The organism is Streptococcus mitis (assembly GCF_946190375.1).
In the GTDB taxonomy this organism is placed as follows: Bacteria; Bacillota; Bacilli; order Lactobacillales; family Streptococcaceae; genus Streptococcus; species Streptococcus mitis_CJ.
The window spans coordinates 1-57,671 of sequence record NZ_CAMIAF010000010.1 but is presented as its reverse complement, the minus strand read 5'-3'; the positions used below and the strand labels follow the sequence as shown (position 1 = coordinate 57,671).

At 39.8% G+C, this 57,671-nt stretch carries 51 protein-coding genes, 1 tRNA gene and 3 pseudogenes; 13 read left to right on the top strand and 42 right to left on the bottom strand.

The window, feature by feature from the left end:
• Positions 1 to 26: 26 nt before the first annotated feature.
• From N8M09_RS06080 to cshA, 8 genes are all read right to left on the bottom strand, one after another.
• Positions 27 to 2,375, bottom strand: a complete 2,349-nt coding sequence (locus N8M09_RS06080) for a LysM peptidoglycan-binding domain-containing protein (protein WP_261064513.1) — start codon at positions 2,373 to 2,375, stop codon at positions 27 to 29.
• Between the two features lie 351 nt (positions 2,376 to 2,726).
• Positions 2,727 to 4,106: an ABC transporter permease subunit Vex3 gene (vex3, locus tag N8M09_RS06075; RefSeq protein WP_261064511.1), complete on the bottom strand. Its 1,380-nt coding sequence runs from the start codon at positions 4,104 to 4,106 to the stop codon at positions 2,727 to 2,729.
• A 211-nt stretch (positions 4,107 to 4,317) separates the two neighbouring features.
• Entirely contained in the window at positions 4,318 to 4,965 is a 648-nt protein-coding gene (vex2, locus tag N8M09_RS06070; protein WP_000173725.1) for an ABC transporter ATP-binding subunit Vex2, read from the bottom strand.
• A 12-nt stretch (positions 4,966 to 4,977) separates the two neighbouring features.
• Entirely contained in the window at positions 4,978 to 6,255 is a 1,278-nt protein-coding gene (locus tag N8M09_RS06065) for an ABC transporter permease (protein WP_261064509.1), read from the bottom strand.
• Between the two features lie 139 nt (positions 6,256 to 6,394).
• Positions 6,395 to 6,480, bottom strand: a tRNA-Leu gene (locus tag N8M09_RS06060).
• Between the two features lie 80 nt (positions 6,481 to 6,560).
• Positions 6,561 to 7,136: a cysteine hydrolase family protein gene (locus N8M09_RS06055; protein ID WP_225742339.1), complete on the bottom strand. Its 576-nt coding sequence runs from the start codon at positions 7,134 to 7,136 to the stop codon at positions 6,561 to 6,563.
• On the bottom strand, positions 7,136 to 7,924 hold the full coding sequence (gene codY / locus N8M09_RS06050; RefSeq protein WP_000940740.1) for a GTP-sensing pleiotropic transcriptional regulator CodY: 789 nt from the start codon (positions 7,922 to 7,924) through the stop codon (positions 7,136 to 7,138). The genes N8M09_RS06055 and codY overlap by 1 nt, the downstream gene beginning before the upstream one ends.
• Positions 7,925 to 8,179: 255 nt before the next feature.
• On the bottom strand, positions 8,180 to 9,751 hold the full coding sequence (gene cshA, locus N8M09_RS06045; RefSeq protein ID WP_261064506.1) for a degradosome RNA helicase CshA: 1,572 nt from the start codon (positions 9,749 to 9,751) through the stop codon (positions 8,180 to 8,182).
• 329 nt (positions 9,752 to 10,080) lie between these two features.
• On the opposite strand from cshA, the gene N8M09_RS06040 reads away from it, so the two are divergent.
• The 4 genes from N8M09_RS06040 (at position 10,081) to N8M09_RS06025 (ending at position 14,937) form a co-directional block, all read left to right on the top strand.
• Entirely contained in the window at positions 10,081 to 11,397 is a 1,317-nt protein-coding gene (locus N8M09_RS06040; protein WP_000958933.1) for an FAD-containing oxidoreductase, read from the top strand.
• Between the two features lie 204 nt (positions 11,398 to 11,601).
• Positions 11,602 to 12,945: a lipid II isoglutaminyl synthase subunit MurT gene (murT, locus tag N8M09_RS06035; protein WP_261064504.1), complete on the top strand. Its 1,344-nt coding sequence runs from the start codon at positions 11,602 to 11,604 to the stop codon at positions 12,943 to 12,945.
• Entirely contained in the window at positions 12,945 to 13,727 is a 783-nt protein-coding gene (gatD, locus tag N8M09_RS06030) for a lipid II isoglutaminyl synthase subunit GatD (RefSeq protein ID WP_261064502.1), read from the top strand. The genes murT and gatD overlap by 1 nt, the downstream gene beginning before the upstream one ends.
• A 127-nt stretch (positions 13,728 to 13,854) precedes the next feature.
• Positions 13,855 to 14,937, top strand: a complete 1,083-nt coding sequence (locus tag N8M09_RS06025; protein WP_261064501.1) for a M24 family metallopeptidase — start codon at positions 13,855 to 13,857, stop codon at positions 14,935 to 14,937.
• A 206-nt stretch (positions 14,938 to 15,143) separates the two neighbouring features.
• On the opposite strand, the gene N8M09_RS06020 is transcribed toward N8M09_RS06025, so the two are convergent.
• The 8 genes from N8M09_RS06020 to N8M09_RS05985 form a co-directional block, all read right to left on the bottom strand.
• The gene (locus N8M09_RS06020) at positions 15,144 to 15,605 is read right to left on the bottom strand and encodes an ECF transporter S component (RefSeq protein WP_000814989.1); all 462 of its coding nucleotides are present in this window, start codon (positions 15,603 to 15,605) and stop codon (positions 15,144 to 15,146) included.
• Positions 15,583 to 16,356 carry a bifunctional hydroxymethylpyrimidine kinase/phosphomethylpyrimidine kinase gene (locus N8M09_RS06015; protein WP_261064499.1) on the bottom strand — a complete coding sequence of 258 codons (774 nt, stop codon included), beginning with the start codon at positions 16,354 to 16,356 and terminating at the stop codon, positions 15,583 to 15,585. The genes N8M09_RS06020 and N8M09_RS06015 overlap by 23 nt, the downstream gene beginning before the upstream one ends.
• Complete coding sequence (truA, locus tag N8M09_RS06010; RefSeq protein WP_261064497.1) at positions 16,346 to 17,095, bottom strand: tRNA pseudouridine(38-40) synthase TruA; 750 nt, start codon at positions 17,093 to 17,095, stop codon at positions 16,346 to 16,348. The genes N8M09_RS06015 and truA overlap by 11 nt, the downstream gene beginning before the upstream one ends.
• A gap of 98 nt (positions 17,096 to 17,193) precedes the next feature.
• Positions 17,194 to 18,345, bottom strand: coding sequence for an MFS transporter (locus tag N8M09_RS06005; protein WP_261064494.1), 1,152 nt, complete (start codon positions 18,343 to 18,345; stop codon positions 17,194 to 17,196).
• Between the two features lie 232 nt (positions 18,346 to 18,577).
• Positions 18,578 to 19,207 carry a Pr6Pr family membrane protein gene (locus N8M09_RS06000; RefSeq protein ID WP_000033944.1) on the bottom strand — a complete coding sequence of 210 codons (630 nt, stop codon included), beginning with the start codon at positions 19,205 to 19,207 and terminating at the stop codon, positions 18,578 to 18,580.
• A 2-nt stretch (positions 19,208 to 19,209) separates the two neighbouring features.
• The gene (locus tag N8M09_RS05995; RefSeq protein WP_001061584.1) at positions 19,210 to 19,548 is read right to left on the bottom strand and encodes a zinc ribbon domain-containing protein YjdM; all 339 of its coding nucleotides are present in this window, start codon (positions 19,546 to 19,548) and stop codon (positions 19,210 to 19,212) included.
• A gap of 130 nt (positions 19,549 to 19,678) precedes the next feature.
• Positions 19,679 to 20,350 (bottom strand): (d)CMP kinase, encoded by a 672-nt coding sequence (cmk, locus tag N8M09_RS05990; protein ID WP_261064492.1) that lies wholly within the window; start codon positions 20,348 to 20,350, stop codon positions 19,679 to 19,681.
• An 8-nt stretch (positions 20,351 to 20,358) separates the two neighbouring features.
• Positions 20,359 to 20,829 (bottom strand): SAG1386/EF1546 family surface-associated protein, encoded by a 471-nt coding sequence (locus N8M09_RS05985; RefSeq protein WP_261064490.1) that lies wholly within the window; start codon positions 20,827 to 20,829, stop codon positions 20,359 to 20,361.
• Positions 20,830 to 20,874: 45 nt separating this feature from the next.
• Between N8M09_RS05985 and N8M09_RS05980 the strand changes: the two genes are divergently transcribed.
• Positions 20,875 to 21,081 carry a ferredoxin gene (locus N8M09_RS05980; protein WP_000705155.1) on the top strand — a complete coding sequence of 69 codons (207 nt, stop codon included), beginning with the start codon at positions 20,875 to 20,877 and terminating at the stop codon, positions 21,079 to 21,081.
• Between the two features lie 50 nt (positions 21,082 to 21,131).
• Here the strand turns inward: N8M09_RS05980 and N8M09_RS05975 are convergent, their stop codons facing one another.
• The 6 genes from N8M09_RS05975 to N8M09_RS05950 form a co-directional block, all read right to left on the bottom strand.
• Positions 21,132 to 22,097: a glycosyltransferase family 2 protein gene (locus tag N8M09_RS05975; protein ID WP_261064489.1), complete on the bottom strand. Its 966-nt coding sequence runs from the start codon at positions 22,095 to 22,097 to the stop codon at positions 21,132 to 21,134.
• A 1-nt stretch (position 22,098) separates the two neighbouring features.
• Positions 22,099 to 23,118: a UDP-glucose 4-epimerase GalE gene (galE, locus tag N8M09_RS05970; RefSeq protein WP_261064487.1), complete on the bottom strand. Its 1,020-nt coding sequence runs from the start codon at positions 23,116 to 23,118 to the stop codon at positions 22,099 to 22,101.
• Positions 23,119 to 23,217: 99 nt separating this feature from the next.
• Positions 23,218 to 24,321 carry an NAD(P)/FAD-dependent oxidoreductase gene (locus N8M09_RS05965; RefSeq protein WP_261064485.1) on the bottom strand — a complete coding sequence of 368 codons (1,104 nt, stop codon included), beginning with the start codon at positions 24,319 to 24,321 and terminating at the stop codon, positions 23,218 to 23,220.
• Positions 24,322 to 24,337: 16 nt separating this feature from the next.
• Entirely contained in the window at positions 24,338 to 25,135 is a 798-nt protein-coding gene (locus N8M09_RS05960; protein WP_261064483.1) for a Nif3-like dinuclear metal center hexameric protein, read from the bottom strand.
• Positions 25,122 to 25,799, bottom strand: coding sequence for a tRNA (adenine(22)-N(1))-methyltransferase (locus tag N8M09_RS05955; protein ID WP_261064481.1), 678 nt, complete (start codon positions 25,797 to 25,799; stop codon positions 25,122 to 25,124). Before N8M09_RS05955 ends, N8M09_RS05960 begins: the two co-directional genes overlap by 14 nt.
• A gap of 101 nt (positions 25,800 to 25,900) precedes the next feature.
• Positions 25,901 to 28,237: a cation-translocating P-type ATPase gene (locus N8M09_RS05950; protein ID WP_261064542.1), complete on the bottom strand. Its 2,337-nt coding sequence runs from the start codon at positions 28,235 to 28,237 to the stop codon at positions 25,901 to 25,903.
• Between the two features lie 131 nt (positions 28,238 to 28,368).
• Between N8M09_RS05950 and N8M09_RS05945 the strand changes: the two genes are divergently transcribed.
• On the top strand, positions 28,369 to 29,118 hold the full coding sequence (locus tag N8M09_RS05945) for a lysophospholipid acyltransferase family protein (protein ID WP_261064478.1): 750 nt from the start codon (positions 28,369 to 28,371) through the stop codon (positions 29,116 to 29,118).
• Positions 29,119 to 29,268: 150 nt separating this feature from the next.
• Here N8M09_RS05945 and N8M09_RS05940 read toward each other — a convergent pair.
• The 5 genes and pseudogenes from N8M09_RS05940 to N8M09_RS05920 form a co-directional block, all read right to left on the bottom strand.
• Positions 29,269 to 30,280: pseudogene (locus N8M09_RS05940) on the bottom strand (IS630 family transposase).
• Between the two features lie 406 nt (positions 30,281 to 30,686).
• Positions 30,687 to 31,097 (bottom strand): hypothetical protein, encoded by a 411-nt coding sequence (locus N8M09_RS05935; protein ID WP_138338380.1) that lies wholly within the window; start codon positions 31,095 to 31,097, stop codon positions 30,687 to 30,689.
• 1 nt (position 31,098) lies between these two features.
• Positions 31,099 to 34,731 carry a hypothetical protein gene (locus N8M09_RS05930; RefSeq protein ID WP_261064474.1) on the bottom strand — a complete coding sequence of 1,211 codons (3,633 nt, stop codon included), beginning with the start codon at positions 34,729 to 34,731 and terminating at the stop codon, positions 31,099 to 31,101.
• Positions 34,732 to 34,739: 8 nt separating this feature from the next.
• Positions 34,740 to 35,453, bottom strand: coding sequence for a S8 family serine peptidase (locus N8M09_RS05925; protein ID WP_261064473.1), 714 nt, complete (start codon positions 35,451 to 35,453; stop codon positions 34,740 to 34,742).
• A gap of 212 nt (positions 35,454 to 35,665) precedes the next feature.
• Complete coding sequence (locus N8M09_RS05920; protein WP_261064472.1) at positions 35,666 to 36,001, bottom strand: MerR family transcriptional regulator; 336 nt, start codon at positions 35,999 to 36,001, stop codon at positions 35,666 to 35,668.
• Positions 36,002 to 36,261: 260 nt separating this feature from the next.
• Here N8M09_RS05920 and N8M09_RS11275 point away from each other — a divergent pair, with 260 nt between their 5' ends.
• On the top strand, positions 36,262 to 36,420 hold the full coding sequence (locus N8M09_RS11275) for a hypothetical protein (protein ID WP_369009848.1): 159 nt from the start codon (positions 36,262 to 36,264) through the stop codon (positions 36,418 to 36,420).
• A gap of 230 nt (positions 36,421 to 36,650) precedes the next feature.
• Here N8M09_RS11275 and N8M09_RS11340 read toward each other — a convergent pair.
• From N8M09_RS11340 to rpsO, 8 genes and pseudogenes are all read right to left on the bottom strand, one after another.
• Positions 36,651 to 36,850, bottom strand: a pseudogene (locus N8M09_RS11340) (type II toxin-antitoxin system RelE/ParE family toxin); the annotation flags it as partial.
• A pseudogene (locus N8M09_RS05910) lies at positions 36,847 to 37,784 on the bottom strand (IS630 family transposase); the annotation flags it as partial. The pseudogenes N8M09_RS05910 and N8M09_RS11340, both read right to left, overlap by 4 nt.
• A 70-nt stretch (positions 37,785 to 37,854) precedes the next feature.
• Entirely contained in the window at positions 37,855 to 38,547 is a 693-nt protein-coding gene (locus N8M09_RS05905) for an alpha/beta hydrolase-fold protein (RefSeq protein WP_261064471.1), read from the bottom strand.
• Entirely contained in the window at positions 38,528 to 39,538 is a 1,011-nt protein-coding gene (locus tag N8M09_RS05900; RefSeq protein WP_261064470.1) for an ABC transporter substrate-binding protein, read from the bottom strand. The genes N8M09_RS05905 and N8M09_RS05900 overlap by 20 nt, the downstream gene beginning before the upstream one ends.
• A 19-nt stretch (positions 39,539 to 39,557) precedes the next feature.
• Entirely contained in the window at positions 39,558 to 40,313 is a 756-nt protein-coding gene (locus N8M09_RS05895) for an ABC transporter ATP-binding protein (protein WP_261064468.1), read from the bottom strand.
• A 1-nt stretch (position 40,314) separates the two neighbouring features.
• On the bottom strand, positions 40,315 to 41,361 hold the full coding sequence (locus N8M09_RS05890; RefSeq protein WP_261064467.1) for a FecCD family ABC transporter permease: 1,047 nt from the start codon (positions 41,359 to 41,361) through the stop codon (positions 40,315 to 40,317).
• Positions 41,362 to 41,595: 234 nt separating this feature from the next.
• Positions 41,596 to 42,216 (bottom strand): CadD family cadmium resistance transporter, encoded by a 621-nt coding sequence (locus N8M09_RS05885; protein WP_261064465.1) that lies wholly within the window; start codon positions 42,214 to 42,216, stop codon positions 41,596 to 41,598.
• Between the two features lie 785 nt (positions 42,217 to 43,001).
• The gene (gene rpsO, locus N8M09_RS05880) at positions 43,002 to 43,271 is read right to left on the bottom strand and encodes a 30S ribosomal protein S15 (protein ID WP_001018251.1); all 270 of its coding nucleotides are present in this window, start codon (positions 43,269 to 43,271) and stop codon (positions 43,002 to 43,004) included.
• Between the two features lie 559 nt (positions 43,272 to 43,830).
• Here rpsO and thrS point away from each other — a divergent pair.
• Positions 43,831 to 45,774 carry a threonine--tRNA ligase gene (gene thrS / locus N8M09_RS05875; protein ID WP_261064463.1) on the top strand — a complete coding sequence of 648 codons (1,944 nt, stop codon included), beginning with the start codon at positions 43,831 to 43,833 and terminating at the stop codon, positions 45,772 to 45,774.
• A gap of 163 nt (positions 45,775 to 45,937) precedes the next feature.
• Here the strand turns inward: thrS and N8M09_RS05870 are convergent, their stop codons facing one another.
• The 4 genes from N8M09_RS05870 to N8M09_RS05855 all read right to left on the bottom strand — a co-directional run bounded on the left by N8M09_RS05870 (position 45,938) and on the right by N8M09_RS05855 (position 51,229).
• A complete protein-coding gene (locus tag N8M09_RS05870; protein ID WP_261013193.1) occupies positions 45,938 to 46,987 on the bottom strand; it encodes a DUF389 domain-containing protein in 1,050 nt (349 codons plus the stop codon).
• A 286-nt stretch (positions 46,988 to 47,273) separates the two neighbouring features.
• Positions 47,274 to 48,785 (bottom strand): ATP-binding cassette domain-containing protein, encoded by a 1,512-nt coding sequence (locus N8M09_RS05865; protein ID WP_261064461.1) that lies wholly within the window; start codon positions 48,783 to 48,785, stop codon positions 47,274 to 47,276.
• A 799-nt stretch (positions 48,786 to 49,584) separates the two neighbouring features.
• Positions 49,585 to 50,559: a sensor histidine kinase gene (locus N8M09_RS05860; protein ID WP_261064460.1), complete on the bottom strand. Its 975-nt coding sequence runs from the start codon at positions 50,557 to 50,559 to the stop codon at positions 49,585 to 49,587.
• On the bottom strand, positions 50,552 to 51,229 hold the full coding sequence (locus N8M09_RS05855; protein WP_000548991.1) for a response regulator transcription factor: 678 nt from the start codon (positions 51,227 to 51,229) through the stop codon (positions 50,552 to 50,554). The genes N8M09_RS05860 and N8M09_RS05855 overlap by 8 nt, the downstream gene beginning before the upstream one ends.
• Positions 51,230 to 51,384: 155 nt before the next feature.
• On the opposite strand from N8M09_RS05855, the gene N8M09_RS05850 reads away from it, so the two are divergent.
• Positions 51,385 to 52,458 (top strand): DUF2974 domain-containing protein, encoded by a 1,074-nt coding sequence (locus N8M09_RS05850; protein WP_261013195.1) that lies wholly within the window; start codon positions 51,385 to 51,387, stop codon positions 52,456 to 52,458.
• Positions 52,459 to 52,545: 87 nt separating this feature from the next.
• Here N8M09_RS05850 and N8M09_RS05845 read toward each other — a convergent pair whose 3' ends face one another.
• The 3 genes from N8M09_RS05845 to N8M09_RS05835 all read right to left on the bottom strand — a co-directional run bounded on the left by N8M09_RS05845 (position 52,546) and on the right by N8M09_RS05835 (position 54,989).
• Positions 52,546 to 53,565 (bottom strand): YdcF family protein, encoded by a 1,020-nt coding sequence (locus N8M09_RS05845; RefSeq protein ID WP_261013196.1) that lies wholly within the window; start codon positions 53,563 to 53,565, stop codon positions 52,546 to 52,548.
• A 68-nt stretch (positions 53,566 to 53,633) separates the two neighbouring features.
• The gene (locus N8M09_RS05840) at positions 53,634 to 54,071 is read right to left on the bottom strand and encodes an Rrf2 family transcriptional regulator (protein ID WP_078352413.1); all 438 of its coding nucleotides are present in this window, start codon (positions 54,069 to 54,071) and stop codon (positions 53,634 to 53,636) included.
• A 75-nt stretch (positions 54,072 to 54,146) separates the two neighbouring features.
• Complete coding sequence (locus N8M09_RS05835; protein WP_261064458.1) at positions 54,147 to 54,989, bottom strand: metallophosphoesterase family protein; 843 nt, start codon at positions 54,987 to 54,989, stop codon at positions 54,147 to 54,149.
• Between the two features lie 111 nt (positions 54,990 to 55,100).
• Here N8M09_RS05835 and N8M09_RS05830 point away from each other — a divergent pair, with 111 nt between their 5' ends.
• The 4 genes from N8M09_RS05830 to N8M09_RS05815 all read left to right on the top strand — a co-directional run bounded on the left by N8M09_RS05830 (position 55,101) and on the right by N8M09_RS05815 (position 57,546).
• Positions 55,101 to 55,751 (top strand): metal-dependent transcriptional regulator, encoded by a 651-nt coding sequence (locus N8M09_RS05830; RefSeq protein ID WP_261064457.1) that lies wholly within the window; start codon positions 55,101 to 55,103, stop codon positions 55,749 to 55,751.
• 119 nt (positions 55,752 to 55,870) lie between these two features.
• Positions 55,871 to 56,581 carry a nicotinamide mononucleotide transporter gene (locus tag N8M09_RS05825; RefSeq protein ID WP_261064455.1) on the top strand — a complete coding sequence of 237 codons (711 nt, stop codon included), beginning with the start codon at positions 55,871 to 55,873 and terminating at the stop codon, positions 56,579 to 56,581.
• Between the two features lie 119 nt (positions 56,582 to 56,700).
• On the top strand, positions 56,701 to 57,114 hold the full coding sequence (locus N8M09_RS05820; protein ID WP_261064453.1) for a hypothetical protein: 414 nt from the start codon (positions 56,701 to 56,703) through the stop codon (positions 57,112 to 57,114).
• Positions 57,115 to 57,132: 18 nt separating this feature from the next.
• On the top strand, positions 57,133 to 57,546 hold the full coding sequence (locus tag N8M09_RS05815; protein WP_261064450.1) for a hypothetical protein: 414 nt from the start codon (positions 57,133 to 57,135) through the stop codon (positions 57,544 to 57,546).
• Positions 57,547 to 57,671 lie beyond the last annotated feature (125 nt).

The following is a 57,671-nucleotide window of genomic DNA, read 5'->3' as shown; positions in this document are numbered from 1 at the left end:
ACATTTCACTCCCTGTGGAATGAACGTTATTTGGTTGCTTTTGAAAATGTTACAACGTAGTTATAATCTTTCCCATTAGCTTGATAGATATAGTCCTCTTTGAAAGTATAGCCACGTTTTCTCAACTCTTCTTTCTTAGCTTCAACTTGACTCTTTGCTGCTGCTTTCACCTGTTCATTTGTTGAACCTTCCGCGATATCAAGAGAAGTTCCATTGATATCTCCTAAGAAACCTGCAATATCTTTCATTTTATCAAAGTTATAAAATACATTTACTTTGACCTTTTGAGGAGCTGGCTGTTCTAGACTTCTACGATTTCTGCTAGCGCGTGGTTGAACTGCTGGAGCCATTCTGAAACCTGAAGTTCCTGTAGCCTCCTTAGTGAATGTGACGACGTAGTTATAATTTTTTACAGTAGTATCTTGCTCAAAAATAATGTCATTTTTCACATGATACCCTCTAGTAGCTAGATCTTTTATCTTGGCTTGAATTTTTTCTTTTACTAATTCTTTTGCCTGTTCTTCACTCGTTCCAGCAGGAATCATGACAGTGTTATCTTCTCCTGGGTCAGATAGGAAACCATGAATATCCGGCATTCCAGCGAAGTTATAACTAATATTTACGGTTCCATCTGGTTCTGATGTTGAACGTGCTACTCTTCTTGCTCTTGCTTGAACTGATGGGGCATTTCTAAAACTTGAAGTTCCTGATGATGTTGTTTCTGGTTGTGGTTGGGCTGTTGGTGCTGATGAGTTATCTGTCCCTTCTGCTGAGGCTGGTTGCGCTGCTCCTGAAGGTGCTTCTCCTGAACCATGTCCTATTGCTGTACTACCACCTTCAATCGTAGTTCCATCATTACGTCCATTTGATAAATTATCCTTATCAAAATTTGGTTTTGTATATTTTTCACCAGATATTTCAAGAGAATTAATTATATTTTGATGTTTTTCTGTAAGTATTAATGCCTCTTCTTCATCTTTAGCATTTTTAATGTCATCTACTGCATTCTTTCTTAACTCATATAATTTTGCTTTTAATTTTTCTTTTTCATCTGAGTTTTCAATCTTTTCAATTTCCGCTAATTTAATATTAACAACTGCGTCAATATTTTCTCTTATGCTATCCTGTTTAGTTTCCTCTAATAACTTTTCTTCTTCAGTTTTCGGTTCTGGTGTCGCTGGTTCTTCCGCTTTTGGCGCTGGTGTTGCTGGCTCTTCAACTTTTGGCGCTGGTGTTGCTGGAGTCTCTTCTTTCGGTGCCGGTGTCGATGGCTCTTCCGCTTTTGGCGCTGGTGTTGCTGGAGTCTCTTCTTTCGGTGCCGGTGTCGATGGCTCTTCAACTTTTGGCGCTGGTGTTGCTGGCTCTTCCGCTTTTGGCGCTGGTGTTGCTGGTTTCTCTTCTTTCGGTGCCGGTGTAGCTGGCTCCTCCACTTTTGGCGTGGTAGACGCTGGTTCTTCTGCTTTTGGCGCTGGGGTCGCTGGTTCTTCCACTTTCGGTGCTGGAGACGCTGACTCCTCTGCTTTCGGTGCTGGGGTCGCTGGTTCTTCCACTTTCGGTGCCGGAGTCGCTGGTTCCTCCACTTTTGGCGCTGGAGTCGCTGGCTCCTCCACTTTTAGTGCTGGAGTCGCTGGTTCTTCCACTTTTGGCGCTGGGGTCACTGGTTCTTCCACTTTTGGCGTTGTTGCCACTGGCTCTTCTGTTTTTGGCTCAGTTACTACTGGTTGTTCTGCTTTTGGTGCTGAAGTCGCTGGTTCTTCCACTTTTGGCGTTGTTGCCACTGGCTCTTCTGCTTTTGGTGCTGAAGTCGCTGGTTCTTCCACTTTTGGTGCTGGCGATACCGACTCTTCAGCTTTCGCTACCGATACTGCTGGTGTTTCCACAACTACTGGTGTCGTTTGTTTAACAGTAGTCCTTTGCTCTCCAGTCACAATATCTGTCTTTGTTTCAATTTCATAACTTTGACAGCTACCAGAATTGTCAATCGACACTCGCTGTCTTTTGACTTCTGTATTTCCATCTTTTAGAAAAGCTTCTTCGCTAAAATACAATTTATTATTGGCAAAAATCAAATCTCTATTGGCAATACGATTTATCTCAACCAAACTATCAACAGATAGCCCCGTTGCTCCACTAATAGCACTCAGTGTATCTCCCCACTTAATTGTATAGTGTGATAAATTGTCTATATTTTGAATATCAGCTTTTACTTCTGCAACTGTTCTGGCTACCCAAACACCATCTTGTTCATTAGCTGAAACAGTTTGAGCTAAAAATCCTAGCCCCAATAAAATCACACCTGTCGCAACAATTGCACCAGTTCTTAATTTTCTAAAGCCACGTAGGGATAATGTCCCTCTAACATTTGTTTGTCTCATTGTTTTCCTCACTATTTTATATTTTAAAAAAAGCAAACTCAGCCACAGCAGGCCCGTCTACCTTTGCAGTCTGGATAGGTATCTACAAGTTTTCTATTTATTTAAAAAAACAAATCATGGATAATTTTTTATGCATATTTGAATATAGAAATTGTAAATTGTTCTTCCACTGAATTCCACGATTTTAGTATATCATATTTAAACACTAAAGTACAAAGAAAGCGACTGAAAGCAATGATTTTCACCACTGCTTTCGGCTCTATTTTGTATTGTTAAATATCCATTCTCTATCCACCATTCTTGTATAGAAAAATAAGATGTAGTCTCTATTTTAGACTAATTTTTTCAAACTTATTCGCTATCCAGCAAGAGTTCTTTTGGTTGTTTTCTAAGGAGATTGCTTGAAGCAAGCGCCATAACGAGAACCACTAGAACCAAGGCAAGGACAAAGACGATGATAAAGTCTGCTGTCTGAATAGAAATATCTAGGCTCGACAAGGTCTTGCTAAAGCCATCTACTTCTGCACCACCACCAAGGTTAGAGGCTTGAGCCGCCTTGCTAGCCTGTTTGGCAACACCTGAAGTCACATTGACAAGGACAGTATTTCCGATGGCACGCGCTGTGTAGTTGGCTAGGAAGTAAGCAGAAACGAGAGCAGGGATGGCTATCAAAATGGATTCAGTTATGAATTGACCCAAGATACTTGCCTGCTTGAGACCAATAGAGAGGAGAATTCCCACTTCCTTGCGACGGGCATTGATCCAAAGGCTGAGCAAGAGGGCAAGGAGAAGAACTGAGAAACTCAAGCTACCCCAGAAGAGGAGGTTGGCCATCTTGTACATACCAGAGATGGATTGCTCAAGAGCTGGGTAGTTTGAGGAGCTCTTCACCAGTGTATAGCTCTTCCAGTTAATACCACTGATGCCATTCAATTCTTTCATGACATCATCCAAGTTTTTGTCCGCTGTTACAAAGAAGGTTGCGTCCCCATAAATAGCTGTGTCTTCTGTGTATCCATAAAGTTTAGCAGCCGTATGGATGTCTGTGATGGCTGTATTTTCGTAGAGTTCTTGTGAGTAGGTTACTGCCGACTTATTGTGACCATCAAAGAGTCCCTTGATTGTCACTTCGACTGTTTCCTTGGCACCTTTTTCATTGTCTGCATCGTAGATATTAGAGTCTAGTTTGACCTTGTCCCCTACTTTCCAGCCGTGTTTGGCTGCCAAGTCCTTGTGCAGGAGGATCTTGTCCTTGTCGTCGTTTGTTAGGTGCTCACCTTCGACTAACTTATAAGAACCAGAGACAAACTTGTCTTCTTTAGAGGAGTCATTGACACCTGTAATCATCAAGCTACTTCCAAAATGTTTGGCACGGTCAGGTGTCAGATTTTTCTTGGTTTCTGGCGTTTCGATAAGTTCATAGCCAGTCAAATCTCCGATAGCGTTGATGCGTTTCACATAAGACTCAATGGCCTTGTTTTCGGTGATTTTTTTGATATCTTCACCCTTGATATTCCCAGCACCACGTGGCGTTCCTTGATTGACGCGACGATTGATTTGCATGGAGAAGCTGTTGGTGATATTTTTAAAGGTCTCCTGAGAAGCTTTGGCAGTAGCTCCCTTGATCGACAAGCCGACCAAACTCAAGCTCGCCATGAGGAGAATAATCAGGAAGATGACGATCGATTTGAAAAACTTCCTTGTAACATAGGCAAATGCGTTGTGTAACATAGGTTCCCTTTCTAGATGTTGTTCTATTTTATAGTTCTAATACTCAATGAAAATCAAAAAGCAAACTAGGAAACTAGCCGTAGGTTGCTCAAAGCACTGCTTTGAGGTTTGTAGATAAAACTGACGAAGTCAGTAACCATATATCTACGGTAAGGCGACGCTGACGTGGTTTGAATTTGATTTTCAAAGAGTATAACAGAAAAAGCTCGTATTATTTCGTAGTATTGCGAGTTTCAGTCAGTTTCTTATCTTTCAACTCAAGTGTAATATCTGACGCTTGTGCCACTTCTTTGCTGTGGGTGACGACAATCACACATTTACCTGTTTTCTGGGCAAGTGATTTGAGCAGTTCGACAATATCTCCAGCAGTTTTAGGGTCCAGATTTCCCGTTGGCTCATCAGCTAAGATAACTGGAGCTTCTGAGACCAAACTACGAGCAATAGCAACACGTTGCTGTTGACCACCTGATAACTGGAGAACATTCCGCTTGATCTGACTTTCATCCAAACCAAGCTCAAGCAGTGTATCCTTGCTTGCCTTTTTATTGACCAAGCGGATATTTTCCAGTGGAGAAAGATAATCTATCAAGTTATAATTTTGAAAGACCAGGGAAATATGGTGCATGCGATGGTAAGAATAGCCCTTCTTACGAATATCCTCTCCTTGAAAAAGGATAGAACCTTCAACAGGACTATCTAGACCAGCAAGTAGGGACAAGAGTGTGGATTTTCCTGCTCCTGACTCACCAATAATACTGTAAAATTTTCCGGGTTCAAAATTATAATTGATCTGATATAGGACTGCTTCAGCAGTGTTCTTATAACGGTAGGTAAGGTCTTGTAATTGTAATAAAGTCATGATTTCTCCTTCTTAACTAATAGATGATAAAATTTCTTTCGGTGATTTGCTAAATAAGAATAGGAAACAAAGGGCTACAGATAAGCAACTAAGCAGAACTAGAAAAACATAGGATTCTGCAAAAGATAGGATGCTGGTTGATAGACTGCTTGCTTTGGCTAGTGTATCTTGTAAGCTTGCCTGATCTCCACTTGCTAGTAGAGTTTGGAGTAGGTAAGTTGTGATTGCGTTTCCTGCAGCAAATGCTGGAAGCAAAGCACCGAGAGATACCAAAACTACCTCTAAACAGAACTGTAGAAAGATTGAGCTCTTGCCTTTTCCAAGTGCCAGTAAAATTCCCACTTCGTAGACCCGTTCTCTCAACCAGAGAGACAAGACCAAAATTAAGGCTCCAGCTCCTGCTATCAACATCCCATAAAGGAAGATGGTCAGAAATGTTTGGAAAGTAGCAACTGAATCTTTGATTTGTTCAAAAGCCTTGCTTTCCTTTTCGACTTGATAGCCTTGATTTTCCAAGTCCAAGTTTTCTACCTGCTTCATGAGTCCGTCCATTTCCTTAGGATTTTCTACATAGAAGCGCGCTGCACTAACTTGAGATTCAGTATTGCCCAAAAGGGTTTGGCTACTTTCATAGTCTGTAAAGACTTGGTTTTCACTGAAGTCAGAAGACAAACCTGTAAATTTCTCTTGTTTTTTACCAGAGAAGATTCCGACGATTTCAAACTCGACAGTTTGTCCTTTACCAGCTTCTGACTGACCAGCATCTAAGGCAATCTTGTCATGAAGCGAAAGACCGTTCTTCTTAGCCAACTCTTCGTGGATGATGATTTTCTTGGAATCTCCTTTTTCAAGGTGTCGTCCTTCTTTTAGATTAAAAGCCGAGCTGGTAAAGGTAACATCCTTAGATGAATCTTCAAGAGCCGTTAAGCTAACCAAATTCTTATCCGCAGCTGACAAATCATCACGTTCAACGCTCTGCTCGCCACTCACTGCTTCCTTGTCTTTTAGTTTTGCGACCGTCTCGAGTTCAGGAGAAACATTTTCCAGTCCCTTAATCTTGCTTACGGATGCTAAGTCTGACAACTTGAATGTCTGACCATTTTCTATCTTCTTAATAGAAAAAGATGTGTTGAGTGATTTGTAAAGATTGGTTTCAACTGTTTTGTTGGACTTCATCAGAGTCAAACAGGCTGAAATTCCAGCCAATAGGACAAACAAAATCAGAAATAAAATAAAACTTCTCAGTCGTTTTCTGCTGACATAAGCCCAAGCTCTTTGGATTGGATTCATTCGTCACCTCCATATTTGTAAGACTATTATAAAATTCAAATATGAAATGTTTATGAAATACAAAAAAAGAGCAAAAATTTTTTACTCTACTTGAATTATATGAAAACAAAAGAGCTAGCCTAAGCTAACTCTTATCCTATGCGGAGAGAGGGACTTGAACCCTCACGACCTAAAGCGGTCACAGGATCCTTAGTCCTGCGCGTCTGCCAATTCCGCCATCCCCGCGTCGATTACTTTACTAGTATATCAACTTTTGGGATCCTTGTCAACACTTTTTTTCAATTTTTTTCATTTCACCAACCAAATTACTCAGAAATTTCATTTAGATTTTCATCTACTAACTTAGCTCCAAGTGTATTTTTGAAATGCCCTAGGGCAAATTGGTGATTTTCAGGCCAGATGGAAGCAACAGCTGGTTTAACAATCTCAATGTCATATCCTAGATTATAGGCATCTATAGCTGTGTGCAGGACACAGATATCCGTCAAGACTCCTGTTAAGATAACGGTAGACACTCGACGCTCTCTCAAACGGATATCCAGGTCAGTTCCCGAAAAAGCTGAGTAATGGCGTTTATCCATCCAAAAGACACGACTGTCTGAACCATGCTCTTGATAAAAGGTCCCCAAATCTCCGTATAAATTCCGTCCACTAGTCCCAATCAAATTGTGAGGAGGAAATAGTTTGCTTTCTGGATGGAAACAATCGTTTTCTTCGTGAGCATCTATTGTAAAGAAGATGTAATCTCCTCGTTCAAAAGCTAATCGAGTCACCTTGCTGATGGCATCCGAAATCGCCTGAGCTGGAGCGCCTGCTGTCAATTTTCCACTATCAGCAACAAAATCTTCTGTATAATCAATCGAAATTAAAGCCTTTGCCATTAGTAATCTCTTTTCTTCACTTCTTCAAAAATATCTGAAATCAAGACCTTAAGGTAGGTCCCTTTCATTCCAAGTGAGCGACTTTCAATAATCCCCGCAGACTCAAGTTTACGAAGGGCATTAACAATCACAGAACGGGTGATTCCGATACGGTCTGCAATCACAGACGCAGTCAACTGCCCTTCATTTCCATTTAATTCCCCTAAAATTGCTGAAACAGCACGAAGTTCGGAATAAGAAAGAGTGTTAACCGCCATGGTGACAGCAGTACGGCGACGGATATTTTTCTCATCTTCTTCTCGTTGGAAGTTAAGAAGCTGAATCCCAACAACGGTACTGGCAATCTCAACAAGGATCAAGTCCTCATCTTCGAATTTTTTATCATTGCGCCAAATAATCAAAGAACCAAGGCGAATCCCTGATACATGAATCGGTGCAATGGTCGTCAAGCCATCTGGAAAATCCGAACGACTCTCTACAGGGAAAATACTCAAATCATGATCAACTGTCAGATTGGCTTCTGTATCGTAAATCATGTTCGCACCTTGAATGTAGTCATCTGGGAAAATCTTAGTTTGGAAGAATTGCTCTACACGATCTGTATTGGTTTTGTAACGCATAAAATAACCAAGGAGACGTCCCTTGCTATTGACGATACAGGCGTTACAGTCAATAATATCTGCCAATTGACGGGTAATCGCATTGTATGGAAGTTCTTCCTGCAACTGCTCCTCTGAGCGCTTCAGGATAGAAGTAATTTTTCTTGTTTTTTCTAATAAATGTGCCATTTTTCACCTCGAATTTAATCGCTATCATTATAACATAAACAGCTTAAATTTTCAATTATTATCTGAAAATTGCTTATTTAATTGCAATTTGAAAAACAAGAATATTTTTAATTAAATCGCTTCTTTTCTATTGACAAGCTCCCTTTTTTTGTGTATTATAATATTACAAGAATATAATATATCTATTTTATTTATCTTTCTTTTTCCATTCGGTCTCCTTATATAAAAAAGCGATTCATTTTGAACCGCTTTTTCTTATTTATCGCCCTTGTTACGAATAACAAAGCCTGTTTTCTTTTCGCTTGAAGTAGTGCGTGGTTTTTTATTATCCTTACGATAACGTTTTTCCTTATCATAACGATCATTTCCACGACTTCCTTTTTTGAAATCATCACGACGACCACGACGGTTGTCTCCACGGCGATTATCACGACGGTCATCTCCACGACGACCTCCCTTAGCTTTACCACCGAAGCCATTACCTGATGGTTTAAATGGCAGTGGTTTTTCACGTGCAATCTCCACTTCAGGAAGACTATCTGGGTCTTGAACAGTCAGACTCAAGATATACATGGCCAATTCTTCAGGACTGAATTCTGAGGCCAATTGACGAGCATCCTTGCCAAACTTCTCAAAGTTGCTACGAATCTCCTCATTAGCAAAATCACGTTCGATTTTCTTAAGAGCTACTTGCTTTTTAGCTTGGAAGGCTTCTTCTGCACTTGCAGGTTTGAGACCTTTCATGCGTTTCTTTGTCAAGTTCTCGATGATTTGGAGGTAACCCATTTCATTAGGTGAAACGAAGGTAATAGACTGACCTGATTTACCAGCACGACCTGTACGCCCGATACGGTGAACATAACTTTCAGGATCTTGTGGAATATCGTAGTTGTAGACATGGGTCACACCTGAAATATCCAACCCACGCGCTGCAACGTCTGTCGCAACCAAAACATCAAGATTGCCATTTTTAAAGTCACGAAGGACACGAAGACGTTTGTTTTGGTCTAGGTCTCCATGAATTCCTTCTGCACGGAAGCCACGGATTTTCAGACCACGAGTCAATTCATCTACACGGCGTTTTGTACGACCAAATACGATAGCAAGTTCTGGTTGTTCCACGTCCATGAGACGGGTCATGGTATCAAATTTTTCTTGTTCTTTAACTCGGATATAGTATTGGTCAACCAATTCTGTTGTCAATTCCTTGGCAGCAATCTTCACATGCTCAGGTTCTTTCATAAACTGAACACCGATACGCTTGATGGCATCTGGCATAGTTGCTGAGAAGAGTAGGGTTTGACGGTTTTCAGGGACACGAGAAATGATCGCTTCGATATCTTCAAGGAAGCCCATGTTGAGCATTTCATCTGCTTCGTCAAGGATGAGAGTTTCAATATCTTGTAATTTCAAGGCCTTGCGTTTAATCAAGTCCAAGAGGCGACCTGGAGTTCCCACCACGATATGGGCACCAGATTTAAGAGCTTTGATTTGTTTTTCAATGCTGGAACCACCGTAAACTGAGCGAACTTTCACTCCCTTGCTACGGCCAAAGCGGAAGAGTTCTTCTTGACTTTGGACAGCAAGTTCACGTGTTGGAGCGATAACCAAAGCTTGGATGGTCGCTTCTTCTGTACGGATTTTTTCAAGGGTAGGCAAGCCAAAGGCTGCAGTTTTTCCTGTACCAGTCTGAGCTTGACCGATAACGTCCTTACCTTCAAGAGCCAAGGGAATAGTTTGTTCTTGGATCGGACTGGCTTCTACAAAACCAGCTTTTTCAATCTCTGCTAGCAAATCAGCAGACAAGTTTAATTCATTAAATTTCACGTTATTCTTCTTTCTAAAGGTGGTGCGAAGCCACCCTATAGGACTTAGTTTATACTTTTCTTTTTATGACGTATTTTCATATACTGGATATAAAATCGTGTTGCTTCTTTTCCACAAAAGAAAAGTAGTGTTTTCTTTGCAACCTATCTAGTATAACACAAGAGAGAAGCAAAAGATAGCCCAATCCATCGATAAAGTCATGTAAACGATTTTTCTGAGAAAGTAAGGCTATAATTTCCACTATTTCATAAACTTTTTTAAAGCGTAGCAGAATTGTGCAAAAGTTTTTTTCTTGTGCTAGAATGAAATTCGAATAGGAGGAACTCTAAATGTTAACTTATGATTTAATCGTTATCGGATTTGGTAAAGCTGGTAAAACACTAGCAGGTAAATTGGCTTCAGCTGGTAAAAAAGTTGCCCTCGTTGAACGTAGCAAAGCTATGTACGGTGGAACTTGTATCAACATTGGTTGTATCCCAACTAAAACCTTGCTAGTTGCTGCTGAAAAAGACTTGTCTTTTGAAGAAGTCATTGCTACCAAAAACACTATCACTGGTCGCCTCAACGGTAAAAACTATGCTACTGTTGCTGGTACAGGCGTAGATATTTTTGATGCGGAAGCTCACTTCCTTTCAAATAAAGTCATCGAAATCCAAGCTGGTGATGAAAAGAAAGAACTGACTGCTGAAACAATCGTCATCAACACTGGTGCTGTTTCAAACGTCTTGCCAATCCCTGGACTTGCTACAAGCAAAAACGTCTTTGACTCAACAGGTATCCAAAACTTGGACAAATTGCCTGAAAACCTTGGAGTCCTTGGTGGTGGAAATATCGGTCTTGAATTTGCTGGCCTTTACAACAAACTTGGAAGCAAGGTTACAGTCCTAGATGCCTTGGATACTTTCCTTCCTCGTGCAGAACCTTCCATCGCAGCTCTTGCTAAACAATACATGGAAGAAGACGGTATTGAATTGCTTCAAAATATCCGTACTACTGAAATTAAAAATGACGGTGACCAAGTGCTTGTCGTAACTGAAAATGAAACTTACCGTTTCGACGCCCTTCTTTACGCAACTGGACGCAAACCAAATGTAGAACCACTTCAACTTGAAAATACAGATATTGAACTAACTGAACGTGGTGCTATTAAAGTAGATAAACATTGTCAAACAAACGTTCCTGGTGTCTTTGCAGTTGGAGATGTCAACGGTGGCCTTCAATTTACCTACATTTCACTTGATGACTTCCGTGTTGTTTACAGCTACCTTGCTGGAGATGGCAGCTACACTCTTGAAGACCGTCTCAATGTACCAAACACCATGTTCATCACACCTGCACTTTCACAAGTTGGTTTGACTGAAAGCCAAGCAGCTGATTTGAAACTTCCATACGCCGTTAAGGAAATTCCTGTTGCAGCAATGCCTCGTGGTCACGTAAATGGAGACCTTCGCGGAGCTTTCAAAGCTGTTGTCAATACTGAAACAAAAGAAATTCTTGGAGCAAGTATCTTCTCAGAAGGTTCTCAAGAAATCATCAACATCATCACTGTTGCTATGGACAACAAGATTCCTTACACTTACTTCACAAAACAAATCTTCACTCACCCAACCTTGGCTGAGAACTTGAATGACTTGTTTGCGATTTAAGTTGAGATTTAATCGTATCGAACAGCCCCCTGAGGGCTGTTTTCACTTCTGCGAAATCTCATACTCTTCGAAAATCAAATTCAAACCACGTCAGCTTCACCTTGCCGTACTCAAGTACAGCCTACGGCTAGCTTCCTAGTTTGCTCTTTGATTTTCATTGAGTATCAAATCTGTCTTTCTCCTCTTTTATGATATAATAGAAACATGAACTTAAAAACTACTTTGGGACTCCTAGCTGGGCGCTCTTCCCACTTCATTTTAAGCCGTCTTGGCCGTGGAAGTACGCTCCCAGGAAAACTTGCCCTTCAATTTGATAAAGATATTTTACAAAACCTAGCTAAGAACTACGAGATTGTCGTGGTCACTGGAACCAACGGAAAAACCTTGACAACTGCCCTGACTGTCGGCATTTTAAAAGAGGTTTATGGTCAAGTTCTGACTAACCCAAGCGGTGCCAACATGATTACAGGGATCGCAACGACCTTCTTGACTGCCAAATCTTCTAAAACCGGAAAAAACATTGCCGTCCTAGAAATCGACGAAGCCAGTCTATCTCGTATCTGTGACTATATCCAGCCAAGCCTTTTTGTCATCACGAATATCTTCCGTGACCAGATGGATCGCTATGGGGAGATTTACACAACTTACAAGATGATTTTGGATGCTATTCGTAAGGTGCCTACTGCCACTGTTCTTCTTAATGGAGACAGTCCACTTTTCTACAAGCCAGCTATTCCAAATCCTGTACAGTATTTTGGTTTTGACTTGGAGAAAGGTCCAGCCCAGCTGGCTCACTATAATACCGAAGGGATTCTCTGTCCTGACTGTCAAGGCATCCTCAAATACGAGCACAATACCTATGCAAACTTGGGTGCCTATATCTGTGAAGGCTGCGGATGTAAACGTCCTGATCTCGACTATCGCTTGACAGAACTAGTTGAGTTGACCAACAATCGCTCTCGCTTTGTCATAGACGGCCAAGAATATGGTATCCAAATCGGTGGACTCTATAATATCTACAACGCCCTAGCTGCAGTTGCCATCGCCCGTTTCCTAGGTGCAGATTCACAACTCATCAAGCAAGGATTTGATAAGAGCCGTGCTGTCTTTGGACGCCAGGAAACCTTCCATATCGGTGACAAGAAATGCACCCTCGTCTTGATTAAAAATCCAGTCGGTGCGACCCAAGCTATCGAGATGATTAAACTAGCTCCTTATCCATTTAGCCTATCTGTCCTCCTAAATGCCAACTATGCAGATGGAATTGATACTAGCTGGATCTGGGATGCTGATTTTGAACAAATCACTGAGATGGACATCCCTGAAATCAACGCTGGCGGTGTTCGCCATTCTGAAATCGCACGTCGTCTCCGAGTGACGGGCTATCCTGCTGATAAAATCACTGAAACAAGCAGTCTGGAGCAAGTTCTTAAGACCATTGAGAACCAAGACTGCAAGCATGCTTATATTCTGGCTACCTATACTGCTATGCTGGAATTCCGCGAACTGCTGGCTAGTCGTCAGATTGTTAGAAAGGAGATGAACTAATGGTTTATACTTCACTTTCCTCAAAAGCTGGCAATTACCCCTATCAGATCAACATTGCCCACCTCTACGGAAACCTCATGAATACTTACGGGGACAATGGAAATATCCTCATGCTCAAGTATGTGGCTGAAAAACTGGGAGCCCATGTGACGGTTGACATCGTTTCACTTCATGATGATTTTGATGAAAATCACTACGACATCGCCTTTTTCGGTGGCGGTCAAGACTTTGAACAAAGTATTATTGCAGACGACCTACCTGCTAAAAAAGAGAGCATTGACAACTACATCCAAAACGACGGTGTGGTTCTCGCTATCTGCGGTGGTTTCCAACTATTGGGGCAATATTATGTTGAAGCTTCAGGGAGACGCATCGAAGGACTAGGGGTCATGGGCCACTACACCCTCAACCAGACCAATAACCGTTTTATCGGTGACATCAAGATTCATAATGAAGATTTCAATGAAACCTACTATGGATTTGAGAATCATCAGGGCCGTACCTTCCTCTCAGATGATCAAAAACCACTGGGACAGGTTGTCTATGGAAATGGAAATAACGAAGAAAAAGTCGGCGAAGGGGTTCATTATAAGAATGTCTTTGGTTCCTACTTCCACGGACCTATCCTCTCTCGCAATGCCAATCTGGCTTATCGCCTAGTCACCACCGCCCTCAAGAAGAAATATGGTCAGGACATCCAACTCCCTGCCTATGAAGACATTCTCAGCCAAGAAATCGCTGAAGAATACAGCGACGTCAAAAGCAAGGCTGACTTTTCTTAAACAAAGGAAAACCATATCAAAGAACTCCGTTATCTTGTCGGAGTTCTTTTTGTCTTTTCTTTTACCCTTCTCCCTTGCATTTTCTCACTTTTTTTGCCAAAATAGAGGGGTAGAAAGAAGGTAGCATATGTCTAAATTACAACAAATCGTAACATATCTTGAATCAGAAAAACTAGACGTCGCTGTCGTATCTGACCCCGTCACAATCAATTACCTCACTGGCTTTTACAGTGATCCCCATGAACGCCAAATGTTCCTTTTTATCCTAGCGGATCAGGAACCCCTCCTCTTTGTCCCAGCCCTTGAAGTAGAGCGTGCTACTAGTACTGTTTCCTTCCCAGTTGTGGGCTATGTAGATTCTGAAAATCCATGGCAAAAAATGAAACATGCTCTTTCACAGCTTGACTTCAAACGTGTCGCTGTTGAGTTTGACAATCTCATCTTGACCAAATACCATGGCCTGAAGACAGTTTTTGAAACAGCTGAGTTTGAAAACCTCACTCCCCGTATCCAACGCATGCGCCTCATCAAATCAGCTGATGAAGTGCAAAAAATGATGGTTGCAGGTCTCTATGCTGATAAGGCTGTTAAGGTTGGTTTTGACAATATTTCTCTTGATAAGACTGAGACAGATATCATCGCTCAAATTGACTTTGCTATGAAGCGTGAAGGTTATGAAATGAGCTTTGATACTATGGTCTTGACTGGTGATAATGCTGCAAATCCACATGGTATTCCAGCAGCTAACAAGGTTGAAAATGATGCTCTTCTCCTCTTTGACCTGGGTGTCCTCGTCAACGGCTATGCGTCAGATATGACTCGTACAGTCGCAGTCGGCAAACCTGACCAATTCAAGAAAGACATTTACAACTTGACCCTCGAAGCCCAACAGGCTGCTCTTGACTTTATCAAGCCGGGTGTGACTGCCCATGAAGTGGACCGCGCTGCCCGTGAGGTCATCGAAAAAGCTGGTTACGGCGAGTACTTCAACCACCGTCTCGGTCACGGTATCGGTATGGATGTCCACGAATTCCCATCTATCATGGAAGGAAACGACATGGTTATCGAAGAAGGCATGTGCTTCTCTGTTGAACCAGGTATCTATATCCCTGGTAAAGTCGGTGTCCGTATCGAAGACTGCGGTGTTGTTACCAAGGATGGCTTTGACCTCTTTACAAGCACCAGCAAAGACTTGCTTTATTTTGATTAATATTCATCTAATACTCAATGAAAATCAAAGAGCAAACTAGGAAACTAGCCGCAGGTTGTACTTGAGTACGGCAAGGTGAAGCTGACGTAGTTTGAAGAGATTTTCGAAGATTATAAAATCTTCCCACAACAAAACGCATAGTATCAAGATTTCAACACCTGATACTATGCGTTTTTCTTATTTGAAAGACTTTTGACTCAGCCTCTTTACTTAATCTTCTTGATACTTTGACTAAGGATAAATCCTACAATCATCCCTACCATATTTTGCATGAAATTTGGTAAAATTTCTGGTAGGGCTGCAGCCCAGCCATTCATCAATGTAGAACCCAAGGCGTAACCCCCTACCATGGCAATCGTTGCTAAGATAAGGCCTAACCACTGAGTTTTTCCTTTAAATCCTGCGAAAAATCCCTGCAATCCATGGTTGACCAAGCTAAAGAACATCCACTGAGGATAGCCTGATAAGAGGTCAATCAAGAAACCTGCTAGTCCTCCGACTACAGCCCCTTCGCGACTACCAAAGTAGAAGGCCGTAAAGAAGACACCCGCATCTAAAAGAGTTAGAATGCCTGTCGGTGTTGGGATTTTTAAGAAATAGCCTAGAACCACAGAGAGGGCGGTTAAGAGGGATACAAGGGCGATTTTAGTTGTTTTGGTTTGCTTCATATTGTCTTACTCCATACTGATCTGCTTGTGCAATAGCACGATAAACGAAAGCCTTAGAGCTTTCTACTGCTGGTAAAAGTTCATCACCTTTGACTAGGTGACTGGCAATGCTAGAAGCAAAGGTACAACCTGCGCCAGCATTTTGCCCTTGAATGATGGGATTTTCTAGGACTGTAAAGGTTTGTCCATCATAAAAGACATCTACAGCCTTGTCCTGACTAAGGCGATTGCCTCCCTTGATAATGACTGCTGGCGCTCCTAAGTCATGCAATTTCTGTGCTGCATCCTTCATGTCTTCCAAGGTTTTGATTTCCTGACCAGCCAATAATTCTGCTTCTGGGAGGTTAGGCGTAATCACACTGACATGAGGGAAAAAGCGAATCAACTCTTGGCAGAGTTCACTTACAGCCACATCGTGCGTTTCCTTGCAGACCAAGACAGGGTCCAATACCACAGGCACACCTGGGCGCTGCTTGATAAAGTCCAAAGCCTTCTCAGCCACACTAACAGTTGGTAGAAGACCGATTTTAATTCCCCCAAACTCCACATCTCTCAAGCTATTTAATTCATGTTGAAAAATGGCATCGTCAGTTGGAAAGACTTCAAAAACTTTTTCCGTCAAGGCTGTCAAACAAGTCACTGCTACAAAGCCATGCAAGCCGTTCAAGGTATAGGTAGCCAAATCAGCTGACAAACCACCACCACTAAAAATATCATTTCCTGAAAGTGCTAAAATACGATTATTCTTCATAACGAATCTCCTTTAAATACAAGCCATTTGGTGCGGCCGTTGGACCTGCAAGCTGCCTGTCCTTCTTCTCCAAGATGAAGTCAATCTGCTCTACTGGCATACGATTATTGCCGATTTTGAGAAGCGTCCCCACCATATTGCGAATCTGTTTATACAAGAAACCATTTCCTGAAAAGGTGAAGGTCAAAAATTGTCCTGTCTCATCAACCCTGAGACTAGCTTCTGTGATAGTGCGAACCTTATCCTCCACACTGGTTCCAGAAGCTGTAAAGCCTGTGAAATCGTGGGTGCCCTCTAGCTTTTTGACAGCCTCCTGCATCCGCTCCACATCAAGCGGATAAGGAAAGTGAGTAGCGTAGTGACGGCGCATGGGATTTTTAGGACGTCCCCTATCAACAATAAACTCATAGGTCTTACTGTGCTTGGCATAACGGCAATGAAAATCATCCGCCACAAGCTCAATTGAAATCACATCAATATCTTGAGGAGACTGAGTATCCAGAGCAAAGCGAAGTTTTTCCTCATCCATTTGATAGGGCAGATCAAAATGAATGACCTGTCCCAGAGCATGGACTCCACTATCAGTCCTACCAGCACCGTGAACGGTAATGGCTTGCCCCTTATTCAATCTAGTCAAGGTTTTTTCAATTTCTTCCTGAACGCTCCTCGCATGGGGCTGACGCTGAAAACCAGCAAAGGCGTAACCATCATAGGAAATAGTTGCTTTATATCTCGTCATAACTTCTATTTTATCAAGAAATTAGTCTCGTAACAAGCTAGAAAATCCACATCTGTCTGGGTACAATAATCCCAAAAAGAAAAACTTAGGAATCAATCCTAAGCTCTCTTTTGAAGTAGGTACATAACAAAGATAGAGGTTACAATCAACCAGGATCCTAAAATAGCGAAGACCAGCATCCCATTGTGAGTTAGTAATCCAATCGCACCTAGAACGAATGGGGTTGTGAAAGCTCCGAAACTACAGCCTAAAACTGCAAATGAGGTTGCTTGATTGAGGAGTTTAGCTGGAATTCTTTCAGAGACAAGTTGAAAGACCGTCGTCAAGGCTACACTGTAGGCAAAACCAGCCAGAATACTTCCTGCCACCACCACCCACAAGGATGGAGACAAGGCAATCACAATTTGCCCTAAGCCGAAGGTAATACCAGACCAGAGGAGCAATTTTTCCTTAAAGATGGAAATCAAGAAAGAAAAACTCACACCAGCCACAATCCCGATCAACTGCATGACACTAAGGACAAAACTAGATAACTGGGCATCTCCAAGCCCTCTTTCCACCATCAAACTTGGAATACGAATAGTAATAGCCGTATTGGTACAAACTACCACTGCTGCTTCAATAGCTAGGATAAAAATCAAGCCTTTCATTTCTCGAGTTAAACGACTTGTATCCTTCGCTTTTTTCTTGACTTCTTTCTTTGATTTTCCATAAGGGACAAAGAGTAAATAAAGGGTCAGCACCAAAAATCCAGCACTATAGGCTAAGAAGGTAGCTGTCCAACCAAAGGCCAACAACTGACCAACTGCCAAGGTAATGAGGGACGCTCCAACGACCTCTGCAGAACCGCGTAGCCCTAACATCTGAATTCGCGTTTTTCCTTGATAGCGTTCACTGATAATAGAAATTGCCTTAGCATTGATCATCCCAACACCTAAACCAAAAAGAATCCTTGTTCCAAAGACAAAGGGATAGGCTTGATACCAAAAGGGTGCTGTTCCACTCAGTGATAAAATTAACAATCCCAAACTAATCTGTAATCGCTCAGGAAATATTTTTTCTAAAAAACCATTTAGTAGTAACATAATCATGATTCCAAAAGATGGCAAGCTCGCCAAGAGCTCAATTTGTTCCTTAGGATAACCTTGATAATAGTCAAACATGGCTGGCAGGGCACTCGAGATGGAAAAGGAGGTAATCAAAACGAGGGAGAGAGCCAAAATACTGGCCCGTTCTAAAAATTGTTTCATGAAATCTCTTTCTATATTTTCTCTTAATCTTCTGTCTCTTTTGATAGTTATCAAACAAGCAAGAAAAGAAGAAGCCTCTTTGGTGTATAGACTCCTTCTTAAACTCGAAAATGAATCCCTTGTGTCTTATACTCAATGAAAATCAAAGAGCAAACTAGGAAGCTAGCCGCAGGCTGTACTTGAGTACGGCAAGGCGAAACTGACGTGGTTTGAATTTGATTTTCGAAGAGTATTAGGATGACTTTCTCTTGATTTGCTTGATAAAGTAGAAGATAAATCCTGCCACCATATAGGCAACAAAGATAATCAGACACCACTTGAACACGACATCCCAACCCTTGTTCACATTCAAAAAGAAGTACGGGAAGGGACTGACCTTAGAATTAGGAACATCAAGTTTCAGTACCAAGCCATTAAAAAGAGCAAAAATCATATAAAGCAAGGGTAAAATCGTCCACACAACTGGATCCCAAATCTTGTATTGACCCTGTTTATCAAAAAAGAGGGTATCTGCTAAAAACCAGAGGGGAACGATATAGTGGCAAAGGAAATTTTCTAGGGTATAGAAATTAGTCGCAATTGGCGCTAATAGGAAATGGTAAATCACACAGGTAATCATGATACTCATGGTGACCCCACCTTTTAAGCGCAAGAGGCTAGGCCTTTGCCAGTTTTCACCTAAACGGCTCATAACCTTTAGGAGATAGAGCGTAAAAATCGCGACTAAGAGGTTGGACAGAACCGTATAATAGAGCAACATCCCAAATCCACCATGCTTGGCGATTTCAAGATAAACTCCCGTAAAAGCCGCTAGAAACAAGAAGATACGGCTATAAAATACAAGTTTATAGTGTTTTGACATGCTTAAATTTTCTTCACAAACTCTGATTTGAGTTTCATGGCACCAAAGCCATCAATTTTACAGTCGATATTGTGGTCGCCCTCTACAATACGGATATTTTTCACGCGCGTCCCTTGTTTCAAATCTTTTGGCGCACCTTTTACTTTCAAGTCCTTGATGAGGGTTACTGTATCACCGTCAGCCAATTTATTTCCGTTGGCATCGATAGCGACAAGGCCCTCTTCTACATCTGCAACTTCAGCAGGATTCCACTCATGAGCACACTCTGGGCAAACCAGTAGGGCACCGTCTTCGTAGACATACTCTGAGTTACATTTTGGGCAATTTGGTAGGTTGTTCATGGTTTCTCCTTATCATCATTCAGTATTCTTTGAAAATCAAAATTTCTCGAACAGCAACTATTATACCTTAAAATCAGCATTTTGACAAATTTAGAAAAAAACCGATATCAATCTATCGGCTTTTCTACATTTACATTCTTTTTTTAGCTTCTGACTTGATTTTTTCAACTACTTCTTGAATGTTCAAACCAGTTGTATCAAGGTAGACAGCATCCTCTGCTTGTTTGAGAGGCGAAGTCTCACGATGACTATCCTTGTAGTCACGCGCAGCAATTTCCTCTTTTAGAGTTTCAAGGTCTGTTTCAATTCCCTTGGCAATATTTTCCTTGTAACGGCGCTCTGCTCTTTCATCTACCGAAGCTACTAGGAAAATTTTCAATTCTGCTTGTGGCAATACAACAGTCCCAATATCGCGACCATCCATGACAATACCGCCTTGTTGGGCAATCTCTTGTTGGAGGGAAACTAGTTTCTCACGCACTTGAGGAATTGCTGCAATGGCTGAAACATGATTGGTCACTTCATTTTCACGGATAGGATGGGTAATATCCACATCTCCTACAAAGACAAGCTGTTCTCCAGTTTCTGAACGTCCAAAACTGATTGGATGCTGGTCCAACAAGGCTAGAAGTGCTTCGACTTGTTCAACTCCTAATTGGTTCTTGAGAGCCATGTAGGTCGCTGCACGATACATAGCACCTGTATCTAGGTAGGTATATCCAAAATCCTTGGCAATAATCTTTGCGACCGTACTCTTACCACTTGAAGCAGGGCCGTCAATAGCAATTTGAATTGTTTTCATATCAACTCCTATTTTATTTTGACAACATCACCTGGATTAGCAAACCAAGACCCTGTAGCCATATGCCCAGGATTTAAGGCTTCTAACTGGGCAATCGAAATCCCAGCGCGAGCTGCAATGGCTGCTTCTCCTTCTCCAGCTAAGACTTTTGTCGTCCCTTCTGGATCTGTAGCTTCCTCCGAGTGTTCAGAAGAAGATTCTGAACTCTGTTCAGGCTGGGAACTACTGGAAGATGAAATCTGTACTACATTTGCGTCTGAATCGTGAAAATCTTTCAAGGCTGCTGTGCGATTACTCCCACCCGATGATAGATAGATGAGAACAATAATCATTACCACCACAATTACAAAGAAAATACTGGCTAGGATCGTCAAGACACGATTGGCCACTACATCTCTACCTTGAGTTCTCTTACGACGTTCTGATCTTGTTTCTTCTTGATTTTCATAAATATCTTCTTGCCACGGTTCTTTTGCCATACCCTACTCCTTGTTTTTTTTTACTTTTCTTATTACAATATAAATATGAAAATCACACTTATACCTGAACGATGCATCGCCTGTGGGCTTTGCCAAACTTATTCTGATTTATTTGATTACCATGATAATGGAATCGTGCGTTTTTACGATGACCCTGACCAACTGGAAAAAGAAATTTCTCCTAGTCAGGATGTCTTAGAGGCTGTTAAAAATTGCCCAACTCGCGCCCTGATTGGAAACCAGGAAGCCTAAATCAATGGCGATAATCCACTCCCTCTAGTTTAGCACATTTCCATGTAAAATTATAGTCTTTTCACTTTATTTTTTTCTGTAAAATCAGGAAGATCACTTTTTTCTTTGATGAGATAAAGTGGTCTTTTTTTAGTCTCTAGATAAATCTTACTGATGTACTTGCCGAGAATCCCAATGGTCAAGAGTTGAATGCCTCCAAGAAAGAGAATGACAGCCATCAGAGAGGTCCAACCTGATGTCGGATTGCCCAAAATGAGGGTCCTAACCACAACAAAAAAAGTCATTAGCAGAGAAATGAAACAAGAGAGGAGACCAGCCGCAAAGGCGATAATCAAGGGAAAATCTGAAAAGTTAACAATCCCTTCAATGGAGTAAAAAAAGAGTTGCCTAAAACCCCAACTGGTCTTACCAGCCTGCCTTTCGACATTTGGATAGTCCAAATAGTAGGTTTTGAAACCGACCCAGGCAAAAAGCCCCTTTGAAAAACGATTGGACTCGGTCAAAGCTAAAATGGCATCGACCACAGACCTTCTCATCATGCGAAAATCACGGACACCTGAGGGCAAGGCTACTGGACTGATTTTTTGCATGAGGCGGTAAAAGATGTCAGCACAGAAACTGCGAAAGAAGGGTTCTCCCTCCCGACTAGTTCTCCTGGTCCCAACACAGTCCAAGTCTGTATTCTGGTCTAGTAAACCTTTCATCTCAAGTAATATACTAGGAGGATCCTGGAGGTCTGCATCCATTACCACCACCAGATCTCCTATCGCATACTGCAAGCCTGCATACAGAGCCGCTTCTTTGCCAAAATTTCGAGAGAAAGAAATATAATGTACTGCCGGATTTTGCTCCCGATAGGCCTTTAAGAGTTCCAAGGTTCCATCACTCGATCCATCATCTACAAAGACATACTCGATTTCTGCTCCCAAATCAGGAATTAAATCTTCCAAAGCCTGATAAAAAAGAGGAAGTACTTCCTCTTCGTTTAGACAGGGGACAATGATTGACATCACCATCTTAGTCTTCAAATCCATTTGGATGCTTGCTTTGCCAACGCCATGCGTCTTCACACATTTGGGTGATATCTAGTTCTGCTTCCCAACCGAGTTCTGCTTTGGCTTTTGCTGGGTCTGAGTAGCAGGCTGCGATGTCACCTGGGCGACGGTCTACGATGCGATAAGGAATTGGGCGTCCCACTGCTTTTTCCATGTTTTGGATAATTTCAAGAACTGAGTAGCCTTTACCAGTTCCAAGGTTATAAACGTTTAGACCTGAACCCTTTTGGATTTTTTTCAGAGCTGCAACGTGACCTTTAGCCAAGTCAACAACGTGGATATAGTCACGAACACCAGTTCCATCTTCCGTATCGTAATCGTCTCCAAACACTTGCACTTGCTCTAATTTCCCAACGGCTACTTGAGTTACATATGGCAAGAGATTGTTTGGAATACCATTTGGATTTTCTCCCAAATCTCCACTCTCATGGGCTCCGATTGGGTTAAAGTAACGAAGCAAGACCACATTCCATTCTGAATCTGCCTTGTAGATATCCGTCAAAATTTCCTCAAGCATAAGTTTAGTGCGGCCATATGGATTGGTCACTGAAAGTGGGAAATCTTCCAAGATTGGCACTGCATGAGGATCTCCGTACACTGTCGCAGAAGAACTGAAAATGATGTTTTTACAGTTGTTTTCTTCCATGACCTTCAAAAGACTAACAGTTCCAGCGATATTATTGTCATAGTAGGCAAGAGGAATACGGGTAGATTCACCGACAGCCTTCAAGCCAGCAAAGTGAATGACCCCTGTTGGTTCTTCTTGTTTGAAAATATCACGAAGAGTATCTGTATCACGGATATCTGCCTCATAGAACGGCACTTCAACTCCTGTAATTCTCTCAACAACTTCTAAACTTTTTCTGTTACTATTAACAAGGTTATCCACCACAACAACATGATGACCTGCTTGGATTAACTCAATAACAGTGTGGGTTCCGATAAAACCTGCCCCACCTGTTACCAAAATCTTTTCTTGCATCTTCTTTCCTCGATTCTCGGATTTTTTCTTATTTTACCATTTTTGATAGGGAATGTCATTTGCCATCCTAGGGGCAAGGCTAAAATTTCAGTAAAATATTTATTCGATTTTTAGTCGTTTGACATAGTTCTCAATTGGGTAGTTTGCTGGGTCTAAGGTCATTTCCCTGCTTTGTAGCAGTTGTGCTAGGTGGTAACCAATGATAGGACCAGTTGTGAGGCCTGATGAACCTAGTCCACTGGCTGCATAGACACCTGCCAATTCTGGCACCTGCCCAAAGAAAGGAGAGAAATCACTGGTATAGGCACGGATTCCCACACGCTCACCAGATGATTTCGCTACTGCCAAGACTGGATAGTGAGGCAAGGCTGCCTCCTCCATTTGTTTGAGCAAGGTTTCATCTACCGTCAAATCAAACCCCATGTCATTTTCATGAGTAGCACCTAAGGACAATTTCCCACCTGCAAAAGGAATCAAATCCCACTCCCCTTCGGGCATAACAACAGGGTAAGCTTCCATGTCTTGGGCAAGTTGATAATCTCGGAGTTGCCCCTTTTGGGGACGAACATCTACTTCATAACCTAAAGGCTCTAACAGGTGTCCCAACCAAGCTCCCGTCGCCAAAATAACCTGATCAAACACCTCTTCGTCAATCTGGTAACCTGATGCTAACGGTGTCAGAGTCACTTTTTCTTTGACCAGCTTGACCTGACTGGCTTCTAGCAAACGAGTCACTAATAGTTGACCATCTACTCTCGCTCCACCAGAAGCATAGAGCAAGCGATCAAATCCCTGCAAGCCAGGGAATAATTTATTTGCAGACGCTGGGTCTAGAATGGCTAACCGTCCTATCAAAGGAGATTCTTCTCTTCGCTGGAAGGCTAGTTGATAGAGTTCTTCCAACTTGGATTCATGTCTTTTCAAGAGAAAAACTCCCGAACGCTGGTAAAAGTCTATTTCTTGCCCTGACTTCTCTAAATCAGCTAATAAATCCACATAAAAATCAGCCCCCAAGCGCGCCATTTTGTACCAGGCCTTATTGCGGCGTTTTGAAAACCAAGGACTGATAATTCCTGCTGCGGCCTTGGTGGCTTGACCTTGTCCATGGTCAAAGACGGTTACTTCTAGGTCACTTTCTTTCGAGAGGTAGTAGGCAACTGTTGCCCCCACAATTCCTGCTCCGATAATGGCAACTTTTTTCATTGTTTTCACTTTCTAACTAGATATGGTGGAATGGATTGGTCGATGCTTGACTAGGTACAATATCGATTGTCCAGCCATTTTCTCTTTTCCATTGACTAAGAAGCTCTGCAATTTTTTCCACAAAAAACACTTCAATATAGTGACCTGGGTCCAATGCTAGCAAGCCATCAGACAACATATCCTGGGCAGTGTGGTAGTAAATATCACCAGTGATATAGACATCCGCTCCTTTAGCTAAAGCATCCTTATAGAAAGACTGCCCGCTACCACCACAGATGGCCACTCTTGAAATAGACTTCTGCAAATCACTCTCTTGATAATGCACCAATCGAAGACTATCTAAACCAAAGACTTGCTTGACATGTTGGGCCAATTCCCCAAATGTCTGAGGCTGAACATTTCCAATACGTCCAATTCCACGTTCTGGACCTGTCTCCTGTAGATAAGTCGTCTCCTCAATGCCTAGCATCTGACAGAACCAGTCATTGAGACCATTTTCAACGATGTCAATATTGGTATGGCTGACATAAACTGCAATATCATGCTTGATGAGGTCGATGTAAATCTGATTTTGTGGACGGCTAGCTACCAAGTCCTTGATCGGACGGAAAATCGGCGCGTGCTTGACAATAATCAAGTCCACACCCTTTTCAATGGCTTCAGCCACCGTTTCTTCACGAATATCCAGAGCAACCATGACACTTTGGATATCCTTGTTTAAAGTGCCAATTTGCAGACCACGACTGTCTCCCTCCATGGAAAATTCCTGAGGGCAAAAGGCTTCATACACGTTAATCACTTCACTTGCTAGCATGGAGAACCTCCTTGATGGCTTGAATTTTGTCTACTAGAACTTGACGTTCCTCCAGATTTTTCTCTGGGATTTGTCCAAGGGCAAACTCTAGCTTAACAGCTTCTTTTTGCCATTTTTGGACAAAGACTGGGCTGACTTCTTTGGACAAGAAAGGTCCAAAGCGAACATCACTGGCTGATAGCTTCATTTGTCCTGCTTCCACCACCAAAATCTCGTAAAACTTGCCAGCTTCTTCTAAGATGCTTTCTGCCACAATCTGAAATCCGTTCTCTTGCAACCAAATGCGCAAGTCGTCTTCACGATTATTGGGCTGGAGAATCAAACGCTCTACATTAGCTAACTTGTCCAAGCCTTCTTCCAATATCCTAGCAATCAAACGGCCGCCCATGCCAGCAATAGTAATGACCGATACCTGATCTGCATCTTCAAAGGCTGCCAAGCCATTGGCTAAACGAACCTGGATTTTCTCCTTTAGACCGTGAGCCTCAACATTTTTGACTGCAGATTGGTAGGGACCTTCCACCACCTCACCTGCAATGGCACTTTTGATTTGGCCTCTTTCGACCAACTCAATAGGCAGATAAGCATGGTCACTTCCCACATCTAGCAAAATGGCTCCCTGTGGCACAAAGGAAGCCACCAATTCTAATCTCTTTGAAATCATCTTCTCTCACTTTCCAAAACTCTATTACCTCTTATTATACCACATTTCAGCTGGCAATCTTGCACCTAAAAAAACCGCAATCCACAGATTGCAGTCTTACTTTATTTTTTCGCTTGGTAACGACTGGTCAAAATGAAAATCACGGTAAAGACCAGCATCATGACACCATAAACAGGTAGCGTTTGTCCTGTCAAGGTTGATATTTCAAGCAGTTTTTGAATTCTTGGGAAGAGAGCTGTGGCTAGGAAGCCTCCTACTGACCAAACAATCAAGAGGACACGCCATAGGGTAAATGGCATGCAGGCTCTAAATACGGATAAGAAACCAATTGACCCCAAGAGATAATAGAGTAAAGTTGAGATTTCTAACTCAGACCAACCTTGGCTACTTCCAAATATTTTCACAAAAAGAACACTGAACACGACCATGAGAGCGCTTGGTAAGGCACGAAGCATGGATCTTCTGAGGAAGTTTGGCTCAACAGGTTTGATATTTCGCTCAAAAGTCAGAACGAATGGTGGGAAACCTTCCACGAACTGGTCAATCATGGTAATCTGGATCGGAATGAAGGGGAAAATCAAGATCCATTCAGACCGTCCCAGAAGAGCACTGGCAATACAGATAACTGCTAAGAGGAAGGAATAGATGGTCTTTATCAAGAAAATCGGTGCGATGTGGGCAATGTTATTGACCACACGACGACCTTCAAAGAGAATCTCAGGAACATCATTAAAATCTGAGTTCAAGAGAACCAAATTGGCAATCTGACGAGTCGCAGGATCTCCCTCAGCCATCACGATAGAACAATCCGCCTCACGAAGGGCCAGGATATCATTAACTCCATCCCCTGTCATAGCCGTTGTATGACCCGCTTTTTTCAGTGTTTGGATGATGAGTTTCTTTTGATGAGGGGAAACACGACCGAAAATCGCTGTCTCCTCAGCCATAGCAACCAATTCCTCATCCGTGATTTTTGAGCAATCGACATAGCTGTGATAGTCCGCAAAACCAGCCTTCTGGGCAATGCTGGACACCGTAACTGGATTGTCACCAGAGATAATCTTGAGGCCCACTTCCTGAGAACGGAGATAGTCCAGCGTCTCTGCTGCTCCCTCTCGAATCGGGTCCAAGATTTCTAGCAAGGCTAGAGCATGAATATCAGAAGGCTTTTGTGGCTTGTGATGGTCAAGTTTTTCTTGACTGAGCGCTAACACCAAGACACGAGAGCCTCGTTCAAGAGCTTCTCTAGCTTCAGGAACTTCAGCATCCAACAACATCTCAGGTGCCCCTAAGAAAACTGTTCCCAAACCTTCTAACTCCATGGCTCCCCACTTGCGGTCGCTTGAGAAAGGCAGATTAGAGATCATAGGATAGACTACCTGACCTTGGAAACGCTGGCGAATAGCTTGAGCTGTTGGATTTTTATCCTCACTATGGGCCATATAGCTGGCCAAGATGCTAGTAAGCGCTGAATCTCCATACTCTTCGGTCAAAGGAAGAACAGCCTCCACCTGCATCTTTCCTTGGGTGATGGTGCCCGTCTTGTCTAAACAGAGCATATCCACGCGTGCCAAGGTCTCAACAGAGTACATCTCCTGCACCAAGACCTTTTTCAAGCCCAACTTAATCACCGCTGTCAAGAGCGAAGTGATGGTCAAAAGGGCAATTCCCTTGGGCAACATCCCCAAAAGGGCTGTCGACGAGTTTACAACGGATGACTTGAGAGGCAGGCCTTTTAAGATCAAGGCTTCTAGCAAGAGAGCCAGACCAAAAGGAATGATAATCTTTCCAGTAAAACCTGCTAACTTGTCCAGTGATTTCATGATACGAGAGTTGATTGGTTTAACAGTCTTAGCTTCCAGCATGAGTTTGGCAGCATAGTTGTCTGCACCGATATGGTGAACTTGAGCTAAAACTGACCCACTGGCTAGGAAACTTCCAGACAGAAGCAAGGCGTCAACTTCCTTTTGCACCAAATCACTTTCCCCCGTCAACATGGCTTCATTGACTTCCGAAAAGCCTTCCAAAACCAAGGCATCACTGGGAATCTGCTCTCCAGCAGACAGACGAATGACATCTCCTAGCACCAATTCTTCAGGATTAAGAGCAACTTCCTGTCCATCACGGATGGTTTTGACCTTTTCCTTGGTCATGAGATTGAGCTTGTCCACCATGTGTTTGGCCCGTAGCTCGGTCACAATTCCAGAAAAAGCGTTAAAGCAGATCACTGCAAAGAAGACCAGATTGCTCCAGGCCTGAACAAAGGCTAGCGCCAAAGCAATGGCAAAGTTCAACGCGTTAAAAAGGGTAAAGACATTTCGTTTGATGATTTGCCAAGTACTGGTACTGGCTGATGCGGTAAAGTCATTGACCAAACCTTGAGCCTGTCTTTCCTTGACTTCTCTTTGGGTTAATCCCATAATCTTATTTTTATCCATAAATTCTATCATATCATTTTTTCTAAAAGAATTCTAATCTCATCCTAAATATCACCTAGTCAAGGGAAAAGTTTGCCAGCCCTCCTTTGATAAGGTATAATAATAACAAGAAAATAATCGAAGGAGATCGCATGTTTTATACTTATTTACGTGGATTGGTTGTCTTGCTCCTATGGTCCATTAATGGCAATGCTCACTATCATAATACCGATAAAATTCCTAATCAAGATGAAAATTATATTCTGGTTGCCCCTCACCGTACTTGGTGGGATCCAGTTTACATGGCTTTTGCGACCAAGCCAAAACAGTTTATCTTTATGGCCAAAAAAGAGCTCTTTACCAACCGTATCTTTGGCTGGTGGATTCGTATGTGTGGTGCATTTCCTATCGACCGTGAAAATCCTAGCGCTTCTGCCATCAAATACCCTATCAATGTTCTTAAAAAAAGTGATCGCTCTCTCATCATGTTTCCAAGTGGGAGCCGTCACTCAAACGATGTCAAGGGTGGAGTTGCACTAATTGCCAAGATGGCCAAGGTCCGTATCATGCCGGTTACCTACACAGGTCCTATGACCTTGAAAGGCTTGGTTAGCCGCGAACGTGTCGATATGAACTTTGGAAATCCAATCGATATCTCAGATATCAAGAAAATGAATGATGAAGGCATTGAAACAGTCGCCAATCGTATCCAAACAGAATTCCAACGTTTGGACGAAGAAACGAAACAATGGCACAATGATAAAAAACCAAACCCACTCTGGTGGTTTATCCGCATCCCTGCTCTCATCCTTGCCATTATCCTCGCTATCCTAACTATCATCTTTAGCTTTATCGCAAGCTTCATCTGGAATCCAGATAAAAATAGAGAGGCTCTTGGTTAAAGAATACAACAAGAGACTGGGCAAAAACTCAATTTGAGGAGAGAATAAAGTAAATTTTCTAACAATAAAACGCATGATATCAAGGATTTTAACATCTGATACTATGCGTTTTCTAATTTATACTCAATTATTTTCAAAAAGCAACCTTGTCTATTGTCTGCTGACAGTAGACTTTAAAATACTTTTTTCCAGTCCTTGAATAACTTCTTGAAGCTTATCAATAACAGCTTCCAATGTTTGGAAAGCCTTATTTTTAAAACCTCGTTTTCGAATTTCTTTCCAGACTTGTTCAATAGGGTTCATTTCTGGTGTATAAGGTGGGATAAAAGCCAACTCAATATTACTTGGAATCTCTAAGGTACTTGATTTATGCATATAGCATTATCCATTACAAGTAAAATATAGTCATCTGGATAAGCTTGTGAGACTTACCGTAGAAATTCATTCGTCCACTCAGTATTGCATCCTCCAGCAATAAGGAATCTCCTGTCTGAGCATCTACTCCCCCATAACAATAGCGATATTCTCGCATATAATGGCTAGGAATGCTAGGTCGAATTCCTTGAGGAGCCCAACCAGAACTCATCTTACTGATTCTTCCGAAACCAGCTTTATCTTGGTACATCAAACGTACTTTGTTATAAGTACCCTCATCTTTAAAGCGCTTACTTAAGGTCTCGGATGTAGATTTTATTTTTAGACGTCTCAATTGTCTGAGCATCTGCCTTCTTGGGATGTTCAGGTCGAGGAGTGGCCGTTCGCCAACCATGGCGTTTCAGGAGATAGTAGAAACCATCACGTGTGGAAGTGCGACCAATCTCTTTTTGATAGGCTTCAAATAATTGATTGACAGTTATAAATTCCCCAGCCTGAGCAGCTTCTATATGACGTTTTAGAAATGCTTGTTCTTCTTCATAAGTCATATATTCTCTATGACGTCCACCACGTGTCTCTTGAAGAAGAGCTTCTAAACCAAACTCCTTATATTTTTTCAAATTCCTCCAAACAGTTGTTTTATTGCAATCTAGCAGACCCATGATTTTCTTATAACTCTTTTCTTTTGAGCGAAAATAAATAATCTGTAGACTTGGCGATATTTGGCGTACGATGAATCTCTTAGGAGTTTTTCAATTTTTTGTGTTTCTTCATTTGTAAGTTTCATAACTACTATTATAAGATGTTGTTTGATTTTAGTCTAGTATTACTACTAAAAAGACTCTTTATCACCTACTATTTATGTAGTTAATAAAGAGTCTTTTTATTTAGTAGAGATAATTTCGAGTAGAATTAATTAAAGATAATAGTAGGTAAGGTGGTCAACTAATTTATAGTTTTTTTTAGTATTTTACCAAATAGTTTCTCTAATTTTTTAAATCTACATAAATTGTTCTGCATGTATCGAAGTTATGAATCTTATCACCTTATTATATTCGTATTTTCTGCATAGTATCTTTTAGATAAATTCAGAAAATTAAATCAGATAAAATTATACTAATTTTGAAATATACATAGTGTTAAAGGTTTCTACTCGTTCTAATTTCTTCTCGTATCTTCATCCTTATCTTTCTCTAAAGACTATCATAGTATTTTTTGAAGGCATCAAAATATTTATCGACACTTTCTACATTATCTAATCCCGCTCCCCAACGCAAACTAGAGTCTCCTAAAATTTTATCTAATCCTTCTCCTTTCTCACCAGATGTCAAAACCCCTAAGCACCCTTCCTTAGGTACAGCAATTCCAATAAAACCGTCTCCTCCTATACGAAACATTTGGCGTGGACCACTATTAGCGACACCTACATCCACTCCCTTTAATTTGGGAAAATCCACAGATAACTCAAAATCAAAACTTGTCGGATCCAAATCATCATAAGTAATTTTACGGATAATATAATCTTGACCAAAGTAACTATCAAGCATTTCAATTAAGACTTGATAACCTTTGCTCGTTCTAATTTTTTCTCGTATCTCTAACATCTTATTTCACCATTTTAAACCTTCCATTTAATTCAACTAGATGATACCCATTGTTTTGTAAATACTCAAATTCTTGGTATCCATACTTCTTCCTAGGGATTGTTGTTGGATTTACCGTAAACTCAAATATTTTTCCTTTAACAATCTGATTATCTAAAAATTTCTGATTAATTTTCCACATTTCTTCGTTTTGTTTCACATTATCAACAATACCATTTTTTATAAGTTCATCCATAATGGCATCCCATCCTGCACTTCCCATCGTATAGAAGGTATTACCTGCTCGGTATGCCGTTTGGTCATAAGAACTTGTACTGTTAGCAACATATGAACCGAGGGTAACAACGTTTGCTGCAGCATTAATCTCAGCCAATCTAGCTAACTGCTCAATAGACTCTTCCGTTAATATTCCATTTTCCACTACAACTGCTGCTGCAAATTCTTGTGCTGTACGGACTCCCATTTGTTCGGGTGTATAAACTGTATCATTTATATCAGATGTTGTCTCTGATTCATTGGTCTTTGGCGTATCCTTATTAACAGTAGCTTCTGAACTTGATAATTGAGCTTGCACAGATACAGCTTCAGATGTTGTATAGCTAATAACTGCTGTACTTGGTGCTTTGACAAAAATCTCAACAACATCATTAACTAGAATTTCTGGAACAGGTATAGAGAAGATTCCTTTATCATTAGCTTTTCCTCCATATTCTACCCCTCTGTTTTTAACGATAACATCTGAGTTAGGTAATGCTTTCCCTTGAACAGTAACTCCTTTGCCAACTGGTATCGGGTTTACATTTGGTATTGGAGTGATCACTTGTTTTGGAGTAATTGATTTTTTTATAAAATCACTAACACTTATATTTCCTGAAGCATCAACCCTGAACATTGAAAGGTCAATTCCATCCATGTAAGATGAATATTTAACTGCGTTCATCTCATCAAGAATTCCATCAATAGCGATATTTGCTATACCATTAGAAGTTCTTTTTACAGGAATGCTTAATCTAAAATTTCCTGAGTTATCTGTAGAAATACTTTGTAATTTTTCGCTATTGAGATATGGAGTAATAGTCGATTTCCACAACATTTTCCCCGAGATTGTGAAAGTATTGGTTTTAGCATCAAAAGAAATATTACTAAAGTTCGGAACGGTTGAAAGATGAGGGATAGGAACTGTAGGCAATGATTTCTTTAAATAAAAATTTGTAAAAACGCTTGCTTTTAGAGTTCTACTATTATCAATACTAAAATCTAGTGTTTTATTACTCTTTTGAGGATAAATAGTCATTATGGTATTTTTCCCTGAAATAGTAATTTTAATATTGTTATCACCTTTCTCAAGAGGTATTGTAATTAAGGAGGTCTTTTTTGCTTCACAATCTACTGTTTGTACTTTTATATTGTTTCTATAAATAGTGAACTGGGAGTCTACAGCCATTGTTATAGGAATAGTCAACAAGTCACTATTTTTATTGTATGATATTTCGTCAACTACAGGTGGAGGAGTTGACTTCTCAAGTTTAATAGGAACCCCATTCGCTAATTTTGCGTTCTCACTAGCTATTACACCCCCATCTGAAGCAATATAAAATTTGACTGCACCAAAAAAGCCAAAGGAAGAATATTTAAATTTCTCTGTTGAATTTTGAACTGCATCTATTGATACTGTCGCATCTTCTACTTTGATTTTTATGTCAAAATGACCATTTACATTTGTTTTATCAGTTCTAATTTTCTTATCATCAATATAAATATCTAGATTTGAAGCACTTGGCATACTTCCTACTAAATTCAACGTTTTTGTCTTTGAATCATAAGTTACTCTGTCAAAAGTTGGAGAAGCAGTGTGAACAGCTTCTTGTAAAGGGTGTCTTAATAATTTATTTGTCTGTGCAGTTGTAGTTACTATTCCATCACTGGCTATCTTGAAAGTTGGATATCCAATTATTCCGGAAAAGCGTGATGAAATATACTTAAATTTACTAGTAGATTTCTGAATTGCATTAACAGCAACATTAGTGTTTTCGGCTTTGATATTAATATTAAAGTTTCCCTTATTATCAGTAACAACTGTTTGGACTTTCTTATATCCTATGTAAATATCTAAAGTAGAAGCGCTTGGCATACTTCCTACTAAATTCAATGTTTTTGTCTTTGAATCATAAGTTACTCTGTCAAAAGTTGGAGAGGCTGTATATTGCTCAACTAATAAAGGACTCTTTACATATTTATTGGTCTTCGAGCTTACTGTTAAATCCCCATCTTCATGAATTTTAAAAGTTGGGCACCCTATCAAGCCTATGGAGCTACATGATTTATAGTTTTTTCCTCCAATCGGCTTTTGAATAGCATCAATTGCTACCTCTGCATTTTCAACATTTACTGTAAGGCTAAAATCTCCTTTTTTATTTGTTTCGCTTGTTTGAGATAATTTATTATTTATATAAATGTAAATTGTTGATTCTGTTGGCATATTCCCTGCTAAATTTAAAATTTTAGCATTCTTATCATATGTGGCAGAGCTAAAACTAGGAGCTGCTGAAAATCTGAAATAGTCTTCTAAATGTTCCATATTTTTAGCAATTTCTATATTCATTTTCTTCAAGTATTCTGAAGTTTCTTTCATACTTTTATTAAATGAATCTATTGATTCGTTAAAGTCTGACATTATTTTGTTAAAATCAGTTAAATCAATATTAATAGGATCTATATTTATGGAGGGGATATTAATAGATTCCATATTAATATATATGGGATTTATATTAATTTTTATGGGGTTTATATTAATATTTATAGATTCAATATTAATATTTAATGCTTTTGAATATCCTTTTATTAATGATAAATTTTGGGTTGCTTGAGTAACATTATTCATTTGGATATTGGTTTTATAGAGAGATGATAAGGAAGTTAGTTCTTGTTTTGCTACAGTTGCTCGACTTATAGATGCATTTGGATAAGATTTAGCTGTGGTTGATTTAGTATAGAGATAGTATCCTCCCCCTATTATAATAGCCGCACCTCCAACAATGATTGCAGCTGGCAACGCAGCAGTCATTGCCGTTGTAATCCCAGCTAATTCTGATGCACCACTAATCAATTCAAATGCTAGTGGTATAGAAGCTACAGCGGATGAATGTCCAGAAGTCAGATTTATAGTATTTTCTTTTTTAGTCTTACTATCAAGATACCTAAAAAATACTTCTTTGTCTTTTTTTTCGATCTGCCCACGCATTTTTTGAACAGCTAACTTTCTGGAATCTTTTAGTATCACTACTTGAAATTCTGCATCTTTATTATTGCTTGCAAATGTCACTGTAGTCAAAGCTGAAAAGTTATCATTTAAATTTTTGAATGTTGTTAATTTTAACTCTCCTTTACTCGTCTGTTCTGCATTTAGAAAAGTTAATCCTGACTTTTCAACACTATCGCTAACAGAATTAATCCATTGTTGTGTTTTATTTAGTTTGCTATCCAACTGTTTATCTGTAATAGTTGTCTCTGTGTTTGGTATAGCTCTAGCCTGTGCACCATAAACTATAATTGGATTGACACAATCTATAAAAACACTTATTAGCAGTATAAAAATAACTGCTAAAATCTGAGTATTTTGAATTTTCTTTTTCATATTTTTCTTTAACTTCCCTTTTTTAAAATACTATTTTTTATTTTTTTTAAATTCTTTGTTTGAAAATACATTTTTAAAATTTGGTTTGTCACTTTAGGAGTAGCAAAAGATGTTCCACTATATTTCTTATTATTATATAAAATCTCCTCTCCATTTTCAAAAATATCAATTTTATCTATGGCTGAAAAAGAAGATATATTGCTTCCTTTCTTGCTACCAACTGAAATAACTCCTGGTATTCGAGCAGGAAAATCTGCAATTCCTTGATAATTATTCCCACCTGCTGCAACAATAATAACTCCCTTTCTTAATAAGATTTGGATTTGTTCTTTTGCCTGTTCATCTTCCAAATAAAAACCACCTGAAAAATTTATTATGTCAATATTGTCTTTTTCTGCTTGTTTTAATGCTTTAGTAAAGGTAGTAATATCAATTTGACCATCTGTTCCTATTACGCTATATTCAAAAAAATCTATTTTTGAAGTGTCTATATTATTGCTGAGTACAGACCAAATAATATTTGAATGTACTGCAGCTTGCTTATTTCTTTTTTCATAGCTAGTTTTTCTGATATAAAATGAAAAATTATTTGATGATGCACCATCAATAACAGCCACCCTCAATTTGGAATTTTTTTCAAAAACGGAAACAGCAAACGGGATTGCCCCTGCTAGTAGTAAAAGCATACATAGGGATAACAAAATTCTATTTTTTTGAAACACAAAAATCCTCTCTTTTTAAATAGGCTTCATATCTTAACTGTTTGTCATATATAGATTTTTAAAATAATATTAGTATATTTATTTGCATATCAAATTCCAAAAGGATTCCGAAAAAATAATAGATCTCTTTGGAGTATCTAATTCAGTTTTGCTGTCCTAAAAAGAACTTATTAGCCTTTGAAATTTATTTGTATAAAAAGATTATACTCAGATTAGCTAGTATTAATACTTAAATAAGATTTAATTTCAATTTCAAGACAATTAATATATTGGTTAATTTTAGATTGTTGTTTATGGAGCTTATCAAGAGACATTGTAGAGTCTCTCTTATATCTTGGGTTAGCATATTCTTGAATATTTTTAATAGACGTTCCCGTCTTTTTTAAACTAATAATGAATTGAGTCCACGCTATATTAGAGCTATCATAGTATCTACGATTGTTTTCTTTTCTGTGTGAATAAATAGATTTTTCTTGCTCATAGTATCGAAATTTGGGAATAGAAAGTCCCGTCTTTTTAGTGAATTCTCCAATAGAATAGTAAGCCACAGTATTTCACCTCTTTATTTCTTGATTATTTTAGCATAATTTTAAAAAAATCAAATACAGTTTTCTCTTGAAATGAGTGTACTTTATTATGTAAAACATATAACATTAAAAAAGTTTGGTATAAAATTAGAGAAGGAGGTAGAAGTATCCTATTATCCTTTAATAAAAGCGGATAGACTCTTCGTTAGCAGGTTTAAAATCTCAATTAACGGGAATGAGAGGCGTAAAGTGCTGTAAAGAAATTGTTGATTTAGAAAAGAATGAGTATAGCTGACATTGATATCTTTAAATTGAATAAAGCATTTGTTGCACTATCAATAGTTTACATAAAACAATTGGGAATCAAGAATATGATTAATCCTAATGGTGATACCATTGTTTTAGGACATCCAGTTGGAGCTTTGGAAGGAGAGTACTGACTATTCTGGATTTATAAGTTAATAAAAAATAAAGTGAGTTATAAAATCGCTTCTCTATGTTCAATTTGTACAACAGTTGATTGGTAAACATGCGACAGGATGGCAAGTTCTTGTTGAGATAAACATCCTTTTGTCTAGCATTAGAGACCACGATCACATATTCTAAAATAGCCTTTTCTTCTAAGTAGCCAGCCTTGAAATTATTATTTTTTAGTTTATTTTGCAAAAAATTATCGAATTGAGTGGTTGTCATGCTTATTCATCTTAAATTCTTTTTTTAAATTCCTTGGAGAACCGAATTTCATTTATCTACCACATGAAAATAGGGAGCACATTGAATGTTAGAAGATACTTTTGAGTAGATTTCAAAAATATCATTGTCGGATTTCTTAATTTATTCTATACGTTGGATAACTAACAATCCTTGCTTTGGAAAGCCTTCTTTTTAAAACCTCGTTTTCGAATTTCTTTCCAGACTTGTTCAATAGGGTTCATTTCTGGTGTATAAGGTGGGATAAAAGCCAACTCAATATTACTTGGAATCTCTAAGGTACTTGATTTATACCATATAGCATTATCCATTACAAGTAAAATATAATAATCTGGATAAGCTTGTGAGACTTGCCGTAGAAATTCATTCGTCCACTCAGTATTGCATCCTCCAGCAATAAGGAAGAAGGAATCTCCTGTCTGAGCATCTACTGCTCCATAACAATAGCGATATTCTCGCATATAATGGCTAGGAATGCTAGGTCGAATTCCTTGAGGAGCCCAACAAGAACTCATCTTACTGATTCTCACGAAACCGGCTTCATCTTGGGACATCAAACGTACTTTGTTATAAGATTCCTCCTCTTTAAAGCGCTTACTTAAGGTCTCGAATGTAGATTTTATTTTTAGATGTCTCAATTGTCTGAGCGTCTGCCTTCTTAGGATGTTCAGGTCGAGGAGTGACCGTTCGCCAACCATGGCGTTTCAGGAGATAATAGAAACCATCACGTGTGGAAGTGCGACCAATCTCTTTTTGATAGGCTTCAAATAATTAATTGACAGTTACAAATTCCCCAGCCTGAGCAGCTTCTATATGATGTTTTAGAAATGCTTTTTCTTCTTCATAAGTCATATATTCTCGATGACGTCCACCACGGGTCTCTTGAAGAAGAGCTTCTAAACCAAACTCCTTATATTTTTTCAAATTCCTCCAAACAGTTGTTTTATTACAATCTAGCAGATCCATGATTTCCTTATAACTCTTTTCTTTTGAACGAAAATAAATAATCTGTAGACGTTTGTGATATTTGGCGTACGATGAATCTCTTAGGAGTTTTTCAATTTTTTTGTAGTTCTTCATTTGTAAGTTTCACAACTACTATTATAAGATGTTTTTTGATTTTAGTCTAGTATTAAAAGACTTTTTGCCCAGTCTCAATTCTTTTACTTGATTTTCCATTTTTGAGCCAACCAGCTGGAAAAGGCTAAAAATCGCTCAGCTACTTGTTCATGGTGTCCATAAGGATCAAAGACAAACAGACCGTTCGGATAGCGTTTCTGAAGACTGGTATGGATCTGCTCAGCATAGGCTGGTGCTTGAGCCAAGCGATTAGTATGGTGTGCTCCTTCTGTTTGACCATTCTGTAAATACAGCAAACAGTCTAGATTTTTCACATTTTCTTCCTTGCAGTAAGTCACAAAATCAGGATACCAAAAGGAACCGCAGATAGAAAAGACACAGGAAACCTTGTCAAAGCTGAAAAGACTGTAGACTGCCACCAAACCACCTAGTGAATAACCTCCGTAGGCAAGGCGTGCTTCATCCAGTCGATAAAGCGACTGCAACTTGTCTAAAAGACCTCCAAATAAATGATCATGATAGACGTTGGCCTGACCTCCAAAATCTGGAGCTCCATCTCTCAGAGCAGATGACTTCCAGGGCGTGTAGCCATCTAGGCGATTTTTAGAGATCAAGCCCACTAAAATCACAGATTCGGAAAGGGACGATAGGAAGTCCAAGTTCCCATCATTCAATAATATAGCTGGATAGGTTTGATTGGGGTCGTAGTTAGAGGGAAGGCTGATTTTGACTTGAATTCCTTCCCAATCAAACTCATTATTTATTGATGAAGTCATTGATTTTCTCGAGGGAATCAATCACTGCTGGACCATAATCCATCAATTCATCGTAAGAGATGGTCATGATTTTTTGATTTTTAATAGCAGGAACGCTTTCCAAAACAGCATTTGCCTTCATCAACTCTACTGCTTTTTCATCCAATTTTTTATTTCGGTCGCTGGTTACATAGATAATCAATTCAGGATCCATTGACACGAGATTTTCCAAGGTCAAGCCTGATGTCCCCGTAGCAACGTTTGTATAACCAAGTTGGTTCAGCAAACTTTCTTGCAAAGCAGACTTGTAGGCACCGAAGGTTTGATCATTATACGCAACCATAATCAAAGCCTTTTTCTTTTCACCTTGACTTGTTGGGTTTGCTTTCTTAACAGCGTCAATTTTAGTTTGTAATTGGGCTGCGTATTCATTAGCCTTGTCCTGAACATTAAAAATCATTCCAAGATTTTTGACATCTTCTACGATATTCCCCAAATCTTGCTGAATTGTTGAGAGAGAAGCTTTTTGCGTATAAACTGGAATTTTGTTTTCATTCCAAGTGCTAACTGTCCCCAAGGATTTTTCAGAAAACATCATGTTTCGACCCATCACAGCGTCTGGCTCATAAGAAAGGACTGTCTCTTGTGAGACTGTTTTTTTATCCCCAATTTGAGGAATCGTCGCAATCGCATCCTTGTATTTGTCCGTCACAGCATTGTCTGGATTGAGCATACCAACAATTTTATCCTTCAACCCCAACTCCAATAAGATTTCAGTGGTTGAAAGATTGTTGGTGATAACTTTTTCAGGTGCCTTGTCAAAGACTTGTTCGACTTCATTCCCTTTCGCGTCATAGGTTTTGACCGTTAGTGGATAAGTCGTCTCTGCGTTAGCCTTTTGACTTGTCTCTGTGCTAGATTGTGTGGTAGCTTTTTCTGTAGTAGTGTTACCACAAGCTGCCAAAGTTAAGGTAGCTACTGTTACGAGTAAAATGCTTAGTGTTTTTTTCATCTTGTTTTCCTTTTCATTCTTATAAATAGTGAATCATGGCTTGCTGGTCCTCGGTCCAAGTCACCTGACTTTGAACTCCGTATACAGTTTGCAATGACTCAGGGGTGATGGTCTCCTTTGGAGTCCCTTGGTAAAGGATTTCTCCCTCTTTCATTAGATAGAGATAATCCGAATAGCGACAAGCAAGTTGAATATCATGTAGGACAGCTAGAACATTGACCTTGAGATTTTTCACAATGGCCAACAAGTCTAGCTGATACTTGATATCCAAGTGATTGGTTGGCTCGTCCAGGAGCAAGAGAGTTGGTTCTTGCGCCAAGGCGCGAGCTAACAAAACTCGCTGTTTCTCTCCCCCTGACAGAGACGAATAGAGACGAGTTTTCTTCTCGAGCATATCCACCTTGACAAGAGCATCTTGAACGAGAACATAATCTCTTTCCTTTTCCTTCTGTAAAAAAGAGAGGTGGGGAGTTCTTCCCAGCAAGACGATTTCCTCAACTGTACAATCAAACTGCAATTGATTAAACTGGGTGACAACTGCCATTTGCTTGGCTGTTTCTTTGAGTGACCAATGTTCCAGTGGCTTTCCATCTAGGCTTATCAAGCCTTTGTCCGCCTTTTCCTGACGATAGAGGAGTTTAAGTAGGCTGGTTTTTCCACTTCCATTTGGCCCTAATATCGTGTGAAATTGATGCCCTTCAACCTTAAGAGAGACTCCTTTGAGGATTTTTTTCTCTCCTAGCCCAAAATGGATATCTTGACAAATCAAGTCCATATCAGACCCTCACCTCCCTTCTCCTACCTCCAACAATGTAGATGAAGAAGGGAGCACCTACTAAGGCTGTGAAAATACCAATAGGAAGCTCTGCATTTGGAATAATGACACGAGAGAGTACATCTGCCCAGACGACAAAAAGGGCACCTAGCAAGGTTGCAACAGGAAAAAGCCTCTTATAATTCGTTCCTACTAATCCTCGAGCTAAATGTGGAGTAATCAGACCGACAAATCCAATAATCCCACAGGTTGCCACTAATACTGCTGTTAGCACAGCCACCATGGTCACATAAAGATACCAATAAAAGCGTAAGGGAATCCCCAAAGTTAAAGCAGCCTCATCTCCCATCATCATCGCATTAAAAACACGATACTGGGTAGAGAAAAATAGAAAGGCCATTCCTACTACTATAGTTGGCAGGACCAAGTCTGCCCAGGAAGTCCCAGCGAGCGAGCCCATTGTCCAAAACTTAATGGTCATCACACTGTCCGCATTAGCGCCAACTGAGATAATAAAGTTTGAAAAAGCCAGAAAGAGAGCGTTGACCACCGTTCCTGATAAAATCAGACTGGAAGTCGTCATCCTTCCCTGCATAGAGGCAATGATGAGAACAGCAATTGTTGCCAAGATAGCTCCAAGAAAAGCTCCAAGGCTAATCATCACTTTTAAACCAAGAATGATGCTCAAGGTTGCCCCTAGAGTTGCACCCGCAGATATTCCTAAGACATAAGGCTCTGCGATGGGATTGTTCACTGTAGACTGCATCACGCTACCACACATAGAAAGACCAGCCCCTACTATTAGACCTAACAATACTCGGGGGGATCTCATGTTCCATACAATGGCAAGAGTAGACTTGGAAACCTCTCCTATCTCAAGAGGAATCCCCAATCTATTCAAAATAATCCGATAGGTATCTCCTAGATCAATCGCAACAGATCCCATTGAAACTGCTAGAAAGAGAGAAATCCCTAAAATACCTAGCAAAACAACTAAAAGTAACACAAATTGCTGGTCTTGTCGGCTTCCAGAAAATTTGGAAAGCATGCAAACCTCCTTTGATAGAATATTAAAATTTTAGAAAATTCTCATGAAAAGTATACCATATTTTCAACTGTGTAACAAGATGAGAAAAATGAATATAGTTGATTTTGCAGCGCTAGGAACCGTAACCGAAGATTATACTTGAGTATATCGAGGTAAGGTGCCAACGCAAAAAGCCCTCTGAAAATCAGAGAGCTGATTTGAGCTCGGGCTAAAATCCTAGTGAAACAAAAAAATCTACACGGTCAGAAAAGTCTCTATCGTGCCATTTTCATACATGATGTATAGTCCAAGTAGAATGAATACTAAGGGCACAATGATTCGCTCGTATTTTTCAATTGTCTCGAATATTAAGGGAATAGAGGATAACACCCGACTAATCTCGCATAAGATAATTATGCCGATTACAAACACAAGCAAGGCCACGAGGGTCTGTGACCAATATAATGAAGCAAAATAAGGTATATAGATACCTAAATTATCTCCGCCAGACGCAATTGTCAGCAATGTAACTGTCCAAAACAGTTGATTTGCCTTGCTTTGTTCTAATCTTTCAATAATTTCTTCCTCTTCTTCCTCTTCTTCCTCACCTTCTCCAACAATTGCAAAGCGAATCCCTAAATAGATAGGGATTAAACCAAGCAATCCAACCATCCATTCTTCAGGCACGAAATTAACGACATAAGCAGCAACTAAACTGGCCCCTACAAGTAAGCCTGTGCCTAGATATTGCCCCGCATAAATATGCCATTTTTGTTTATTCTGTGATAGCTGTGCAAATAAAATAATTAAAATAATTAAATAATCGATACTGGTGGAAATATAAACACCAATAGCAGATATGATTGTCTGTCCCATAAAAACCTCCTGTATTAGTCAGTAATAAATCAGCAGATTTTAGGAGAGCACAGACACATTAATTTAGCTACCGCTAATGGGTAATGTCGAACGTAGGAAAGCATTTTACTCCTCCTCAAAACGTAGTTACAAAGTAATTTCTAACTGAAATTCGGTGACTACTTCCATGTAAAGTATAACATATTATACTTTACTTCGTAAAGTGTGGACTCTCCGAGGGGGCTTGCAGACAGCTACTCGGCTTTTCAAGCCGAGTAGCTACGCACCTTTATGGTGTCATTAGCTGATACCATTTGAGGTTTTTGTAGTCTCCAAAATTGTGACCGATAAAACCTCAATAAAAAAGCCCTCTGAAAATCAGAGAGCTGATTTTCAGAGGGCTAAAATCCTAGTGAAAAAGATGAAACTCCTTGTGTTCATCGAACACGGTGTCGTTTCCCTATTTTCATACGGATTTCTTACGCCCTTAGCATCATGATTCTTGATGGATAAAACTTTGTAGACTAGGCGACGAGGCGAAGGTTGTACAAAATTTTTAGTGAAACAAAAAAATCTCCCCGAAGGGAGAAGATCTGGTTTATTTTACCTTACAGTGCTAGGAACCGTAACCGAAGATTATACTTGAGCATACCAAGGTAAGGTGACAACGTAAAAAGCCCTCTGAAAATCAGAGAGCTCCAGTCTTGCTGGATAAACCGTTTATAGACTAGGCGACGAGGCGAAGATTGTACTAATGGTACATCGAGCCGAAGCCAACGAAGTATAGAAACGGTTTAGACGCAAGATTAGCGACGAAGTCCTAGAGAGTTGATCAACTCACGGTAACGGTTAACGTCGTTTTTACGCAAGTATGCAAGCAAGTTACGACGGCGACCGATTTTCTTCATCAATCCACGGTAAGTAGCGTGGTCTTTTTTGTGTTGTTTGATGTGTTCGTTAAGGTGGTTGATTTCCCAAGTAAGGACAGCAACTTGAACCTCTACTGAACCTGTATCACCTTCGTGACGTGCATATTGTGCGATGATTTCATTTTTTTTCTCTTTTGAGATTGCCATGATGTTTCTCCTTTTTATTTGGCTTCATCCGAGTGACAGGTTGGCATGCCTGTAACCAAGAAGAAGTTATTTGTCTTTACGACATTCCCTATTCTACCAATAACTAACTTCTTTGTCAACAGATTGACTTATTTCTCTTTACTTTACTAGCATAAAGGAGATACTCAACTTCTTCTAAAGAGTACCATTCCTAATTCTCACCCTAAACAAGGAAATTCAAAAAAATCTACAAATATCTTGAAAAATCTCACAATCATGCTATAATAATCCATAGAGACAAGTCACTTAGTCCCTTTCTACTAGAGAGTGCGTGGTTGCTGAAAACGCATAGAAAGTCTAAATTGATACTACTCTACTTACTTTTATGAAAACATAAAACGGTGGCTACGTTAGAGCCAATCAGAGGTGTCAACAGTTTTTGTTGTACATAAATGAAGGTGGAACCACGTTGCGACGTCCTTTCGAGGATGTCGCTTTTTGTTTTTCTTTATTTAAGACTGCGAAATAGGGAAACACTTCTGCTTTAGAAATAATGGATAACCAATATAAGGAGAAAATCATGATTAACATTACTTTCCCAGATGGCGCTGTTCGTGAATTCGAAGCTGGCGTAACAACTTTTGAAATTGCCCAATCTATCAGCAATTCCCTAGCTAAAAAAGCCTTGGCTGGTAAATTCAACGGCAAACTCATCGACACTACTCGTGCTATCACTGAAGATGGAAGCATCGAAATTGTGACACCTGACCACGAAGATGCTCTTCCAATCTTGCGTCACTCTGCTGCTCACTTGTTTGCCCAAGCAGCTCGTCGTCTTTTCCCAGACATTCACTTAGGAGTTGGTCCAGCCATCGAAGACGGCTTCTATTACGATACAGATAATACTGCTGGTCAAATCTCTAACGAAGACCTTCCACGTATCGAAGAAGAAATGCAAAAAATCGTCAAAGAAAACTTCCCATCTATTCGTGAAGAAGTGACTAAAGATGAGGCACGTGAAATCTTCAAGAACGACCCTTATAAGTTGGAATTGATTGAAGAACACTCTGAAGACGAAGGCGGTTTAACTATCTATCGTCAAGGTGAGTATGTAGACCTCTGCCGTGGCCCACACGTCCCAACAACAGGTCGTATCCAAATCTTCCACCTGCTTAACGTTGCTGGTGCCTACTGGCGTGGAAATAGCGATAACGCTATGATGCAACGTATTTACGGAACAGCTTGGTTCGACAAGAAAGACTTGAAAAACTACCTTCAAATGCGTGAAGAAGCCAAAGAACGTGACCACCGTAAACTTGGTAAAGAGCTTGACCTCTTCATGATTTCTCAAGAAGTTGGACAAGGACTTCCATTCTGGTTGCCAAATGGTGCAACTATCCGTCGTGAATTGGAACGCTACATCGTAGACAAAGAGTTGGCTTCTGGCTACCAACACGTCTACACTCCACCACTTGCTTCTGTTGAACTTTACAAGACTTCTGGTCACTGGGATCATTACCAAGAAGACATGTTCCCAACTATGGACATGGGTGACGGGGAAGAATTTGTCCTTCGTCCAATGAACTGCCCACACCACATCCAAGTCTTCAAACACCATGTTCACTCTTACCGTGAATTGCCAATCCGTATCGCTGAAATCGGTATGATGCACCGTTATGAAAAATCTGGTGCCCTCACTGGTCTTCAACGTGTACGTGAAATGTCACTCAACGACGGTCACCTCTTCGTTACTCCAGAACAAATCCAAGAAGAATTCCAGCGTGCCCTTCAGTTGATTATCGATGTTTATGAAGACTTCAACTTGACTGAATACCGCTTCCGCCTCTCTCTTCGTGACCCTCAAGATACTCACAAGTACTTTGATAACGATGAGATGTGGGAAAATGCCCAAACTATGCTTCGTGCAGCTCTTGATGAAATGGGTGTGGACTACTTTGAAGCCGAAGGTGAAGCAGCCTTCTACGGACCAAAATTGGATATCCAAGTTAAGACCGCCCTTGGAAAAGAAGAAACTCTTTCTACTATCCAACTTGACTTCTTGCTTCCAGAACGCTTCGACCTTAAATACATCGGGGCTGATGGTGAAGAGCACCGTCCAGTTATGATCCACCGTGGGGTTATCTCAACTATGGAACGCTTCACAGCTATTTTGATTGAGAACTACAAGGGTGCCTTCCCAACATGGCTTGCACCACACCAAGTAACCCTCATCCCAGTATCTAACGAAAAACACGTGGACTACGCATGGGAAGTAGCGAAGAAACTCCGTGACCGCGGTGTCCGTGCTGATGTGGATGAACGTAATGAGAAAATGCAGTTCAAGATCCGTGCATCACAAACTAGCAAGATTCCTTACCAATTGATCGTTGGGGACAAGGAAATGGAAGACGGAACAGTCAACGTTCGTCGCTACGGCCAAAAAGAAACACAAACTGTCTCAGTAGATGATTTTGTTCAAGCTATCCTAGCTGATATCGCCAACAAATCACGCGTTGAGAAATAAGAGATAAAACCTGGGATAAAATCCTAGCTACCTAAAAAGCAACAACTATTTCAGCTGTTGCTTTTTATATTTTATTTAATCTGAGCTAGTAGTGATTGGTCAAACCACCACAAATGATATCCTCCCAAGATTTGCTTTCATGAGTTAGATAAGGTCGATATCCTCAATCCTTGTCTGCTTCATTTTCTTTTACGAGATCTTTTTGTGAATCCTTTTCAGAGAGTTTTTGATCGATATACTTGTTAATGGTTTCATAAAATTCCTTGGTCGTATCACCGTCTAATTTTGTCGAATTATGAACTTGATTGACTTTCAATTGAACAGATTGAATACCGTAAGAGGCTTGTTTTTGGTGGAGCATTTCTAATTCTTCTTCTGAAATCGGATCTCCAACAACCGTCAAGACCAATTCATTGTTCCTTGACTTGTAGACTTGATTAATGACCGTATGATTGGCGAACTCTTTTCCTACAAACTGTTTGATTCCTTCTTTTCGCGCTTGATCTATCGTCAGAGTGACTGCTGAATAGCTGGCTGGAAGAATCAATAATACAATCAAGGATATCAAGCCAATTCTCATTTTAATATTTAGCTCTTTAAATGAACTTAAGGGAGATTTTCTCATCAAAATTCTTGTTCCAACAATGTTGGTTAGCATGATAAAAACACAGTTGATCAAGAAAAGATAGAGAGCTCCAAATAAAAATCGTACATTTCCATTAGCTAAACCGTAACCTGCAGTACAAATAGGTGGCATCAGAGCTGTTGCAATGGCTACTCCTGGCACGATATTGTTTGCTTCTTTTTTCCTTGAACCAATGACGCCTGCTATCCCACCAGCAATAGCAATGAGAACATCCCAAATGGTTGGAGAGGTTCGTGCAATCAATTCGCTACTTTCATAAGATAGGGGAGAAATCCAGAAATACAGAGCCGAGACAAGCAAGCTAACCAATACTTGAGTAAATAAAACCTCTAGAGATTGCTTGATTAAACGCGTATCAAAAATAGCTAAACCAAATCCGAGTCCAACAATCGGTGTCATAAGAGGGGAAATTAGCATGGCTCCAATAATGACAGCTGTTGAATTCATATTTAGGCCGATAGAGGCAATAAAAATCGCACACATCAAAATCACTGTATCTCTTAATCGAACATGAAGATCATCATATAATTTCTCACGGTATTCACGTGTTGAATAGTTTCCAGTCATTGGTTACTCCTTTTATTTCATATAATCTTGTTTCTGCATGGATGATGGTAGAGAGACTTCTGTCCAGTCTTACATATTTTTCTTCTCACCTGTTATTCTTTTGAAAATTATCCTCTAAGTATCCGCCAGTCCATCCTTAACATTATATCAAAAATTTTACAGTCTTTCTCTGACGAAATCTATCAATTGAACAGATAGAGAAAGCAAGAAATTTTTGTTTCCTTATCCGAAGAAGGAAAAACGGTATCTCTCCTTAATACTATGCGTTTTATTCTTTATAATTTAGCTATTTCAAAATTACAAGTTCTCCATTCTTAATTTCCCAAACTTGGTCAAACTTACTTAATAATTCGTTTTGGCGATGTAAAGTAACAATGACGGCACTTGGTAGTTCCAGAACTCTTTCCAATTCCATTTTAAACTGATTAGTATCCAAGGCAGAGAAAGGTTCGTCTAGGATAAGCAATGGATTTTTACGATTTTTCTCACGATTTAAATACATTCGTTGTTGCTGACCACCTGATAGGGATTGTGGTGGAATTTTTTCAAAATCTTCTTCTCTGAATTTTTCATTGAAACTATTGAATAGCGTTACATTATTTTCATAACTCGAAATAAATGTATGTTCTTGTTGCAGAATCATACCGAATCTTCCCCAAAGATGGTCCAAAACAAGCCCATCTAGCACAATTTGTCCTTCAAAATCTTCATCTGTTCCATTTAAAATGTTGAGAAGACTACTTTTTCCAGACCCATTCTTACCAATAAGCGCAATTTTATCCCCTTTTTGAATCGTAGCGAAAGTAATTATCAATTTTGATTCTCCCAGTTGTTTGGAAATGTTTTTCAAAGTAATCGTATCAAAAGAATGTTGAGGTGCTTGAACTGAAACGGGTCTCCCAACAATGTTTTGAAAACTCTTGATTACAGGCTTTACGGACTCTAACATTTGTAAATCATAAAGGATTTCCTGTATTGGTTCAGAAAAAGCATTAATATATCCGAAACTCGCCACCACCTCAGGAATACCGAGTTGCTGGTGAGATAGAGAGTAGGCTAAATAAATAAACAGAACAAGACTAATGAATTCAAAAGAAACACCTGTCAATAAGATGCCTGTAATTTTTGTCAAACCATACTTAAAATACTTATCCTGCAAATTCTTTAGAGAGCTCTTTTGTTGATTCAAAAAATGCGACATAGTTAGTTTATTTACCAAATGATGTCCCATGAGCAAATCCTCCAAAGTTCGATAGTAATCTCCTTGTTTTTTCAAGTAAACCTGTCTACGATTAGCGGTCAACTTCCCAACGATTTTAGGAATTTGAATACTAATTCCAGTGGAAAAGATTAAAATCAGTGATACAATAGGATTAATTGTTCTGCTAATAATGAAAGCGTAAATGAGGATACGTAAAATTTGTTTGATAAAACTCATCAATGGAGGAAGGTAATCCTTTTCCAACGAATCTAGGTCATTAGATTGATAGGAAATGTACTCTGCTACTGTTTTCTGCTTGAAATCGTGATGGCTGAGTCCCAGAAGTGAACGAAACCACTCATTTTTCAAAGTAGTCGAAAAGATAATCCCCTGCTTCCAATCAAGTATCATTTGGATATAGTTACAACTCAAATAGCCTGCTACTGACATAGAGTAACCATATAGAGCTACTTGATAATCCCCTTTGATTAATGCCTGCGTGAAATACGGTAACAAAGCTGTGCAGATATTCGATACTACACCAAAAAGAAAATTAAAGAAGAGATACCATCTAATAGTTTTAAGATATGGTAGCATATACGATACTCCTTGCTAATGCGTTTTTTTACATATCGCAGAACAATCTCTACTATTCCCTATTTCAGATAGTGCGATACTCGGACATTGAGTGCAATAATTGTAAATCACACAAGTACTGCAGTTTTTACTATCATTCAAAATATAATTTGCTATTTTGTAAAATATAGGTCTATCCCATGTTTCTTTGATAGATGTAAAATGAATATTTCCAATACTTCTATTGAAAGTAAGCTTTTTCATCTTTTTCTAACGATTTAGGCTATTTCGTGACACACCCACAATCCGTGAAAATTCTGGTTATATCAGATTATGTGATTTTCGTAAGAATTTTATATTGTCTCCAATCATGGCAGTCTCCTTTTACTTGATAAAACTATTATAACATTTAGAAATTAAAAACTGGTTCAAAATCAATAGAATGTGTGTATTCGATACATTCAATAAATTCTTGGAAACAGTTCTACACCAGTTACACAAATCTATATACACCTATCTCATTCAAAATAAAAAGAAAGCTGCAGTTCTTTTAATCCTGTATCAACGATTCATTCTGAAATCGAATAGGAGACATTTCCCAAGTCTACAATTCACTTCATCTCAAATTAATTTTTGTAATTCACCCTTAGTTTATAGATTTTATACTCAACAAAAGTATAAAGCATACAAAACTTCACTTTGAACCAGTATTTATACTATATTCCGTATTAAAAATTCTATTATTGGTTTTGTAAAAAACAGTCTTCAAGTATCCTGAAATATAGCAAAAAGAGATTGGGTAAAAACTCATTGTCTCTTCTCACTCAAGGACTAGGTTCACTTGAGCAAACCGAATCCGCACTATCGTTCCTTTTCCGACCTCAGACTCGATACGAATCTGGTGACCCAGTTCTTCAGAAATTTTCTTAGATAGGTAGAGGCCAAGTCCAGATGACTGCTGGGTTAGGCGTCCATTATATCCTGAAAAGCCACGTTCAAAGACTCGGAGGACATCACTGTTTTTTATCCCGATTCCTGTATCCTTGATACAAAGCTCTTGCCCTTCCATATAAATCTCCAGACCACCTTCCTTGGTGTACTTGAGACTATTTGAGATAATTTGTTCAATGACCACTAGTAGCCACTTCTTATCCGTCACGATTTCTTTATCAAGGTCATGTAAATTGACATTTAGGCCTTTTTGAATAAAGAAAAGAGCATATTTACGAATTATTTCCTTGACTAAGTCCTCAATTTGAACCTGCTTTAAGACCAAATCATCATGAAAACTTTCTAAACGCAGGTATTGTAAAACTAGGTTGGTATAGGAGTCAATCTTGAAAATTTCCTGTTCTAACTGCTGCTTCAGTTGGCGGTCGGCCACTTCTGCAACTAAGAGTTGACTGGCTGCAATGGGGGTCTTAATCTGATGGACCCACAAGGTATAGTAATCCAGCAAATCCGTCAGTTTTCTTTCTGCGTCTGACCTCTGCTGATAGAGTTCCATCTCACGCGCTTCTAATTTTTCTGCTAAAGCTATTTCCAAAGGAGATTTGGCTTCCCTCTCCCCATAGAGAAGTTCCTGACGATAGACCTGCATTTCCACCAATATGTCCCAAGTGAAAAATAAGATGGTTACAAAGCAACACAGCAAGAAAAAGTAGAGAAAGTAAATTCCTAAACTTGCAAATAAAAACTGAAAGAGCAAAACTAGAAACGTCAAAGAAAGCAGATAAACCAAAAGACGACTACGGGAACGCAGATAGGCTAGAAAAAATTGTTTCCAATCAAGCATGCTTCAGTCCGTACCCTATCCCTTTCTTGGTCTCGATAAATCCTACCAAGCCCTGCTCTTCCAACTTTTTACGCAATCGAGCCACATTAACAGAGAGCGTATTATCATCAATGAAAAAGTCACTGTTCCAAAGTTCCCGCATGAGGTCATCACGCGCTACGATATTGCCTGCATGCTCAAACAAAACGCGTAAAATCTGGAATTCGTTCTTAGTCAAATTTAAGACTTGCCCTTGATAATGTAAATCCATGGATTTGGTATTGAGGATAACACCAGCATATTCCAGTAAACTCTCGTCACGCCCGAACTCATAGGAACGACGCAACAAGCCCTGAACCTTGGCTAAAAGAACCTGCTGGTCAAAAGGCTTGGTCACAAAGTCATCCGCGCCCATATTGATTGCCATGACAATATCCATAGCCTGGTCTCTCGAAGACAGGAACATGATAGGCACCTTGGAAATCTTGCGGATTTCCTGACACCAGTGATAACCATTAAACAAGGGCAAACCAATATCCATGAGGACCAGATGAGGTTCCGATTGGACAAAAAGACTCAAAACTTCCATAAAGTCTTCTACCAGAACCACTTCAAATCCCCATTCAGAGAGCATTTTTCCGACTTGTTGACGAATAACCTGATCATCTTCTACTAATAAAATCTTGTGCATGTGCTTCTCCTTTTCTATTATTATAACAGATTTTTCCATGCTGGAAGGTCTGAAACTGAATTTGACATAGCTTGTTTTTAGCCAACATAGTGAGGCAATCCTACTAGCTAATTTGAGGGAAATTTGATAAGATAAATAAAAAGAAAGGAGCTCTTATGGCCAATATTTTTGATTATCTGAAAGATGTCGCACACGATTCCTTTTACGACCTTCCTTTGAATGAGTTAGACATTCTAGCCTTAACAGAAACTACTTACCTACCCTTTGATAATCTGGTCTCCACAAGTCCTCAACGACTTTTAGACCTGGCATCTCAGGTTCCAAGAGAGTCCAGCATGCTGACCAGTAAAAATCGACTCCAGCTATTGGATGAGCTGTCTCAACACAAGCGCTTCAAAAATTGCAAACTCTCCCATTTTATCAACGAAATCGACCCTGAACTGCAAAAGCAGTTTGCGGCTATGACCTACCGCCTCACTCTCGATACTTATCTGATTGTCTTTCGTGGGACTGATGACAGTATCATTGGCTGGAAGGAAGATTTCCACATGACCTATATGAAGGAAATTCCTGCTCAAAAGCACGCCCTATGCTATTTAGAGAACTTTTTTGTCCACCACCCTAGGAAAAAAGTCATTCTAGCTGGGCATTCCAAGGGAGGAAATCTAGCCATCTATGCTGCTAGCCAAATTGATCAAAGCCTGCAAGAGCAGATCACTGCAGTTTATACATTTGATGCGCCTGGTCTCCACAAAGAACTGACACAAACCGAGGGCTATCAAAGGATAATGGATAGAACCAAGGTCTTCATCCCTCAAGGGTCTATTATCGGTATGATGATGGAAATCCCTAACCACCAAATCATCGTGCTCAGTACTGCCTTGGGTGGTATCGCCCAGCACGATACCTTTAGTTGGCAGATTGAGGACAAGCACTTCGTCCAACTGGATAAAACCAACAGTGATAGCCAACAAATTGACATAACCTTCAAAGAATGGGTGGCCACAGTCCCTGATGAGGAACTCCAGCTCTATTTCGACCTCTTCTTTGGCACCATTCTAGATGCTGGGATTAGCTCCATCAATGACTTGGCTTCCTTCAAGGCGATTGAACACATTCATCATCTCTTTGTCCAAGCGCAATCCCTCACTCCAGAAGAAAGGAAAACCATGGGACGCCTTACCCAATTATTGATTGATACCCGTTACCAAGCCTGGAAAAATAGATAACACTCTTGAAAATCAAATGTATACAAAACAAAAGACCTAGAATACATACTTTCATGTGCATTCTAAGTCTTTTTAAATAGAATCTGACTACCAAATAATCCCTTTGTAGGCTATCAAAATGAGGGCTAATAGCAGGAAATAAAAGACAAGGAAAAGCCATTTCATTTTGACACAGAGAGCTACGTACTCCCGAATAAAAGCAGATGGTATGTAGTAGCCTGCCGTCCTACATCCGAGGCCATCTCCCTTCATTTTTAACTTACGAGCATAGGTACTTGTTCTAAAGACATGATAATCATTTGTTACAAAGAGGAATTGAGGTTTGGCTACCAGCTTCTCACCAAGTTCCTTAGAAAAAAGAAGGTTCTCGTAGGTAGTCCTTGATTGATCCTCCAGAATAATCGCTTCTTGGGGAACATCTGTCTCTTCAAGCAGATAGTTTGTAATAGCCTGCGCTTCAGAAATCTTCTCATCTGCTCCTTTTCCACCGCTGGCAATAATTTTTATGTTAGAATTTTTAGACTTGTGGTAAGCTTCTACTGCCTTATCAATTCTCCTCTTCAGCAAAGGTGTTACCTTTTCTCCGTCTAACAAACCTGCTCCATGAATAATAATAAAATCATAATGCTTCTTCTTAGGAATAAAGAGATACAAGATAGAGTACAGCATAAAACCCGCAAAGGCAAAACCAAAAATAAAGTAAGAATAAGCAATAAATGCAAATAAAATGTTTAGAAAGTGATTGGTGTAAAATAATTCATATCGTTCTCCCAATCGAAATGACATCAAGGCAAAAAATAGCAAAATGACTATTCCAAGGAGCATGGAGAGATAATTAGCCTTTGAACGTCCCTCTCGCTTCAACAAAATGACCCCATTATAGATTAGAAAGATGCCACTTAAAAAAAGCAAAAAAGGAAGTAAAATAAAGGCAAATATAAAAAAAGCGAAATGAATCTTCTCATACCCATTTTGATAAAAAAGGTAGCCTAGATAAAAATAACTGGAAATGAGGGATAATAAGAATAATACTGGATTCCACAAACTTCTATTATCCTTCCAAAATGACACTATAAAGGCCAATAGAATTCCTATAACAAGATACATTTCTTCCTCCTTTAATAACTACATTTTATCATAATTATCTAAAGAGAAAAAGAGGGCATCTCCCCCTCTTAATCCTTCATCTGACTCTCTGCATCGGCTACGACTTGTTCTAGACTGGTCTGACCAAGTTCAGCCTCCATAGCTTGCTGGATTCTCTCCAATTTTTGATCCAAAACATCATGAATATGAGCTCCGACTGGACAATTTGGATTTGGATTGTCATGGAAACTGAAGAGTTGACCTGTCTTACCAAGACACTCAACCGCTTGATAAACATCTAATAGACTAATGTCCTTGAGGTCCTTGACAATCTCTGTTCCACCTGTTCCACGCGCTACTGAAATCAGCTCTGCCTTCTTCAACTGGGACAAGGTTTTTCTGATAATGACAGGATTGACCCCGACACTAGCAGCCAGAAAATCACTGGTCACCTTGCTTTCCTTCCCCTTGAGGGCAATGATTATCAGCATATGAGTCGCAATGGTAAATCTACTTGGAATTTGCATCCTCTTCTCCTTTTTACGAGGCTACCCCGCCTCTACTCTTCTTTTTCTTTTATTATACCCTTTTTAGTTGTAATGTCAATCGTTACCACTTTTCAACCAAGCATCTAATTCCCTATCATAGCCCTCTTTCTGGGCCAATTCTCTCAGAAATTCTTGATGATGAGTATGATGGATACCATTGACCAGACTTTCATAGTAAACCTCAAAATAAGGGAGTTTCAGGTCTTTAGCCAACTGCAATTCAGCTTCCACATCGTAGTCCACCCGTCGGAAGTCCATATCTACCAAGCCCTTGTCATCAAACTCTAAAATCATATACTGGGCCCTCAAGTCCTTCCGCAACTGGGCATCTAGAAAGAAAGGTTGCCCAATCGAACCCGGATTGACAATCAATTGGCCACCCGTCCCGTAACGAAGCAACTGCTGGTGAATATGACCATAAACAGCAATATCACAAAGCGGATTGGTCACCAAGCGGTCAAAATCCTCTTGCGCTCCAGTATGAATCAACTCTCGACCCCAGTTCTTATCAGGCAGATGATGGCTAATTCCAACTGTCAAATTCCCAAACTGACGATGAAGCTGGAGAGGTTGATTGTGGAGCAGTTCAATTTCTTCTAGGGAAATTTCCTCTAAAACATACTGGCACTGGCGCAAGAGATAGCGTTGACTGGGACGAGTACTATCCAATTCCTTGCGGACACCATGCCACAGACTATCTTCCCAGTTTCCCAAAACTCTAGCTGTAATCGGTAGTTGAGCCAACAAGTCCAAAATCCTTCTACGCCCTGTTCCTGGCATGAGAATGTCTCCCAAAAGCCAGTATTCATCCACTCCTAGCTGCCGAGCATCTGCCAAAACAGCCTCCAAGGCGGTGGTATTTCCATGAATATCTGAAAGAAGAGCTATTTTCGTCATATCCATCTCCTTGTTTTTTCTCTTGCAATAAGTATAACATAAAAAGTCACAGCTAGAGAAATCTAGCTTTTTTTGATATACTAGATAAAGATATTAGACAAGAGGAAGCGAATGACCCCGAATAAAGAAGACTATCTAAAATGTATTTATGAAATTGGCATAGACCTGCATAAAATTACCAACAAGGAAATTGCGGCTCGCATGCAAGTCTCTCCCCCTGCCGTAACTGAAATGATTAAACGGATGAAGAGCGAAAATCTCATCCTCAAGGACAAGGAATGCGGTTATCTACTGACTGACCTCGGCCTCAAATTGGTCTCTGAGCTTTATCGTAAGCATCGCTTGATTGAAGTTTTTCTAGTCCATCATTTAGACTATACAAGTGACCAGATTCACGAGGAAGCTGAGGTCTTGGAACATACTGTCTCTGACCTGTTCGTGGAAAGACTGGATAAACTACTAGGATTCCCCAAGACCTGCCCCCACGGAGGAACTATTCCTGCCAAGGGAGAACTCTTAGTTGAAATCAATAACCTGCCACTAGCTGACATCAAGGAAGCTGGCGCCTACCGCCTAACTCGGGTGCACGATAGTTTTGACATTCTCCATTATCTGGATAAGCACTCACTTCACATCGGTGATTCGCTCCAAGTCAAGCAGTTTGATGGCTTCAGCAACACCTTCACTATCCTTAGTAAAGACGAGGAATTACAAGTGAATATGGACATTGCAAAACAACTCTATGTCGAGAAAATAGACTAATTTCTCAAGTACCCTACCAACCCTGAAAGTTTTATTTTCAGGGTTTTATTTCTATCATTTGATTTTACTTTCATTTAGTTGTAGAATGTTTGTAAAAAACAAGAAAGATAGTTTAACCTATGAAAAAATCACTAAAAATTTTTGCGACATCCAAATGGTTTGACCTCTTCGGGGTTGCTTTGGTCGTTGGGATTGCAATTGCATCTGGTTACCTCAACTCCCGCCTCGATAAATTTGTAGACTGGGGACCATGGACAGCTCTTGTACCCTTTGGATTGATTTCCGTAACCAACGTTGGGATTTCCATGTTGTCCACTCGTTTCACGGGAAAATTAAGCAAATGGGGAAATTACTTTGGTATTATCAATACTATTTTGTCTGGTACTATTGATTATATCCTTGGAAATAAGGCGGCCATTATCACCTATCCTGTCACCTTCCTCATTTATACCTTTGCCATAAAGAAATGGGAAGCTTCGCAAGAAGGCAGACCCAACCAAATGAGCCAAAAACAGCTAAAATTAGCGGCCATCATCATTTCCATCATCGCCTTCCTCTTTGCCTTTGTGACCAACTATATCGGTTATGGAGGCAAGATGAATCTCCTTGCCTACGTGACAACTATTGCCTTTGCACTGTCTCTCATTGCCAATGCTTTTAACGCATTGAAACTAACAACTCAGTGGGGCTTTTGGTTGATTTACAATTTTGTTCAGCTGACAAAAGCTGGTATTCAAGGGAATTTTGCCAATATCGGAAAATACATCTTTTATATCCTCAATGCAATTGGAGCTTTATTTGTCTGGAATGATGAAGAAGTAAAACAATAAGAGGAAACTCAAATAAAGAAATCTAATAGAATCTCCTTACTAAAATTTTTTATCATCTTACTTGTAACTTCCATTCTTTTGGAGTAGAATGAAGTTAGATAAAAGAGGGAGGTCTTGTCATGAAAAATCTCTTTAGAATCCATTTTACAGCAATTGCAGTCATCGATTTGCTACTACTTGAATTTTTTAGTACTAGACCCGAGACAGCTTTCGACTGGCTCTTGCTCACTGGTTTTATTTTCCTCCTTGTTCAGGGACTCCTGCTATTTCGCTTGGTCGTCCAACTAAAAAATCAATTCGCTGAGATTTATCCTCAAATCAATAAAATGATTCGCTTCTACTATTTAGGGGTGCTCACCATTGATTTTCTATTATTTATCCTCTTCGCCTTCATTAGTTCTCAGCGATTTTCCACTCTTATGCCAATCGTCACTGCTTGTCATTATACTTTATATTATCTGACGACTGACTACCTAAGAGAAAACTATCCAGACTTTTACGATAAACACATCACTTTATGGGAGTGTCTCTAAGGAAAAGGAGGTTTTAGCATGAAAAAAATCATCTTCATCAAAACAATTCAACTCCTTGTCATTGATGGAATCATGCTGGCATTTTTGACATTTAAAGAGGGGCTTACTTGGGACTGGATTTTGATTTATAGCGGTTGGCTCATCTTCTTTCATCCTGTACTATTGACCTATCTGTCCAACCAGCTTTGTGACTACTTTAGTCAACTCTATTCCCAGATTAGACCTAGATTCTGGCGTTTTTCCTTGCAGATTCTCCTATGGGATAGCCTGATCATTCTCTCCTTGATATGTTTAAGGGGTATTCCACTTTTCCTTCAGGGAACTCTCCTAATCCTAGGCCATCTCATCCCTTCCTATCGCATAAGCCAAAGCCTGAAAAGAGACTTTCCAAAAGCCTATCACGAACCCATTTCATTGTGGAGTATTTTATGATAGATAAGAAAAACCAAGCCGGCTGGGCTTGGTCTTTCTTATCTATTTTGGCTCTTTGTCAACTGTAGTGGGTTGAAGAAAAGCTAAGATCGAGAAAGGACGAAATTTGTCCTTTCTTTTTTGAT

Bases quoted from the DNA above. Each gene is read 5' to 3' on its own strand.
- N8M09_RS06080 (WP_261064513.1), bottom strand. From the start codon at position 2,375: ATGAGACAAACAAATGTTAGAGGGACATTATCCCTACGTGGCTTTAGA.
- vex3 (WP_261064511.1), bottom strand. From the start codon at position 4,106: ATGTTACACAACGCATTTGCCTATGTTACAAGGAAGTTTTTCAAATCG.
- vex2 (WP_000173725.1), bottom strand. From the start codon at position 4,965: ATGACTTTATTACAATTACAAGACCTTACCTACCGTTATAAGAACACT.
- N8M09_RS06065 (WP_261064509.1), bottom strand. From the start codon at position 6,255: ATGAATCCAATCCAAAGAGCTTGGGCTTATGTCAGCAGAAAACGACTG.
- N8M09_RS06055 (WP_225742339.1), bottom strand. From the start codon at position 7,136: ATGGCAAAGGCTTTAATTTCGATTGATTATACAGAAGATTTTGTTGCT.
- codY (WP_000940740.1), bottom strand. From the start codon at position 7,924: ATGGCACATTTATTAGAAAAAACAAGAAAAATTACTTCTATCCTGAAG.
- N8M09_RS06040 (WP_000958933.1), top strand. From the start codon at position 10,081: ATGTTAACTTATGATTTAATCGTTATCGGATTTGGTAAAGCTGGTAAA.
- murT (WP_261064504.1), top strand. From the start codon at position 11,602: ATGAACTTAAAAACTACTTTGGGACTCCTAGCTGGGCGCTCTTCCCAC.
- gatD (WP_261064502.1), top strand. From the start codon at position 12,945: ATGGTTTATACTTCACTTTCCTCAAAAGCTGGCAATTACCCCTATCAG.
- N8M09_RS06025 (WP_261064501.1), top strand. From the start codon at position 13,855: ATGTCTAAATTACAACAAATCGTAACATATCTTGAATCAGAAAAACTA.
- N8M09_RS06020 (WP_000814989.1), bottom strand. From the start codon at position 15,605: ATGAAGCAAACCAAAACAACTAAAATCGCCCTTGTATCCCTCTTAACC.
- N8M09_RS06015 (WP_261064499.1), bottom strand. From the start codon at position 16,356: ATGAAGAATAATCGTATTTTAGCACTTTCAGGAAATGATATTTTTAGT.
- truA (WP_261064497.1), bottom strand. From the start codon at position 17,095: ATGACGAGATATAAAGCAACTATTTCCTATGATGGTTACGCCTTTGCT.
- N8M09_RS06005 (WP_261064494.1), bottom strand. From the start codon at position 18,345: ATGAAACAATTTTTAGAACGGGCCAGTATTTTGGCTCTCTCCCTCGTT.
- N8M09_RS06000 (WP_000033944.1), bottom strand. From the start codon at position 19,207: ATGTCAAAACACTATAAACTTGTATTTTATAGCCGTATCTTCTTGTTT.
- N8M09_RS05995 (WP_001061584.1), bottom strand. From the start codon at position 19,548: ATGAACAACCTACCAAATTGCCCAAAATGTAACTCAGAGTATGTCTAC.
- cmk (WP_261064492.1), bottom strand. From the start codon at position 20,350: ATGAAAACAATTCAAATTGCTATTGACGGCCCTGCTTCAAGTGGTAAG.
- N8M09_RS05985 (WP_261064490.1), bottom strand. From the start codon at position 20,829: ATGGCAAAAGAACCGTGGCAAGAAGATATTTATGAAAATCAAGAAGAA.
- N8M09_RS05980 (WP_000705155.1), top strand. From the start codon at position 20,875: ATGAAAATCACACTTATACCTGAACGATGCATCGCCTGTGGGCTTTGC.
- N8M09_RS05975 (WP_261064489.1), bottom strand. From the start codon at position 22,097: ATGGTGATGTCAATCATTGTCCCCTGTCTAAACGAAGAGGAAGTACTT.
- galE (WP_261064487.1), bottom strand. From the start codon at position 23,118: ATGCAAGAAAAGATTTTGGTAACAGGTGGGGCAGGTTTTATCGGAACC.
- N8M09_RS05965 (WP_261064485.1), bottom strand. From the start codon at position 24,321: ATGAAAAAAGTTGCCATTATCGGAGCAGGAATTGTGGGGGCAACAGTT.
- N8M09_RS05960 (WP_261064483.1), bottom strand. From the start codon at position 25,135: ATGCTAGCAAGTGAAGTGATTAACGTGTATGAAGCCTTTTGCCCTCAG.
- N8M09_RS05955 (WP_261064481.1), bottom strand. From the start codon at position 25,799: ATGATTTCAAAGAGATTAGAATTGGTGGCTTCCTTTGTGCCACAGGGA.
- N8M09_RS05950 (WP_261064542.1), bottom strand. From the start codon at position 28,237: ATGGATAAAAATAAGATTATGGGATTAACCCAAAGAGAAGTCAAGGAA.
- N8M09_RS05945 (WP_261064478.1), top strand. From the start codon at position 28,369: ATGTTTTATACTTATTTACGTGGATTGGTTGTCTTGCTCCTATGGTCC.
- N8M09_RS05935 (WP_138338380.1), bottom strand. From the start codon at position 31,097: ATGTTAGAGATACGAGAAAAAATTAGAACGAGCAAAGGTTATCAAGTC.
- N8M09_RS05930 (WP_261064474.1), bottom strand. From the start codon at position 34,731: ATGAAAAAGAAAATTCAAAATACTCAGATTTTAGCAGTTATTTTTATA.
- N8M09_RS11275 (WP_369009848.1), top strand. From the start codon at position 36,262: ATGAGTATAGCTGACATTGATATCTTTAAATTGAATAAAGCATTTGTT.
- N8M09_RS05905 (WP_261064471.1), bottom strand. From the start codon at position 38,547: ATGACTTCATCAATAAATAATGAGTTTGATTGGGAAGGAATTCAAGTC.
- N8M09_RS05900 (WP_261064470.1), bottom strand. From the start codon at position 39,538: ATGAAAAAAACACTAAGCATTTTACTCGTAACAGTAGCTACCTTAACT.
- N8M09_RS05895 (WP_261064468.1), bottom strand. From the start codon at position 40,313: ATGGACTTGATTTGTCAAGATATCCATTTTGGGCTAGGAGAGAAAAAA.
- N8M09_RS05890 (WP_261064467.1), bottom strand. From the start codon at position 41,361: ATGCTTTCCAAATTTTCTGGAAGCCGACAAGACCAGCAATTTGTGTTA.
- N8M09_RS05885 (WP_261064465.1), bottom strand. From the start codon at position 42,216: ATGGGACAGACAATCATATCTGCTATTGGTGTTTATATTTCCACCAGT.
- rpsO (WP_001018251.1), bottom strand. From the start codon at position 43,271: ATGGCAATCTCAAAAGAGAAAAAAAATGAAATCATCGCACAATATGCA.
- thrS (WP_261064463.1), top strand. From the start codon at position 43,831: ATGATTAACATTACTTTCCCAGATGGCGCTGTTCGTGAATTCGAAGCT.
- N8M09_RS05870 (WP_261013193.1), bottom strand. From the start codon at position 46,987: ATGACTGGAAACTATTCAACACGTGAATACCGTGAGAAATTATATGAT.
- N8M09_RS05865 (WP_261064461.1), bottom strand. From the start codon at position 48,785: ATGCTACCATATCTTAAAACTATTAGATGGTATCTCTTCTTTAATTTT.
- N8M09_RS05860 (WP_261064460.1), bottom strand. From the start codon at position 50,559: ATGCTTGATTGGAAACAATTTTTTCTAGCCTATCTGCGTTCCCGTAGT.
- N8M09_RS05855 (WP_000548991.1), bottom strand. From the start codon at position 51,229: ATGCACAAGATTTTATTAGTAGAAGATGATCAGGTTATTCGTCAACAA.
- N8M09_RS05850 (WP_261013195.1), top strand. From the start codon at position 51,385: ATGGCCAATATTTTTGATTATCTGAAAGATGTCGCACACGATTCCTTT.
- N8M09_RS05845 (WP_261013196.1), bottom strand. From the start codon at position 53,565: ATGTATCTTGTTATAGGAATTCTATTGGCCTTTATAGTGTCATTTTGG.
- N8M09_RS05840 (WP_078352413.1), bottom strand. From the start codon at position 54,071: ATGCAAATTCCAAGTAGATTTACCATTGCGACTCATATGCTGATAATC.
- N8M09_RS05835 (WP_261064458.1), bottom strand. From the start codon at position 54,989: ATGACGAAAATAGCTCTTCTTTCAGATATTCATGGAAATACCACCGCC.
- N8M09_RS05830 (WP_261064457.1), top strand. From the start codon at position 55,101: ATGACCCCGAATAAAGAAGACTATCTAAAATGTATTTATGAAATTGGC.
- N8M09_RS05825 (WP_261064455.1), top strand. From the start codon at position 55,871: ATGAAAAAATCACTAAAAATTTTTGCGACATCCAAATGGTTTGACCTC.
- N8M09_RS05820 (WP_261064453.1), top strand. From the start codon at position 56,701: ATGAAAAATCTCTTTAGAATCCATTTTACAGCAATTGCAGTCATCGAT.
- N8M09_RS05815 (WP_261064450.1), top strand. From the start codon at position 57,133: ATGAAAAAAATCATCTTCATCAAAACAATTCAACTCCTTGTCATTGAT.